28 protein-coding genes and 1 pseudogene are annotated in these 44,504 nt (G+C 67.9%); 10 read left to right on the forward strand and 19 right to left on the reverse strand.

Features of this window, described 5'->3' with window-relative positions; translation table 11 throughout:
• Window positions 1–371 (forward strand): hypothetical protein (locus tag KF833_21100; GenBank protein ID MBX3747813.1); only part of this gene is annotated, 371 nt, incomplete at its 5' end.
• 97 nt (window positions 372–468) lie between these two features.
• Here KF833_21100 and KF833_21105 read toward each other — a convergent pair.
• A complete protein-coding gene (locus KF833_21105) occupies window positions 469–1,854 on the reverse strand; it encodes a glycoside hydrolase family 140 protein (GenBank protein ID MBX3747814.1) in 1,386 nt (461 codons plus the stop codon).
• Between the two features lie 230 nt (window positions 1,855–2,084).
• Between KF833_21105 and KF833_21110 the strand changes: the two genes are divergently transcribed.
• The gene (locus tag KF833_21110; protein ID MBX3747815.1) at window positions 2,085–2,819 is read left to right on the forward strand and encodes an SIS domain-containing protein; all 735 of its coding nucleotides are present in this window, start codon (window positions 2,085–2,087) and stop codon (window positions 2,817–2,819) included.
• Between the two features lie 97 nt (window positions 2,820–2,916).
• Window positions 2,917–3,780, forward strand: a complete 864-nt coding sequence (locus KF833_21115) for an alpha/beta fold hydrolase (GenBank protein MBX3747816.1) — start codon at window positions 2,917–2,919, stop codon at window positions 3,778–3,780.
• 68 nt (window positions 3,781–3,848) lie between these two features.
• Here KF833_21115 and KF833_21120 read toward each other — a convergent pair whose 3' ends face one another.
• The 6 genes from KF833_21120 to KF833_21145 form a co-directional block, all read right to left on the reverse strand.
• On the reverse strand, window positions 3,849–5,513 hold the full coding sequence (locus KF833_21120) for an FAD-dependent oxidoreductase (GenBank protein MBX3747817.1): 1,665 nt from the start codon (window positions 5,511–5,513) through the stop codon (window positions 3,849–3,851).
• Window positions 5,495–6,361, reverse strand: coding sequence for a prepilin-type N-terminal cleavage/methylation domain-containing protein (locus KF833_21125; protein MBX3747818.1), 867 nt, complete (start codon window positions 6,359–6,361; stop codon window positions 5,495–5,497). Before KF833_21125 ends, KF833_21120 begins: the two co-directional genes overlap by 19 nt.
• Before the next feature lie 277 nt (window positions 6,362–6,638).
• Complete coding sequence (locus tag KF833_21130) at window positions 6,639–8,039, reverse strand: DUF1501 domain-containing protein (protein ID MBX3747819.1); 1,401 nt, start codon at window positions 8,037–8,039, stop codon at window positions 6,639–6,641.
• 83 nt (window positions 8,040–8,122) lie between these two features.
• On the reverse strand, window positions 8,123–11,155 hold the full coding sequence (locus tag KF833_21135) for a PSD1 domain-containing protein (protein ID MBX3747820.1): 3,033 nt from the start codon (window positions 11,153–11,155) through the stop codon (window positions 8,123–8,125).
• Window positions 11,156–11,163: 8 nt separating this feature from the next.
• A complete protein-coding gene (locus KF833_21140) occupies window positions 11,164–11,643 on the reverse strand; it encodes a redoxin domain-containing protein (GenBank protein MBX3747821.1) in 480 nt (159 codons plus the stop codon).
• A 134-nt stretch (window positions 11,644–11,777) separates the two neighbouring features.
• On the reverse strand, window positions 11,778–12,476 hold the full coding sequence (locus KF833_21145) for a cyclic nucleotide-binding domain-containing protein (GenBank protein ID MBX3747822.1): 699 nt from the start codon (window positions 12,474–12,476) through the stop codon (window positions 11,778–11,780).
• Between the two features lie 213 nt (window positions 12,477–12,689).
• On the opposite strand from KF833_21145, the gene prfB reads away from it, so the two are divergent.
• The 5 genes and pseudogenes from prfB to KF833_21170 all read left to right on the forward strand — a co-directional run bounded on the left by prfB (window position 12,690) and on the right by KF833_21170 (window position 25,895).
• Window positions 12,690–13,796 carry a peptide chain release factor 2 gene (gene prfB / locus KF833_21150; protein ID MBX3747823.1) on the forward strand — a complete coding sequence of 369 codons (1,107 nt, stop codon included), beginning with the start codon at window positions 12,690–12,692 and terminating at the stop codon, window positions 13,794–13,796.
• Window positions 13,797–13,811: 15 nt separating this feature from the next.
• The gene (gene trpC / locus KF833_21155; GenBank protein ID MBX3747824.1) at window positions 13,812–14,618 is read left to right on the forward strand and encodes an indole-3-glycerol phosphate synthase TrpC; all 807 of its coding nucleotides are present in this window, start codon (window positions 13,812–13,814) and stop codon (window positions 14,616–14,618) included.
• A gap of 629 nt (window positions 14,619–15,247) precedes the next feature.
• Window positions 15,248–18,145: pseudogene (locus KF833_21160) on the forward strand (DUF1553 domain-containing protein).
• A gap of 545 nt (window positions 18,146–18,690) precedes the next feature.
• Window positions 18,691–24,654 (forward strand): Ig-like domain-containing protein, encoded by a 5,964-nt coding sequence (locus KF833_21165; protein MBX3747825.1) that lies wholly within the window; start codon window positions 18,691–18,693, stop codon window positions 24,652–24,654.
• Window positions 24,655–24,689: 35 nt separating this feature from the next.
• Entirely contained in the window at window positions 24,690–25,895 is a 1,206-nt protein-coding gene (locus KF833_21170; GenBank protein ID MBX3747826.1) for a hypothetical protein, read from the forward strand.
• A gap of 176 nt (window positions 25,896–26,071) precedes the next feature.
• Here KF833_21170 and KF833_21175 read toward each other — a convergent pair whose 3' ends face one another.
• The 8 genes from KF833_21175 to KF833_21210 form a co-directional block, all read right to left on the reverse strand.
• The gene (locus KF833_21175) at window positions 26,072–28,159 is read right to left on the reverse strand and encodes a UDP-N-acetylglucosamine--LPS N-acetylglucosamine transferase (GenBank protein MBX3747827.1); all 2,088 of its coding nucleotides are present in this window, start codon (window positions 28,157–28,159) and stop codon (window positions 26,072–26,074) included.
• Window positions 28,160–28,296: 137 nt separating this feature from the next.
• On the reverse strand, window positions 28,297–28,956 hold the full coding sequence (gene cmk / locus KF833_21180) for a (d)CMP kinase (protein MBX3747828.1): 660 nt from the start codon (window positions 28,954–28,956) through the stop codon (window positions 28,297–28,299).
• Window positions 28,953–29,606 (reverse strand): (d)CMP kinase, encoded by a 654-nt coding sequence (gene cmk, locus KF833_21185; GenBank protein MBX3747829.1) that lies wholly within the window; start codon window positions 29,604–29,606, stop codon window positions 28,953–28,955. The genes cmk (KF833_21180) and cmk (KF833_21185) overlap by 4 nt, the downstream gene beginning before the upstream one ends.
• On the reverse strand, window positions 29,603–30,910 hold the full coding sequence (locus KF833_21190) for a 3-phosphoshikimate 1-carboxyvinyltransferase (protein ID MBX3747830.1): 1,308 nt from the start codon (window positions 30,908–30,910) through the stop codon (window positions 29,603–29,605). The genes cmk (KF833_21185) and KF833_21190 overlap by 4 nt, the downstream gene beginning before the upstream one ends.
• A gap of 11 nt (window positions 30,911–30,921) precedes the next feature.
• Window positions 30,922–31,806 carry a prephenate dehydrogenase/arogenate dehydrogenase family protein gene (locus KF833_21195; protein MBX3747831.1) on the reverse strand — a complete coding sequence of 295 codons (885 nt, stop codon included), beginning with the start codon at window positions 31,804–31,806 and terminating at the stop codon, window positions 30,922–30,924.
• Between the two features lie 67 nt (window positions 31,807–31,873).
• Window positions 31,874–32,458, reverse strand: coding sequence for a septum formation protein Maf (gene maf / locus KF833_21200; protein ID MBX3747832.1), 585 nt, complete (start codon window positions 32,456–32,458; stop codon window positions 31,874–31,876).
• Window positions 32,459–32,507: 49 nt separating this feature from the next.
• Window positions 32,508–34,220, reverse strand: a complete 1,713-nt coding sequence (locus tag KF833_21205; protein MBX3747833.1) for a TIGR03790 family protein — start codon at window positions 34,218–34,220, stop codon at window positions 32,508–32,510.
• A complete protein-coding gene (locus KF833_21210) occupies window positions 34,217–34,999 on the reverse strand; it encodes an MBL fold metallo-hydrolase (protein MBX3747834.1) in 783 nt (260 codons plus the stop codon). The genes KF833_21205 and KF833_21210 overlap by 4 nt, the downstream gene beginning before the upstream one ends.
• A 541-nt stretch (window positions 35,000–35,540) precedes the next feature.
• Here KF833_21210 and KF833_21215 point away from each other — a divergent pair.
• Window positions 35,541–37,448 carry a S9 family peptidase gene (locus tag KF833_21215; protein MBX3747835.1) on the forward strand — a complete coding sequence of 636 codons (1,908 nt, stop codon included), beginning with the start codon at window positions 35,541–35,543 and terminating at the stop codon, window positions 37,446–37,448.
• Between the two features lie 143 nt (window positions 37,449–37,591).
• Window positions 37,592–38,866 (forward strand): hypothetical protein, encoded by a 1,275-nt coding sequence (locus KF833_21220; protein MBX3747836.1) that lies wholly within the window; start codon window positions 37,592–37,594, stop codon window positions 38,864–38,866.
• 6 nt (window positions 38,867–38,872) lie between these two features.
• Here KF833_21220 and KF833_21225 read toward each other — a convergent pair whose 3' ends face one another.
• The 4 genes from KF833_21225 to KF833_21240 form a co-directional block, all read right to left on the reverse strand.
• Window positions 38,873–39,658 carry an outer membrane lipoprotein-sorting protein gene (locus KF833_21225; GenBank protein ID MBX3747837.1) on the reverse strand — a complete coding sequence of 262 codons (786 nt, stop codon included), beginning with the start codon at window positions 39,656–39,658 and terminating at the stop codon, window positions 38,873–38,875.
• Complete coding sequence (lon, locus tag KF833_21230; GenBank protein MBX3747838.1) at window positions 39,655–42,048, reverse strand: endopeptidase La; 2,394 nt, start codon at window positions 42,046–42,048, stop codon at window positions 39,655–39,657. The genes KF833_21225 and lon overlap by 4 nt, the downstream gene beginning before the upstream one ends.
• Window positions 42,049–42,127: 79 nt before the next feature.
• Window positions 42,128–42,481 (reverse strand): Hsp20/alpha crystallin family protein, encoded by a 354-nt coding sequence (locus KF833_21235; protein ID MBX3747839.1) that lies wholly within the window; start codon window positions 42,479–42,481, stop codon window positions 42,128–42,130.
• A 459-nt stretch (window positions 42,482–42,940) separates the two neighbouring features.
• The gene (locus tag KF833_21240; GenBank protein ID MBX3747840.1) at window positions 42,941–44,401 is read right to left on the reverse strand and encodes a Gfo/Idh/MocA family oxidoreductase; all 1,461 of its coding nucleotides are present in this window, start codon (window positions 44,399–44,401) and stop codon (window positions 42,941–42,943) included.
• Window positions 44,402–44,504: the final 103 nt, after the last annotated feature.

Raw genomic sequence — 44,504 nt, forward strand, 5'->3', positions numbered from 1 at the left:
TCATCCGTCGCGGAATCATGGGCTTCCTGGGCGCAGCCGACTGGAGCACGGCGTCAGCAGAATATCGCCTGGCGCTTTACGTGATTGGTGGGACGTCGGGGCGGAGCGACAAGCGTGTGCTGGACCCGGAGGCGATCCGGGCGGAACTTGCGCGGGGCGGTCAACTACCGCTGGGGCAGATCCTGCGGTTAAGGATCCGGCACATGACGGACGGGGTGTTCCTGGGATCGAAGGAGTTTGTGGACCAGATGTGGGAGCGGCACCGGGACAAGTTCGGCAAGCGGCGCAAGAGCGGCGCACGCTGCATTCGAGGCGCCCCCATCCCGGGGCTCACCGTGTTGCGCGATCTGCGAGTGGATGCGGTGGGATAAGTCGCTGATCGAACCTGCGCATAAGGTCGAAGCCGCGGCAGAAGGCGTCGCCGCGGATCTGCCCTCCGAGGCTGGAAGCGCAGACAGGAGAAACAGGCTATCGCTCGGCGGCAACCCGGCCCCGCCCGGGCATCGGAAAGTTCCTCCGTGCGTCGTCCAGCACCAGCACCCAGTCCTGCCCGCGGCCGGACGAAGGCGGGGTGAATGTCTGCACCCCCTCGTTGCCCGCCCGGTAGATCGGATACGCCGTCCCGTATCGCGGATCGAACCAACTGGACTGCACCTGCGGCGACTCCACGCCACCCATCCGCACCGAGAACGGTTCTCCCCGGGGCGAGTACACCAGCGCAAACGAACCGTCAGTTGCCCGGGCTGCCCGAACCTTCGCCCCCCCTTGTCGAGGACCGTCCACCACCAGGTCCGGATCCGGCACCAGGTGCGTGAAATGGCGCGACTCGAACAACCGTCGCAAATGGCCCATCTGAAACGCCCCCGGATGATCCAGCGCCTCCCGCCACGGCACGTCCGCGTGGATGACCGCGTCCCGCCCGGGCACCCACATCTGCCACACCGAATTGTGCCCGTACGTGTGCCCGCACGCCCCCGCCAGCATCGACCAGTACGCAGCCTGTCGCACGTCGTAGTCATCGAAACGCAAGGCCCGGGATGGGCCCTGCATGTAGAAACCTACCGGGATCTGCTCATACCGCGGCTCTCCATCCAGGGTCGGCTTCGCCGGCTTCAACGCATGGTCCGCCGCCGTGAACCATCCATTGTCGTGGTCACGCCCACCGTGCGAGGACTGATGCATGTTGAAATCCAGCCAGTCCACCTGATGAAAGTAGTCCGACGATCGCCCTGGACCCCGCGGATGGAAGGTCATCAGGTTCCGCCCTCCGTCGCCCGCCCGCAATCCCCGCGCCATGGCGTCGATGATTCGCCTGTCCTCCTCCGACTCGATGTTTCGGTCTCCCCCCAGGATCCAAATCACGGCTCGACCCCCGTATCGACGGCCGAGCCACTCGCCGTAGGCCCGCGCGTTCCCGGGCCGGAACACCACCGGCCCCGTGCCGCCGCGAACCGCCTGCCACTTGTCGCCCCAGGTGGGCAGGAACCCGATCCTCAGCCCCAGATCGCCCGCCCGATCCACAATCCAATCCACATGATCCCAATAGTCGTTTTCGGGCCCGTCCTTCACGTCCGGTCGCCCCGGATCGTTTCCCACCAACGGTCGGTGCCCATAGGCGTTGGGCGTGTTCAATCCATCCAGTTCCGCCAAGGCCACTGCCTGGATCACCGTGAACCCCTTGGCCGCCCGGTTTCGCAAATACTCGTCAGCCTCCTCCCGAGTCAGCCGGTGAAACAGTTCCCACGCCGTGTCGCCCAGCCAAAAGAACGGCTTTCCGTCCGTCGTTTCCAAAAACCGCTGGCTCGGCCCCACCCGCACGGGCGCCAATCCGGCCGACTCTGCCGTCAACACCATCCCCGCCATACCAGCGGCCATCCACAGCCATCGACACAGGGTTCTCACCCCGCTCCTCTAGCCACCGTTCCGACCCCAGGCGAGGACAAAGCCGGCAACTCCCCTACGGCTCACCGTGACGACGCCCACCGTCCGCCCTTCACCCTGCAAGGAGACGCGCCACCCCGGTTTGCCTCCTCAGCCCGTTCCAGGCAGCCTGAACCCCGCGCCGCGGGAGCCGGCACCGCCCCATGAACGCCATCGACCGTTACCATCAACTCGTCCAGTCCCAAGTCCACGCGCTCCTCGATTCCCAGCGCGAGGCCCTGGAAAGCGCCAGCGCCCTCGTCGCCAACGCCCTCATCGCAGACCGGTTCCTCTACGGATTCGGCACCGGCCACTCCCACATGCTCGCCGAGGAAATCTTCTACCGCGCCGGCGGACTCGCCCGTGCCGCGGCCATCCTCGATCCGCCCCTCATGCTCCACGAGGGAGCCGCCGTCAGTTCCACCCGGGAACAACAGTCCGGCTATGCCGCTCAACTCCTTGCCCGCTACCCCGTCACCGCAGGCGACGTCCTGGTCATCGCCTCCAACTCGGGCCGCAACGCCGTCCCCATCGAAATGGCCCTCGCCGCCCGCCATCTCGGACTGTCCACCATCGCCATCACCAGCCTCGCCCACAGCCGCGCCTTTCCCTCCCGCCACCTTTCCGGTCAGCGCCTCTTCGAGGTCGTGGATGTCGTCCTCGACAACCAGTCCGTCCCGGGCGATGCCGCCCTGGATTGCCCGGGCCTGCCCCGTCGCATCGGCCCCACTTCCACCCTCACCGGCGCATTCCTGCTCAACCTGGTGGTCGTGCGCGCCATCGAACGCGCCACCGAAGCCGGTCATCCCCCCGAGATCTACGCCAGCAGCAACGCCGATGTCCCGGGCTGGAACGAACCCCTCCTCGAACGCTACCGCACCCGCATCCGACACCTCTGACCCCCCGCTTCGCTGAAGAAAATTCCTGGCCGGATCGGCCCCCCCGCCGCGCATGGGAGACGGACGCACCCGCGTCCATCCATCCCATCGCCAACCCGTGAAACCCCATCCATTCCACAGCCTCCTCGTCCCGGTCCTCATGCTGACCTCCCTCGCTCCCCGCGCGTCCGAATCCCGCCACTTCGATTCCAACGGCGTCCGACTCCACTACCGTGTCGCCGGAACCGGACACCCCGTTGTACTCCTTCACGGCATCACCCGGTCGATCGAAGACGACTGGATCGCGTCCCGTGTCTTCCCCGAACTCGCCACGCGGTTTCGCACCATTGCCCTCGATCAGCGCGGTCACGGTCAAAGCGACCGGCCCCCCGGGGTCCAACACTACGGACATCCCATGGTCGAGGATGTCCGCCGGCTCCTCGACGTTCTCTCCATTGAGAAGGCCCACCTCGTCGGCTATTCCATGGGCGCCCGCATCGCCCTCAGGTTCATGGCCACTCATCCCGGGCGCGTCCGCGCCGGCGTCCTGATCGCCTCCGGCGGCGTCCGCCATCCCTCGGATACCGAACCGTTCCTGGCCCTCGCCGACGCCCTCGACCGCGGCGAAGGATTCCGGGCCTTCCTCCGCGCCATCGCCCCTCCCGGTCCCGGTTCGCTGTCCGATGCCCAGATCGCCGCCATCGACCGCCAAATCCTGTCCCGCAATGATCCCGCCATCGTCGCCGCCGTGGCCCGTGGATTCCCGGACTGGCATGTCCCCCCGGACGCCCTCGCCATCCTCCGCCCACCCGTGCTCGCCCTCGTCGGCCACCGGGATCCCGTCCAGCCCGCTGTCGCACAACTCGCGCACGCCCTGCCTTCAGCCCGCCTGCACATCGTCCCCGACTCAGACCACGTCAGCGTCCTGTCCCACCCGGAACTTCTCGACGCCCTGACCGGATTCCTCGAAGCGACTCCTTGAACCCGCGTTCTTCCGCGACACCCCGCCCCCCGAAACGCGCCCGCTACTCCCGAACAGCACCCTTCGGCTCACTCGGGCACCGCCAGAATCTGTCCGTCCCGCTCCAACCGCTCCCGCAACGCCTCGTAGGGAACGTCCTGCACGGGTACCCCTCGATCGAGGGCCAACACCGCCGCCGTGGCCGCCGACTGGCCGAGAATCATGAACACCGGCTCCATCCGTATCGACCCGAAGGCGATGTGGGAACTCGAGACACAAACCGGCACCAGCAGGTTCTCCACCTCGTCCCGTCTCGGAACCAGCGACCCGTAGGCAATCGGGTAGGGCCCCGGGGTCGGAACCCCGATGTCCCCTTCATTTTGAACCCAACCCTCCGGCGTGATGTATCGCTGCACATTGTGCGAATCGATCGTGTACGAACCCATCCCCACCGGGTCGGGCGTCGGGCGGCGCCGGAGCAGTTCATTCTCGGTCATCACGTGCATCCCGGCCATCCGCCGCGCCTCCCGCACATACAACTGGTGCGGCCAGTGCCCGTTCCCGGGGAACTCGTCCTTCGCCAGTCCCCATTCCGCCATCCGCTCCCGCACCTCCGCCGGAACGCGCGGATCGTTGGCGATGAAATGGAACCACCCCTTCTGATACCGCTCGTGTTCCCGCACAATCTCCCGGCGCCGCGCATACGAGGCCTCGGGATAGTCGTAGTTCGCCCCGATGTGGTCCGTGCTCATCGGACCATGGTTGTTGGTGTCGGTCTTCGCATTCGGCACGGGGTCGAACTTGTGAAACGTCTCCCGCCACCCCGCCTCGAAGATCCGCAGCAGCAGCTCGTACTCGTCCGGATCGTATCCCCGGGGACGCGGAAACGGCACCCGGTTGTCCGGGTGCCGCGTCAGGCACAACCGGAAACAGTAGGCCTGCACGCGGTGATCCCCCGCCCCGTACTCCCCCGGCGGCTCCACGCTGATCCGCGGCAGCACCCCGCTGGAGGGATCCCCGGGAACCCGGTAAGGGCTGATCGGCCGCGGCAGGACTCCGAAATGATGCCGGTGATGCAGCACGCCCGTCTGAACCCCCGCCCACTCCTCGCCGTACACGGCTCGCGCCTCCCGCCCGACGTGATACGACACGCCCGCCGCCGCCATCAAATCGCCCTCGTAGCCGGCATCGATGAACATCCGCCCCCGGTAGGTGCGGCCGCTCTGCATGGTCACCGCCACGATCCGCCCGTCCTCCTTCCGTACCCCGTGTTCGCGGTCCAGCCATTCGTCCCGATGCACCGGGATCCCGTGCTCGGCCACCAGGGCCTCGAAAATCCCCTCCGCCACGTGCGGCTCAAAGATCCACATCGTCCGCTGCGCCCCATCGATGGCCGGCGTGCCCTGGCCCCGGTTCCCATACTCGTCCCGCCGCTGCCACCGCCACGCGCCCGGATCCTGATAATGCCGCCACACCCGGTGATAGAACTCCCGGGCCAAACCCCCGATCACCGCCTTGTTCCCCGTGTCCGTGAAACCCAGGCCGCCGCTCGACAACCCGCCCAGGTGCCGGTCCGGCCCCACCACAATGACCGACCGTCCCATCCGCTGCGCCTGCACCGCCGCCATCACCCCGGCTGACGTGCCGCCATAGACCACCACGTCGTATTCCGTCCCCCTCACCCCTCCGCCAAGCGCCAGCAGCGCGCCAAGGAATCCCGTCAAGGCCCGCGTCCTCACGGCAGCTCCCGCCATCGCGTGTGCTTGTACCGGTCGTACACCCACCGGTAATCCCGGTTCACCCTCAGGTTGCCCCCGGCCCAGTTGAAGACGCTCCGTCCCTCCGCCGAATCCCGGGCCGCCTTCAGGGTCGTCGCCTCCACCCACTTCCGCGATTCCGCGTGGCCATCCGCAAAACTCAACGTGCTGATGTTCCCATGAAACACCGCAAATGGGTCCACCCAGCTCGGCGGATTCACATTGATGACCCACGTGCCACGGTTGTAGTCCCGCGGATCCGCCTCCTCCAGAAACACGATCGCCTCCGACGGACCCGGTACCGACGTCATCTTCTCGTACGGCGTCTGCGCCCCGCCTTCCCAACCCATGATCCCGTTCATCCCGTTCGCCTTCGAGTAGCTGTCGAACGCCCATCCCCGCCCCGGCCGCAGCCGCTTCGTCCGCAGATCCCCCGGACAATGGTAGGTCCCGTAACTCGACGCGTACTTCCACAACGGACCGTTCGACAGCCCCGCCTGGACCCGCGTCATCGCCTGCTCGATCGTGATCCCCGGCGTGATGTCCGGCCGCGGCCCCGGCCAGTACCCGCCCCCGAACATGTTCCCCACCACCACCCCCCGCGCGTCCCGCGGCTCGGTCGGCTGCATCACGTCCTCGTGGTCATCCGCATACAGCACGAAGGACAGCCCCAACTGACGCTGGTTGTTCAGGCAGCTCGCCCCGGTGGCCTTCTGTTTCGCATTGGCCAGCGCGGGCAGCAGCAGGCTGGCCAGGATCGCGATGATCGCGATCACCACCAGCAACTCGATCAGGGTGAACCCGCCCCGGAACGGCGGACGACGAAGTATCGGCGGATGACTCATGCGCACAGGTGTTCCCTCGCATGCCACCCCAGCCGCCCCTCAGGCTCAAGCCCAATCGCCCAATCGCCCAATCGCCCAATCGCCCAACCTGTCAGGGGAGCAGTGCATCCCGGAGTTGTCGGTAGAGGTGCGAACTCCGCCAAGCGGCGCTTCGGAGGGCCGAGTTCCACGAGGCCGCAACGGTGTGGAGCGTTGGGTTGAGGACTCGCGGAGCTCGTCCCTCCGGTTCGCTGGCTCGGTACCGACAACTTGGGGATGCACCGTCAGGGGAGTCCCGTCAGAGCAGCACCGCCCGGATCACTTCGCCGTGGACATCCGTCAGCCGCATGTCCCGGCCCCCGAAGCGGTAGGTCACCCGCTCATGGTCCAGACCCAGCTGGTGCAGCACCGTGGCATGCAGGTCGTACATCTCCACCCGGTTCTCCACCACCTTGTAGCCGTACTCGTCCGTCGCTCCGTAGACCATCCCCCCACGAAATCCGCCACCCGCCAGCCACACCGAGAACCCGAACGGATTGTGATCCCGGCCGTCGCTCCCCTGCGCAAACGGCGTCCGCCCGAATTCCCCCGCCCACAGGACGATCGTCGAATCCAGCAGCCCCCGCCCCTTCAAGTCCCGAAGCAGCGCCGCAATCGGCTGGTCCACCGCGCGCGCGTTGTTCTCGTGCCCCTGCTTCAATCCCCCGTGCTGATCCCACCGATCCCCCGCCACCACCGGACACGTCACTTCCACGAAGCGCACACCCCGCTCAACCAGTCGCCGCGCCAGCAAACACTGCCGCGCATAGATGCGCGTCGGCTCATAGGCCGAATCGAACCCGTACAGCGCCCGCGTAAGATCCGTTTCCCCGCGCAGATCCATCAACTCGGGCACCGCCGCCTGCATCCGAAAGGCCAGCTCATGGTTGGCGATCGCCGACTCCACCGCGTCGGACGGCCCCATCCGCCCCATCAGCGACCGGTCCATTCGCCGCACCAGTTCCAACCGCCGCCGCTCGCCGGCGGCATCGCCGACCGGTGACACGATGTTGGCGACCGGCAACTCGCCCCCCTTGAAGATGGACCCCTGGTACGCCGCCGGCAGAAATCCGCTCCCGAAATTCTCCACGCCGCCCGGAGGCACCAATCCGCCGTTCAACACCACGAAGCCCGGCAGATCCCGGTTCTCGCTCCCCAACCCGTACGTCACCCACGCCCCCGCGCTCGGCCGCCCGGCCAGGCCATGGCACGTGTGCAGGAAGTAGTTCGCCGCCGTGTGCTCGGAAAACTCCGAAACCACCGACCGGATCACGCACAGATCGTCGGCACACTCCCGCACGTGCGGAAACAAATCGCTCACCGGCAACCCGCTCCCGCCCCCCTGCCGGAATTCCCACGGCGAGCCCAGCGTGGAACCATTGTCGTTGAACTGCGTCGGCTCCATCCGCATCGCAAACGGCTTCCCATGCTCCGCCGTCAATCGCGGCTTCGGATCGAACGTGTCCATCTGCGACGGGCCCCCGTCCATGTACAGGAAGATCACGTTCCGCGCCCGCGCCGGGTGATGCGTCGGCCGCGTTCCCGATCCGCCCGGAACCCCCTCCCCTTGCGGCACCCAACGCTCCCCGTACGCCCGCTGCTCCCCCCAAAGCGCCGTCATCGCCAACGCCCCGAAGCCGTTGGCGCATCGCAACAACATCTCGCGCCGGGTGGCCGGACGTTCCAGAAATCGGCGGCAGTGGGACATGATTTTTGCCTCTCAGGCCGGTCGGTTCCGGCAGGTCATGGAATGAACTGAAACTCCTTCGCCACCCAAAGCGCATGGCAGAATTCCCCCCACGCCGTCGTCCCGTCCTCCCCCGAATCCTCCAGGCCGCCTGCCAGATACTCCCGCGCCAGGGCCCATTCCTCCGCATCGGGCGACCGCCCGTACGCCTCCCGATATGCCCGGTCCACCCGCGCCTCCCACCCCCCGGCCACCTCGCGGGCCAGCCGGTCCGCCCAACGTCGCGCCTCTTCGACCACCATCGGATCGTTCATCAGGGCCAGCGCCTGCGCCGGCACGTTCGAAACCGACCGCCATCCCACCGTCGTCGCCGGCACCGGCGTGTCGAACACCAGCAGAAAGGGCGAAGGAAAATTCCGTCGCACCTCCAAATACAGGCTCCGCCGCCCCTCCCCGTCCAGCGGTCCGCTCCGCCCCGGACGTCCCCGCCCCTCCATGAACGGCGTCAGATGAACCGGCACCGGCGGCCCCCCCAGACTCCGGTCCAGCCGGCCCGACAACGCCAGCATCCCGTCCCGGATCGCCTCCCCTTCCAAACGCCGCACGTGCGCCCGATGCCACCACCGGTTGTCCGGGTCCGCTTCCTCGGCTGCCGGATCGGTCACGCCACTTCCCGCCTGCCACGCCCGCGACAACACAATCCGCCGGACCAACCGCTTCACCGAGCCCCCCTCGCTCCGAAACGTGTCCGCCAGCCAGTCCAGCAGTTCCGGATGACTCGGCGCCTCGCCCAGCACCCCGAAGTTGTCCACCGACGCCACCAACCCCCGCCCCATCAGGTGCGCCCAAACCCAGTTCGCCATCACACGCCACGTCAACGGATTCTCCCCGTCGGTCAGCGCCTCCGCCAACGCCAGCCGGCCGCTTCCCTCCCCGTACGCCTCCCGCCCCGGCCCCACCGCCAGCGCTTCCAGAAACCCGCGCGGAACGGTGTCCCCAGGGGTCCGATGATTGCCCCGGATCAGCAGCGCCTCATCCCACCCCGTCCCGTCGCTCATGACCCCGGCCAGCACCGGCGCCGTCACCCCCGACTCCAGACGATCCCATGCCTCCTTCCAACCCTCCGGAAACTCCGGCCGCTTCGCACCCAACACCTCCTCGATCCAACCAACCTCCCCCTCGCTCAACGTCCCCGGCGCGTCCCGCCACCGCCGCAGCAGTCGCAGCACCGCCCCGCCGTCCGTCGGCCCCGTCCAAACCCCCGTCCCAGGCGGCTCACGATGCGGCGACAGCACCACTTCCCCGACCGCCAGCCAGCCCTCGGCCCCCGCCGTTCCACCCCCCAGTTCCGAGGCCGGATCCCCCACCCCGAGATCCGAGAATTCCAGATACGCCCGCCGCCCTTTCCATGCCGAGACATCCACCGTCACCCAATGCGGTTCCTCGCGGTTCACCGCCCGCCGCAACGACCCGTAAATCGGCGCCCGAATCAGCGTGAATCCCTCGATCACCACCCCGAATCGTGCCCCGCTGCCCGCCATCCGCACATGGACAAAATCCCGATCCAACACCCGCGTCGTCGAGGTCAGCCGCCCCTGAAACCGGCGCGACAACGAACCGCTGTCCCGCCATCCCGGACGAACCAGCCGCACCGCGCCATCCCCCTCGAGACGCGGTTGCCCCGCAACCTCCCCATCGGCCGTAAATGCCTCCCCGTCCCCCATCCACCCCTCCCCGTCCCACCGCGTCTCGCCCTCCCGCACCAGGACTCCGGCCGCGACTCCGGCCGCCACGTCAACCCCAGCCGCCTCCCCGCCCGCCCACGTCTCCAGCAACCCGTCGGCCAGCGCCCGGCGCAACGCCTCCCGGGCCTTCACCATCTCCCCCGCCAGCCGGACCCGGCCCGCCGGGTCGTCCACCGCACCCACGGCATACCGGGAACTCCCCAGAATCCCCGCCAGCGCGAAGTAGTCCCGCGCCGAAATGGCATCGAACTTGTGATCGTGACATCGGGCGCACGACACCGTCATCCCGAGGAACGCCTTGGTCACCACGTCGATCTGGTTGTCCACCACCTCGATCTGGTGGTTCCGCACGTCCACCGGCGAATGCACCTGCTGACAGAACCAGTACTGCAACGTGCCCACCGCCGACTCGTTGATCCCCTCCCCCTCCAGCCAGCGCGGGTCCGGAAGCAGATCCCCCGCGATCTGCTCCCTCACAAACCGCTCGTAGGGCAGATCCGAATGGAAGGCCCGCACCACGTAGTCCCGATACCGCCATGCCCCCAAAATCGGATAGTCGAACTCGTGCCCCATCGTCTCCGCATAACGCACCTTGTCCAGCCAGTGCCTCGCCCAACGCTCCCCGTAATGGGGCGACGCCAGCAACCGGTCCACCACCCGCGCAAACGCCCCTTCCTCCCCATCCCCCACAAACGCCTCGACCTCCTCCGGCGTCGGTGGCAACCCCGTCAACATCCACGTCGCCCGCCGAATCAACACCGGACGCGAGGCCGCCGGTCCAGGCTTCAACCCCTCCGCTTCCAATCGCGCCAGCACAAACCGGTCAATCTCGCCCCCAGCCCATTCGGGGTCGCTCACCTCCGGCACTTCCGGACGCCGCACCGGATGCCATGCCCAATGCGCTTCCCGGCGCCCTGCCAGGTCAAATCCCGCCGGCCCCGCCTCCCCGCCCCCAGCCCCTGCCAGCCCCTCAGGCCACGGCGCCCCTTCCGCCAGCCAGACCCGGAAGTCCTCGATCACCTCGTCCGGCAGACGCGACTTCGGCGGCATCTGCAGATCCGGGTCCTCGTAGGTCAGCGCCTGCCACAACGAACTGCGCTCCGGATCGCCCGGCACGATCGCCGGACCCGTCTCGCCGCCCCGCAGCAACCCCTCCAGGCTGTCCACCCGCAACCCGCCCCGCACCCGCGGCGCCTCGGCACTGTGACAGTCAAAGCAGTGCTCGATCAGCGCCGGCCGGATCCGCCGCTCGAACCGCTCCAGACCAAGCTCGCCCGCCGCCGCAGGAGCCAGCGCAACCCCGAGGATCGCTCCCCACCAGCCAGTGCGGGGCGGGCGTGCCATGGGCCTCCCTACTTCAACCGCGCCAGCGTCGCCTTGATCGCGGCAAAGTCCGGCAGGTCCTTCGGGGTCGCCGTCTGTTCCGAGTATTGGACCACCCCGTTGCGATCGATCACGAAGGCCGCCCGCGCCGAGGTGTCCCCGATCCCCGCCAATCCCTTGAACTCCACCCCGTACGCCCGCGTGGCCTCCTTGTTCAGGTCGCTCACCAGCACGATCCCGATGTTCTCCTTCTGCGCCCAGGCCTCCTGCGCAAACGGGCTGTCCACGCTGACCCCGATCACCTCCGCGTCCAGCGATCGGTACGCCTCGATCCCCTGGGTCACATCGCACAACTCCGACGTGCAGACGCTCGTGAAGGCGAGCGGAAAGAACAACAGCACCGTGTTCTTCTGCCCGAACTGGGCGCTCAACGTCACATCCACCAGTCCCGATGCGTTCTTCGACTTGAGCGTGAAGTCCGGCGCCTTGGTTCCAATTGCGATAGGCATGTTCTCTTCCCTGATTGTTTTGGTTCCGATCGTGAGTGCCGAGTTTCGGCGCGGTCTTAATGAGGTGTGGCGGGAACCCTGTCAAACCGGCACCGCACCCGCCCGCCGCGCCCCTCACACCCCCTCCAGTCCCGTCATGCCCCGTCCACCTCCCGCCCCACGGCATCCATGTCCTTCGCCGCCGCCGCCCGCCGGTCCATCATCCGCATCCGTGCCGCCAGCACGCGCGCCATGTTCCACAAAAACCGGTTCGCCGCCGCCGGCGCCTCCTCGCATACCTTTCGCAAGCCCTCCGCCGTCAGCTTCAAGACCACCACGTCCGTCTCCGCCCGCACATCCGCCGACCTGGGACCCGGATCGAACAACGACATCTCCCCGAAGGTGTCCCCCACCTGCAGCGCCATCAGAAACGACTCCGACACCTGCCCCCGCGTGCTGACCCCCACCTTTCCCTGGATCACGAAGTACATCGCGTCCCCATGATTCCCCTGCCGCACAATGTGCGTGAAGGGCCGGTACGTTTCCTCGACCGTCGCCCGCGCGAACGGCTCCAGATCCTCCGGTGACAATTCCGCAAAGGCCCGCAGCCGCGTCAAGGTCCGCGCCGAGACCCCCGCCTTCGCACTCGCCGGCTCCGCCACCTCCTCCCCATCGAAAACCGCCTTCAGCGCGCTCACCCCGCCCGCTCGTTGCCACAAATCCCCGGGATCGCTGTGGACCCAGGTGTCCCTCTGCACCCGCCCCTCCCCAATCCACTCCAGCAAGGTCGCCTCCGGCACCGGCCCGTATATCAGCCGGTCCGACCCGAGTATCCGGTATTCCATCGCACCCATGTAAACCCCAGCTTGCCCCGCCCCACCCCGCTGGCGAGCGCAAATCCACAACCCCGCCCGCCGTCCACCCGGTGCATCCCCGAGGCGTGGGTGAGGAGGCAGCGAATCGCCAACGGGGGTTCGCCCTCCCTCACCATTGCGCCCCACCCCCTCCAGCCCGTACCTTCCCCGCCCTGATGTCCGACAACCTGAAGGAACTTCTCGCCGCCGCCGATGCCCGGGTCGCCAATCTGCGGAGGTTTCTTTGACGTCCCCAGACAACAGGCCCGCCTCGCCGAAATCGAGGCCCTGATGACCCGGGAAAACTTCTGGGATCAGCGCGAGCAGGCCCAGAAACTCATCGAGGAAGTCAACGGCATCCGGCGCAAACTCGACCCCATCCTCGCCGCCGAACACCGCGTCCGGGATCACCGCGAAATCTTCGACCTCACCGCCGGCGAAGCCCCCGCGGACCAGGCCGCCCTCAACGAGGAGATCATCCGCGAACTCGCCCGCCTCGATTCGGACCTCGATGCCACCGAACTGACACTCCTCCTCACCGGACCCCACGACGTCCGTCCCGCCATCCTTAGCATCAACGCCGGCGCCGGCGGCACCGAGGCCTGCGACTGGGCCACCATGCTCTGGCGCATGTACCAGCGCTGGGCCGAACGCCGCGGCTGGACGGTCTCGGTCACCGATATCGTCGAGGACGACGAAAAGCGCGTGAAGAGCGTGACCCTCCGCCTCGAAGGCGAAAACGCCTACGGCTTCGCCAAGGCCGAACGCGGTGTCCATCGCCTCGTCCGCATCTCCCCCTTCGATGCCAACAAGCGACGCCACACCAGCTTCGCCAGCGTGGACGTCATCGCCGAAATCGAACCCGAGGGCGACATCGTCATCCCCCCGGTGGAACTCCATGTCGATACCTACCGCTCCGGCGGCAAGGGCGGCCAGAACGTCAACAAGGTCGAAACGGCCGTCCGCATCACCCACCTCCCCACCGGCCTCGTCGCCGCCTCCCAAAGCGAACGCTCCCAACACCAGAACCGAGCCATCGCCATGACCCTCCTCATGGCCAAGCTCTATGCCCTCCGCGAAGATCAAAAACGTTCCGAAATGGAACGGTTCTATGGCGACAAGGGCAGCATCGGCTGGGGCAACCAGATCCGCAGCTACGTCCTTCAACCCTACCGCCTCGTGAAGGACCTCCGCACCGGCTGCCAGACCAGCAACACCGAGGCCGTCCTCGATGGCGACCTCGACGAATTCGTCCAGGCCTGGCTCCGCGCCGGCTGCCCCACCCGCCGCCTCACCGGCGTCCGTGACGACGAAGACTGATCCCGTCACCCGCCCATGGCCACCCACATCCTCGACCGCATCGTCGCCCACAAGCGCACCGAACTCGCCCGCCTCCCCGACCAACCCGTCACCCCGGCCCGCCTCGACGACGCCCTCCGTGCCCACGGCCCCCGACGCGATTTCGCCGCCGCCCTCCGCGCTCCGCACCGCCCCGGCCTGGCCCTCATCGCGGAGGTCAAGAAAGCCTCCCCCAGCGCTGGCATCATCCGCCCGGACTTCGACCCCGTCCGCATCGCCACCGACTACCATGCCGCTGGCGCCGACTGCCTTTCTATCCTCACCGACGAGTCGTTCTTCCAGGGCTCGCTGGCGTTCCTCCGCGACATTCGCGAATCCGTTCCGCTCCCGCTCCTCCGAAAGGACTTCGTCATCGACGCCCGCCAGATCCTCGAAGCCATCGAATGGGGAGCCGACGCCGTCCTCCTCATTGTCGCCATCCTCGACGACCGCCGGCTCCGCGACTTCCACCGCCTCGCCACCGACGCCGGTCTGGCCGCCCTGGTCGAGGTCCATGACGAGGCCGAACTCGACCGCGCCCTCGCGGCCGAAGCCCGCCTCATCGGCGTCAACAACCGCGACCTCCGCACCTTCACCGTGGACCTCGCCACCACCGAACGCCTGGCCGCCCGCCTCGAACCCCATCCCGCCCGGCCCAATACGCTGCTCATTGCCGAAAGCGGCATCCGCGACCGCGATGACGTCCGCCGCCTCCAACGCGCCGGCGCCGGCGCCATCCTCGTGGGTGAGTCCCTCATGCGCCACACCGACCTCCCCGCCAAGGTCCGTGAACTGATGGAATAGGGCAACGGACTCAAGTCGGCACCTTCACATTCCCTCCGTCGCCGTTCACCAGGTGCATCGCCTCCCGCCATGGGGCATGGAAACCGGCAGTCGGGTGCCCACGCTTTAACGTGTCGGGCCCTGGGAGTTGAGCCGGGATCGGAACGATTGCTCCTCCTTGTCTGCAGCCCGAAGGGCGGCCTTCGTCCGCATCCAGGAAACGGCTTGGACTTGGAATCCCCTTCCTGGAGCCCCCATTCAGTTGGTCAGGCTCTATATTGCTGACACCGCGCTTTACCCCGGGACCCAAAGAAACCGATCCGACGGTAAACAGTCATGTGTTCTGTGCCTGGCCTATTACTTCCTTCTCCTTTCGCCTATTCCCGGCGCGGCAGCTCGCTCCGGCCCTTGTACTAATTTAATTAGTCAGGCATTATCTTGCTGACACCGCGCTTCGACCCGGCACCTCTGCAATCCCACCCGACCCCGGCGGATAAACTATTCGTAAGTTGTCAAAATTAAGATGCGGGACCCTTTTTATTTGATATCTGGTCAATTTTATTGTGCCGGGCTTATTGCACGACCCCGGCAAACCGGATGTCTCCCTCCTCCTTCAGGTGCTCACCGGCAGTCATCCCGACATCGCCCGCATGCCCCGCCGCGCAGACCCTTTCAGCGGGGAACAACTCCGCCTCGTCCGCGCCTGGATCGGGGCCGGCGCCCCATGGCCTGACCCGCCAGACGGTGCCCCCGCGAAAACCGTTCCGCACTGGGCCTTCGTTCCCCCAATCCGCCCGGCGGTCCCTCCCCTCGAATCCGGATCGGGCTCCCCGGTCCACCCAATCGACGCCTTCGTCCGCACCGCGCTCTCATCCCACGGCCTGGCCCCCGCCCTCCAGGCCGCCCCAATCGACCTCCTGCGCCGCCTCCACCTCGATCTCATCGGGCTGCCTCCCACCCTCGAAGAAGTGGATCGGTTCCTGGCCGCCGACCCGGCCACCGCCCTCTCCGAAATGGTCGAGCGCCTCCTCGCCTCACCCCATTACGGGGAACGCTGGGGACGCCACTGGCTCGACGCGGCGCGGTACGCCGACAGCGACGGCTTCGAGAAGGACAAGCCACGCTCGGTAGGTTTTGCCGGGATTGGGTGATCGACGCCCTCAACCGCGACCTGCCCTACGACCAGTTCATCATCGAACAGAACGCCGGCGACCTGCTCCCCAACCCGTCCCAGGACGAGATCGTCGCCACCGGCTTCCTCCGCAACGCCATGCTCAACGAGGAGGACTGTCGATCCCGAGCAGTTCCGCATGGAAGCCCTCTTCGACCGCATGGATGCCATCGGCAAATCCGTGCTCGGCCTCACCGTCCAGTGCGCCCAGTGTCACGATCACAAGTTCGATCCCATCCGACAGGACGATTACTTCCGACTCTTCGCCTTCCTCAACAACGACCACGAATCCTCCCGGGTCGTCCACACGCCGGACCAGCTCATGGCCATCGCCGACCTGCGACGCCAAATGGATGCCATCGAGGCCGACCTCCGCCATCGCACCCCGGATTGGGAATCCCGCATGGCCGAATGGGAGGAACAAGCGCTCGCCGCCCCAATCCCCTGGACCATCGTCCCCGTCGTCAATGCCGGCGACAACAGCGCCCGCTACTACTACCACGCGACGGTTCCGTCCGCGCCGCCGGCTATGCCCCTACGCTCTGGACCGCCCCCTTCCGCGGCACCAATACTCTCCCGGTCATCGGGGCCTTCCGACTGGAACTGCTCACCGATCCCAACCTCCCCAACCATGGCCCGGGCCGTTCCCTCAAGGGCATGGCCGCCCTCAGCGAATTCAAGGTGTCCATCGAGGACCCCGCCCGACCCGGACCCCGCACGGAAGTCCGGTTCATCCGCGCCACGGCCGATTTCGCCAATGCCGAGAAACCCCTCGAACCCGAGTTCGACAACCGCTCCGGACGCCCCCGCACCTACGGACCCGTCGAGCACGCCATCGACGGCAACGGCGACACAGCCTGGGGCATCGACGCCGGACCGGGCCGCCGCAACCGCTCGCGCCACGCGGTCTTCGTCCCCGAATCCCCGCTCACCTTCACCCACCCGGTGATCCTTCACTTCGGCCTGATGCAGAACCACGGCGGCTGGAACTCCGACGACAACCAGAACCACAACCTCGGCCGGTTCCGCCTCAGCGTGACCTCCGCCACCGACGCCGTCGCCGACCCCGTTCCCGCCGAAATCCGCGCCATCCTGTCGATCCCCCGAGAGTAACGGAACCCCGCCCACGTGGCCGCCATCTTCTCCCACTGGCGAACCACTGTCCCGGCCTTCGCCGAGGCCAACACCAGGGTTGAATCGCTCTGGGGCCAATGGCCCGAAGGCCACTCCACCCTCACCCTCCTCGCCCGTCGCGACCTCGGCCCCGGTGACGAATCGCGCCCCACCCACCTCCTCCACCGCGGCGACTGGCTCCGACCCGGCCCCGAGGTGGCAGCCGGTGTCCCCGGCTTCCTCCATCCATTGCCGGAGCCGGCCGGCTCGGATCGCCTGACCTTCGCCCGCTGGCTCGTGGACCGCCGCTCGCCCACCACCGCCCGCTCCCTGGTCAATCGCGTCTGGCAGCAGTACTTCGGCTCCGGCCTGGTCGAAACTAGCGAAGACCTCGGCACCCAGGCCCCGCCCCCTTCGCATCCCGAACTCCTCGACTGGCTCGCCGTCGAGTTCATGGAACCTGCGGTCCGCCTTCCAGGCGCCCCCGAACCCGCTCCATGGAGCCTCAAACACCTCCATCGCCTCATCGTTCACAGCGCCACCTACCGCCAGTCCTCTCACGCCCGCCCCGAAGACTACGCCAACGACCCCGCCAACCGCCTCCTCGCCCGCGGCCCGCGGCCCGCGCAGCCAGGTCGAAGCCGAGATCGTTCGCGACATCGCCCTCGCCGCGAGCGGACTCCTCCATCCCGCCCTTGGCGGCCCGCCCGTCCAACCGCCAGCTCCGGACTTCCTCTTCCGGCCCCCTGCCAGCTACGGCCCAAAGACCTGGGAGGAAGCCACCGGACCCGACCGCTACCGGCGCGCGCTCTACACCTTCCGCTACCGCAGCGTCCCCTACCCCGCCCTCCAGGTTTTCGACGCCCCTAACGCTGACTTCGCCTGCGTCCGCCGTGTCCGCTCGAACACCCCCATGCAGGCGCTCACCGCGCTCAACGAAACGCTCTTCTTCGAAGCCGCCCAGGCCCTCGCCCGCGTCACCCTCGAACTCGGCGGAGGGTCCGATCCCGATCGCGTCACCCATGCCTTCCGCCGCGTCCTGAGCCGGCCGCCAACCCCCGCCGAACGCGACGAACTGCTCGGATTCCTGGAGCGTCAGCGACATCGCATCGCCGAAGGCTGGGTCAACGCCCACGCCCTCGCCTCGGCTGACCGCGACCTCCCCCGCGACCTGCCGGCCGGCTCCACCCCCACTCAACTGGCCGCCTACACCGCCCTCAGCCGCCTCCTCCTCAACCTCGACGAAGCGATCACCCGGGAATAGCCCGCCCGGGAGCCGGCAGATTCTGTCAACCGGGGGATCATTCCACGCGGTACTCCCCCCCCCCGGCACCCGTCCTGCCCGGATGGCCTCCGGATCCACCCCCGCCCCCCCCGCTGGCCTCTCCGCCGCATCACTGCAAATCCAGGCTTTGATAGTAAGACAGGCATAGTGTTATTGACACCAAGCTCGAACCCGATATCCCCCCCCGGAAATTCCATCCAGCCGCTGGAGATGACCTGACCACGAATCGTCTACAAAACATTGTCTGGCTTAATATTGTTGGCTTCTTCTGCTGGAGCGAAACGCTGTAATCGCAGGACCGAACTCCCGGAGGCCGCAGGGGGGGTAAAGCATAGGGATGGGGGTTTCTCGGAACTCGCCCCCCCCTCCAAGTCCCCTGATCCCGGTGATCGTCTTGGGCTCATTCAGGCCCTTGCCCGCCCCTACCGCATGTGCCAGCCTCCGACCCGCTGGCGATTCCCGTCGATCCGGTTCAGGAGCGCGGACGCCCCCTGAATCGTCCCAACGACCGAATCGATCCTGCGATGAACGCGAACCCCGGTGGACCGCGCACGTACCTCTGGTGGCTTGTCCTCGCCCTCTCGCTCGCCGGCGGGTCCCTCGTCCCTCCCCTCGGCGCCCAAACCTTCCGTCTCTCCGAGATCCGCCGCGAACCCGGCGGCGCCGTCGTCGTCGCCTTCCACGCCAAGCCCACCTCCTACTACCTCCTTCAACGGGGCGAGTCCCTCCCCTCCCTTGCCACCCCGGTGACTCTCATTCTCGGAACCGGCAGCTCCGCCTCCCTCCGCGACCCGGCCGCCCCACTCTCCTCGGCCTTCTATCGCGTCCTCGAATACCCCATCGACCGCCCGGCCGACACCGATGGCGATGGCATCGACGATGTCTTCGAGCTCCAGACCGACGGTCTCGATCCGCTCAATCCCTCCGATGCCAGTCTCCCCGCACCCGGAGCCGGTGGTCGAACCTGGCTCGACCTTTACCTCGAACTACGTCTCCCCCTCACCACCCTCGCCGAATCCTCCCCCTTCCGCGGCGAGGACGGCGTGGCCGTCACCCGCGAAGTCATCCTCCGCCTTACCCGTCCCCTGGCGCCTTCCGCCGTGGTCACCCACGACCATCTCCATGCCACTTTCGGCGGACGCCGCCTGCTGGCCCGCGTCGAAACCGCTGCCGACCGCCGTGCCATCACCCTCTTCCCCCTCGAGAATCTCCCCGCCAACGCCCGCATCCGCGTCACCTTCGATCCCGCCGACCTTCGCGATGACCTCGGACGCCGCCTCGACCCCGCCGGCACCGGTGAACCCGGCAGCCTCGCCCGCATCGACTTCGACACCCTGAGCATCACTCCAGTCGGCGACACCGGCGTCATCGGCCACGTCTTTGCCAGTGAACCGGTCCCCGACGGTGCCGGCGGGTTCCGCGACCAGCCCCTGGTCAATGTCACCGTCACCGTGGACGGCGCCGAGGAAACCCTCCGCACCACCACCGACGCCACCGGCTTCTTCCGCCTCCAACCCGCCCCGGCCGGGCGGTTCTTCGTCCGCATCGACGGACGTACCGCCACCGACAGCGCCTGGCCCAACGGCGCCTATTACCCCGTCGTCGGCAAGGCCTGGGACGCCCTGCCCGGCGTGGCCACCAACCTCGCCAACGGCTCCGGGGTCATCTATCTCCCTCTCATCCCCGCCGATGCCCTCCGCCCGGTCTCGGCCACCGAGGAAACCGTCGTCCCCTTCCCCGCCTCGGTCGTGGCCCGGCATCCCGAGTTTGCCGGCGTGGAAATCCGCGTCCCCCCCAACGCCCTCTTCGCCAACAGCGGCCAGCGCGGCGGCCGGGTCGGACTTGCCCCCGTCGCTTCCGACCGCCTCCCCGAACCCCTGCCGCCCGGCCTCGACCATGTCCTCGATATCACCGTCCAGTCCGACGGCGCCGAGAACTTCGACCAACCCGTCCCGGTCCGCTTCCCCAACCTCCCCAACCCTCGCACCGGCGATCGCCTGCCCCCCGGCGCCCAGACCGCCCTGGTCAGCTTTAATCACGACACCGGCCGCTGGGAGGTCGCCGGTTCAATGACGGTCAGTGACGACGGCCTCTTCCTCGATTCCGATCCCGGTGTGGGCATCCGTCAGCCCGGCTGGCACGGCTGGCAGCAACTCACCACCGTCAACCCCTGGTTCACCACTTCCCCCTGGTGGACCGCGTCGCCGCCGGTTCCGCCCACCCCTCCCGGTCCCTTTCCGCCAACCTTTCCCCAACCGGTGCCACCCGACCCGCCCGAGCCAGTGCCCCCGGACGAAGACGTGGACTGGCCGCCGAGTCCGCCCAGGTGGCCCGACTCCGGCCCCAACACCTGGGGCGACCTCCCGCCACCCGCGCCCGATGATCCCTCGGGCCCGCCCCCGGACGGCCCTCCTCCCTCGGGCGGAGGCGGACCCGGTCCACGCCCCGATGGCGGAGGCGTGTCCGCCGGCCCCTTCTGCCTCACCGCCGACATCGAATCCGACTGCACGAATTCCGAAACCCTCGTCCCCCCGGCCGCCACGGTCGGAATCCGCCCCGACGGCGCCACGCGCTTCGAACTCCGCTTCTCCGAACTCAACGGCGTCGTCTCCGCCGAGGTCCGCGAACGCGCCAACCACCGCCTCGCCTTCGCCACCCAGGTCCAACCCTTCCGCCCCCCCAACAGCCTCGGCTTCGGTCCCGCCGAACAGGCCTTCGTCCATGTCTTCCGCCAGACCAGCGCCTCCGGTGCCTCCGGCAACGAGGTCGTGCAACTGGTCACCCTCCGCGAAGGCGCCCAAAGCCATGCCCCCGCCCGCACCCTCGTCATGGGCGCCTCCTTCCTCAATGCCTCGTCCGTCCGGTTCAGTCCCCATGGTCGCTACCTCATCTACACGGCCCTCAAGACCGACGGACAGATCGCCCTCACGGTTGTGGATGTGGCCACCCGCGACACGGTCTTCAACGGCAGCTTCCCGTACTTCACCGGCATCGTCCTTGTGCCGCCGTCCGACATGGTCCAGTTCGGTCCCGACTGCTCCGACCGCTCGATGGTCTTCCGATTCGGCGACACGCCCACCTCCCTCGCCTGGCACCTGATCAATCTCGAAGCCCGCCGCATCGTCGCCAGCCGCCGGATCGCCCCCGGCGCGTTCAGTTCCTGGGCCTTCACGTCCTGCGGCGACGCCGTTCGACTCAACGCCGGCGCCGCGGTCGATCCCGTCACGTTCGCCACCCTCGACGGGCGCGTTCTCACCAGTCTCGCCCTCGCCGGTCCCCGCCGGACCCCGGCGGCCCCTCCTGTTCCTGCTGTCGATCCCTCCACCCCCCGCCAACCCCGCCTCCTCTACTCCCGCGGACTCCACTTCTGGACCCTCGTGGACATGCTGACCGGCGATGTGGTCCAGCGCGGGCGCACCGGGGGCAGCGGCGCCCTCATGGAAGGCGGCCTGTTTGCCCCCAACCGGCCCTACCGCCTCCATGTCCTCCGGGCCGCCGACCTCGCCGTCGGTTCCGCGGACTTCGTCTCCGGCAATGTCGGTCAGTCGTTTACCGCCCCTTCCCCGATCCTCCTCGCGGACACGTCGCCCGACACCGACGGGGATGGCCTTCCCGACTTCGCCGAGTTCATTGCCGGCTCCAATCCGGCCCTGCCGGATTCCAACGGCGACGGCATCAACGACGCCGCAGCCGTCCGGGCCGGTCTCGATCCCGTCGAAGGCTCCCCCCTCGCCACCGGCATCGTCGCCTCCGTCCCGCTCCCCGGCTCCGCCATCGATGTCTGTGCCATCGGCGATCGCGTCATCGTCGCCCTCGGCTCCGCCGGCATCGCCGTGCTCCAGCACCTTCCCGGTCGCACCCCGACGGTCATCGCCCTCGTCAATACTCCCGGCAACGCCCAGCGCGTGGCCTGCCATGCCGATCTCGTCGCCGTGGCCGGCGGCTCCGCCGGTCTCCAGATCGTGGACATCTCCGATCCGCCGGCCGCCCGCGTCCGCCATTTCCTCCCCGGCCTCGGCACCATCCATGCCGTCACCACCGCTGCCGGCCTCGCCTACGCCGGAACCCAGGCGGGCCACGTGATCGCCATCGACCTCGCCACCGGCACCGAGATCGACCGCCTCGCCCTCGACGCCCCCATCCAGGACCTCCAGTTCGGTGGCGACCGCCTCTACGTCCTCTCGAACCGCCGCCTCATCCCGCTCCGACAGACCCCCGACGAACTGGCCCGGTCCGGTCCGCCCGTGCTGAGCGGAGGCACCGACGTCGCCAACCGCCTCTTCGTCGGTGGCGGCTTCGCCTACGTCACCCACGCCAACGGCTACCGCGTATTCGACCTCGCCGACCCGGATCTTCCCGTCGAGCGCACCACCCGCGACGACACCCAGATCGGCTGGTCCCAGCTCGTCGCCAACGGTTCCGGCCTCGGCATCGCCGCAGCCGGCTTGCAGGCAAACCTCAATAACGAGGTCCAGCTCTACAACCTTTCCGACCCCGCCCGGAACGATCAGTTCCTCACCCGTTACGTCACCCCCGCCCCCGCCGTCGGCGTCGCTGTCCACCTCGGCAGCGCCTATGTCGCCACCACCACCGCCGGACTCCAGGTCCTCAACTATCTCCCCGCCGAAACCGGCACCAATCCCCCTTCCATCCGCCTCACCGCCTCCTTCCCCCTCGATCCGCCCACCCTCGAATCCGGCGCTTTCGCGTCCGTTCAGGCCGAGGTCGCCGACGACGTTCAGGTCCGCGAGGTCGAGTTCTACTTGGATGGCCGCCGGGTCTCCGCGGACGGCGGATTCCCCTTCGAGCACGCCTTCTTCGCCCCGCTCCTGAGCGAAGAGCGATCCTCGTTCCGCCTGCGCGCCCGTGCCATCGACACCGCCGGCAATTTCACGTGGAGCGATGAACTCGAAGTCGCTCTCCTCGCCGATGCCACTCCGCCCCGGGCCCGCCCGGGCGCCCCCGCCGCCAATGGCTTCGCCGTCTCCCCGACCGCCATCTCGGTGCTCTTCAGCGAACCCATCGACCCCGCCACCATCACCCCCGAACGCCTTTCCCTCCGCTACCTCGGACCCGACCGGCGCCTCGGAACCGTCGATGACCTGGCCATTCCCGGCACCCTCGCCTACCTCGCCGGCAGCCTGCGCGCCGAACTCCGGTTCCCCGAGATCACCGTCCCCGGTCGTTATCAGGCGTTCCTCGCTCCCGGTGTCACCGATGCCTCCGGCAATGCCATGGCCACCGGTCTGACCTGGGCCTTCGAGGTCGTCATCGGCGCCGACTCCGACGGCGATGGCCTCACCGATGCCTACGAACTGGCCGCCGGCCTCGATCCCTTCAACCCGGACGAAAATAACAACGGCATCCCCGATTCCCTCGACGATTTCGATGGGGACGGCCTGACCAACGGGCAGGAAATGATCCTCGGCACCCTCCCCCGCGTCACCCGCACCTTCGACGGCATCCTCGACAGCCAGCTCGACCGCGATGGCGACTGGCTCACCGACATCCAGGAACTCGAACTGGGCACCGACTGGACCCGCTGGGACACCGATGGCGATGGCTGGAACGATGAGGTCGAACTCACCACGGGCGATTCCCCGCTCGTCCCCAACGCCTACCTCCGCGGGGTTCGCACCACCTCCAGCCCATGGCACCTGCTCCGTCACGAAGGCTCCCAGCACGCCGTCTCCATGAGCCACCTCCTGCGCCTCGGCGACGGCCAGGTCGTTCAGGCCTCGGCCCAGGCCCAGCTCATGCGCTTCGCCGGACCCAACCCCTTCGGACACTCCATCGTCCCCGGCCAGCCCCCTGTCCGCCTCCGCATCTTCGACCTCGCCGCCACCGACCTCGCCCCCAACGAACTCCCCCGCGCCGGCGCCTTCGTCATCGAGGCCGAGGACTTCAACTTCGAGTCCGGACGCGACGAACCCGTCGCCAGCCTCATGCCCTACCGCGGCGGCGCCTACGCCAACCGGACCGCCGTCCCAGGGGTGGACTTCTCCGGCACCCTCGCCATCGACTCCCAACCCTACCGCCCGCTGCCGGCCGCGGAGACCGTCCGACTCCTCGACAACCTCACCGGACAGTTCGGCGCCGAACGCCCCGGCTGGTACGCCACCCTCAATCACCGCGTCAACGGAGGGGCCCCCGGCGCCTGGCTCCAGTTCACCCGCCGCATTCCCCCCGGCGACTATTGGATCTGGGCCGCCCTGTCCGCCCCCGGCACCGGACCCGCCGACCTCCGTGCCACCCTCGACCGGGTCACCGGGGATCCTTCTCAACCCGGCGCCGCCACCTTCCCGCTCGGCTCGTTCTCCGAGGCCGGCACCGCCGCCGCCGGACGCAACCGCCTGGTCCTCCTTCGTCAGGCCTCCGGCACGCCCGCCGTCGTGGGCATCGATTCCCCGGCCACCACCTTCCGCGTCCATCTCCACGCCGGCGACTTGGACTGGTTCGTCCTGATCCCCGTCGCCTCCGCCCCTTGAACCGGATCCACCAACCCCGACTCCACGTCCCCACCATGAATCCTCCCAGCGCACTCCCGTTCCGACTCCCGCCATCCCTCGCCGCGGCCCTGGCCGTCCTCGCCCTGCCCGCCCTGGCCCAGATTCCAGGCATCGATTTCGACTCGGGCTCCAACGGCTCCCTCGGCGATGGGGTCATCACCAACCACACCACCATCGTCCTCCCCCCGGACGGCATACTCCACTACCGGTCCCTCCACCTGGCCAACAACTCGGTCCTCCGTTTCATCCGCAACGCCCATAACACCCCCGTGTACCTGCTCTCACAGGGCGACGTGATCATCGAAGGCACCATCAGCCTGGACGGCGAGGGATCCGCCACAGTGCACGGACCCGGCCGCGGCGGCCCTGGAGGCTTCGACGGCGGCCATCGCGGTCTCGGCGAAGTGCCGCCAGGCGATGGGCAGGGTCCCGGCGGCGGTCGCGCCGGTTCCGAAGTTGGACCAGGCGCCGCCAACAGCGCCGGCAGCGGTTCCTACCTGACCCAGCGCTCCGCCGGCTCCACCAACATCGGCGCCATCTACGGCAATGGCGCCCTTATCCCCCTCCTCGGCGGCTCCGGCGGCGGCGGGACGCCTTCAGCGGGCGGCGGCGGCGGCGGCGGCGCCATCCTCATCGCCTCCAGTTCCCGCATCGCCTTCGGCGGCGCCATGACACATCGCATCGATGCCACCGGCGGCGAATGGGGAACCGCCGGCGCGTGGAACGGCGGCAGTGGCGGCGCGGTCAAACTGGTCGCTCCCACCATCACCGGAGTCACCCGCATCCAGGCCCAGAACCGCAATGGCACCGGCGGCTCCGGCCGCATCCGCTTCGATGCCATCAGCTACGAAGGCGCCAACTTCACCGCCATTCATCCCCCCGAATCCTTCAGCCGCGGATCCATGCTCGCCACCGGCCTCGAAGGCTCCCTCCCCCGCCTCGAACTCGTCAGCGTCGCCGGTCGCCCCATCCCCGCCGGCGCCGGAGCCTCCGGCTTCGTCCTCCTCCCCAATGGCAGCGACCCCGACCAGCCCGTCGTCATCCGCGCCCACAACTTCGGCACCCGCCTCGATGTCAGCGTCGTCGTCCAGCCCGACCAGGGTTCCACCCTCCAGGTTCCCGTGGTCATCGACAACACCGCCGCCAATCCCGCCACCGCCACCGTGACCGTCCCCGTCCCCGCCAACACCCCCGTCAAGATCAACGCCTGGACACGCTGAGCCCCCGGTGCATTCCGGAGTGGTGCGTGAGGAGGCAGCGAATCGGAGGGACGAGCTCCGCGAGTCCTCAACCCAACGCTCCACTTCGTTGTGGCCGCGTGGAACCCGGCCCTCCGGGGCGATGCTTCGCGAAGTTCGCGCCCCTCTACCCACCACTCCGGAATGCACGGCTAGGGCTAAACCTGCGCCATCGGACGGGGCTCCGGCAGTTCATCCCCGAAATCGCCTCGCACGCCATCCCCCCCGATGCCGGCGCCGAAGGCGATCGGCGTGCCGCAGGGGACGAGTTCCGGCACCGGCATGGTCCCGACGGACGGATGCCGACCGACCCACCCGGTGGCCTCCAGGGTTCCCGCCAGCCTCAAGTCCGGACGACGGTACAAGGTCATCGACACCTTCTCGTTCCGCCGTATGCACTCCTTGATGGATCTCGGATCCCGCGCGCAATGCAGCAGCGTCTTCCACGAATAAATGTGCTTGGGCTTGTGGAAATCGCTGTTCGCCAGAAAGGGCAGTTGCTTCAACGCGACGGGCGCGAAGACGTTGTTGCGGTTGGCAATCTCCCACGCGTCGAGCAACGGAGCGTACGTGTCGAGGTTCTCCCAAAGGTGCAGCGTGTTCTTCCCCCACTCGCTCTTCATCAGATGCGGATGCGATGCCACCGCCAGCCCCCCTTGCCCGTGGATGGCCGCGATGGTGTCCACCAGGTCCAGATCGGGCGCGATCGGGCCCTTCAGATCCAGCCCGAGCAGATGGGCCGACGACTTCCTCCGGTAGCCGTCCTTGTTGAACTCGATCCCCGCCAGGACCAGCATGCCGTACCGTTCCAACGCCCGCGCCGCCTCGCGTCGGATCACTTCAAAATACTCCTCCACCTGCGCCGAACTCAGGGTCAGCCGGCTCAGCCGGGAGAGCTTCCCAAGCAACCGCCGGGGATCGGCCAGGTGGTCGGTGATGCAGATGCAGTCGAACCCGCGCGTTCCGTAATAATCCACCACCTCCGCCACCGTGAGACGCCCGTCCGAGTAGTTCGTGTGAATGTGGAAATCGCAGAGCAGCGGCCCGCCCAGGGCGGTCGCCCCCCTGCCGCCCAGCCTCCCATCCTCCCGCACCCCCCCCTGCCATTCGCACCCCGCACGCGCCTGAACCCTCCCACGCGGCCGGGGTTCCTCCTCCGCCAGCATGCGCTCGACAATCCGGAATGCCGCCCCCGGCCGGTTGGCCCGCCCCAGATTCGAACGCCACTCGCACCACCGCCGTGCGTCGTTCGCAAACGCCCCCTCCACCGCCGCCACCGTCGCCCGACGCCCGTCCGCCACCACCCCGAATCCTGATTCCACCACCAGCCGCGCATTCCCTTCCTCATGCCCCGGAATGGTCCGGTTCAGGATCATCGGGCACTCCGCCGCAATCGCCTCCTGCACCGTCGCGCCCCCCGCCTTGGTGATCACCACATGATGGGTCCGCAGCAGACGCGGCATCAGATTGGTCCACCCCAGAATCCGTACCCGCCCGTCACCTCCAAACCTCCCGAACAGCTCCGCCTTCAAATCGCTGTCCCGCCCCGTCGTCACCGTCACCCGGACATGCCGCACCCGCAGCAGGTCGTCCACCAACCGCTCCACTTTTCCACCCGCTCCCCCGGCCAGACACAACACCCGCCGGACCTGACCCTCCACCGGGGGTTCCAACTCCGGTGCGGGCTCTTCCACAAACAGCGGACTGACCGGAAACCCGGTAACCGCAATCCGGTCGTCCGAGACGCCCGCCCCCCGCAACACCTCCGCCGTGGCCTCGTTCGCCACACAGTAAAGATCGGTGTCCCCCGCAACCCACGAGGCATGCACCGTGATCGAATCCGTCACCACCGTGACCAGCCGGAACGGACGCTCCGCATGGTCCCGATACAGGTCCTCGATCACCTGGGCGTAGATGGGATACGTCGAAACCACCCAGTCCGGCTGGCTCGCTTCCACAATCGCCATCAGCGACGCCCTCAACCGCGCCAGCCATCGGACCCCGGAAATGCCCCCGGGCCCGTCCGCCAACCCGTACACCCGACGCCACACCGACGGCGCGTGCTGCACCACGCCCAGATAGGCCGACTGTATCCACCGGTTCACCCGGCCGTAGGCGATCTCCAAGGGATCGTGAACCTCCGCCCGAACCTCGGGACCCAGCCGTTCCAGCGCCTCCCGCAGATGCCTCGCCGCCGCGTTGTGCCCGTCTCCAAAACCCGCCGTAAGGATGAGGACCTTGTTCACGCGCCCCAAGCCTGTCGCGGCCCTGTCACAACCCCGCGGCGGCCGGGTCAAGAGTCATTCACATTTCACCCCGGCCCCGGCACCGCCGATCACACCGCCGATCACACCGCCGATCACACCGCCGATCACACCGCCGATCACACCGCCGATCGCACAGCCGTGACAATCGCTTCCACCAGTTCCTCGGGCGCCCGCCCCGTCGTGTCGATCCGTACAGCCCCCAGCCCAAGCATCAGCGGCGCCGCCGCCCTCTGACTGTCCTGCCGGTCGCGGTAGCCCAGATCGTCGTCCATCCCCTGGGCCCGGCGCCGACGCGCCCGCTCCTCGGCCGAGGCGTCCAGCCAGAACTTATGGTCCGTCTCGGGAAAGACGTTCGTCGCAATGTCCCGCCCTTCCATCACCAACCCCCCGTACTGCGCACAGTCCCGCTGGATCCGCTTCATCCATGCCCGCACCGCCGGCACCACCGCCACGTCCGATGCCGCCTCGCTCACCGCCCGGCTGCGCAGTTCGCCCACCGGACGATACCCGTCCACCAGCAGCACCACCTCCGCCGGCTCGCCTTCCATCCAGTGCAGCCGCGTCTTCCAACGCCGGCACGCCGCCGCGATCCGCCGCGGCTCCCGCACATCCACCCCGGTCTGCAAACAGTGCCACGCCAGCGTCCGGTACATCGCGCCCGTATCCACATAGGCGTACCCCAGCGCCCGGGCCACCCCCCGCGCCACCGTGCTCTTCCCGGCCGCTCCGGGGCCGTCGATCGCCACCACCCGCGATGTCCTCGCTGTCGCCGTCACAGCCCCAGGCGCCTCCTCATCGACTCGTACTGAGCCAGCAAATACTCCGCCGTCACCGCCGGACTCTCGTGGGAATTGTCCACCTCGATCGCATCCTCCGCCCTCTTCATCGGTGCCGCCGCCCGCTGCGCGTCCCGCCGGTCCCGCTCCGCCGTGTTGTCCGCCGAACCCTCCGCCTTGCGCCGAAGCGCCCGCACCTCCGCATTCGCCGACAGGAAAAACTTGAACGGCGTCTCCGGAAACACATGCGTCCCCACATCCCTCCCGTCCATCACCAGATTCCCAAACCGCAGGCATTCCCGCTGCGTCCGCACCATCCAGATCCGCACCCCGGCCATCGGCGAGACCCGCGCCACGGTGTTCGAGACCTCGTCCGAGCGGATCTCAACCGCCGGGTAATACCCGTCCACCAGCAACCGCACCTCCCCCTCCTGCACCGCCAGTTCCACCGGCCAGGCCCGCACCGTCGCCAGCACTGCCGCGGCGTCGTTTACGTCCACGCCGCTCCGCAGGCAGTGCCACGTCAACGTCCGGTACATCGCCCCGGTGTCCACCAGCAGAAAACCCAGCTTCCCCGCCAGATACCGCCCGCAGGTCCCCTTGCCGCTCGCACTCGGACCATCAATGGCAATCACTATCGCGTTCTTCATGCCGTCCCGTCTCCCGCCAAAGCTTCCTCCGCGCCAATCCGCCGCCCGGTCACCGGCTCGTACAATCCCACCCCCAGCCCTTCCGGAACCGGAGCCGCCAGCTTGGCGAAGAAGTTCGGAAAGGTCTTTCCCACACACGCCGGATCCCGCAGCCGGATCCCCGCAACCCGCAGCCCCAGCACCGCAAAGGCCATCGCCATCCGATGATCCCCGTACGTCTCGATCTCCGCCCCATGCAACCGCTCCGCCGGATGCACCGTCAGCATGTCCCCCTCCTCCTCCACCCGCACCCCGCACTTCCCCAGTTCGGTCCGCAACGCCGCCACCCGCTCGCACTCCTGGACCCGCAACCGCCCCAGCTCCGTGAAGCGCACCGGCCGCTCCGCCATCGGCGCCAGCACCACCGCCGTAAGAATGCTGTCCGCAAGATCCGTCCGACGCGATATCTCCGCCGGCAACGGCAGGTACCCCGGAAACGCCGCGTCCGCCTGCCACCCCGACGTCGGCCATCGTTCCACCTCCACCCGTCCCGCCCGCCGTGTCCCCTCCCCAAGCACCGCGTCGGCCCCCCAGAAATAACTCCCGCTCGAGGCGTCCGCCTCCACCTCGAACACCCCGCCCGCCTCCGGAAACACATCCGCCATCCGCCGCGTCATCTCCACGTACGGCAACTCCTCCTCCGCCGCCCCTTCCACCGTCACGTCCCACCCCCCAACCCGCGCCCCCAGCAACAGCGCCGACGCAAATTGCGAACTGGCCTGCGCACTCACCCGGCACCGCCCCGCCCGCCGCCCGCCCCCGTGCACCACCGCCGGCAACCGGTCCGAACCCGCCTCGATCCGGTACCCCATCGACCGCAATGCCGCGAACAACTCGGCCTGCGGCCGCTCGTGCATCCGGTCCACACCCCGCAACCGGAAAACCCCCTCCCCCAGGCAAACCAACGCCGTCAGAAATCGCGCCGCCGTCCCCGCGTTGCCCACCCACAAATCCACCGGCGCCGAACCGGTCCCACCAGCCACCGGACCCCGCCCGGTTCCCAATACCCGGATCGTCCGGTTCGCGCCCTCCGCCGGGTCGGGATCGACCCGCACCTCGTATCCCAGCCGGCGCAGCGCCTCCACCATGACCCGGGTGTCCTCACTCCACAGCGCCCCGCGCAGTTCCGCCCAACCCCGTCCCAGCGCCGCCAGGATCAGCGCCCGATTGGTCACGCTCTTCGACCCGGGCACCGTCACCCGCGCCTGCCAGTCGCCGTTCCGCCGCAACGGCTCGATCTCCAGCAACCCCGGCAACCCAGGCATCCCCTCCCGGCTCATTCACCGCCCCCTTTCGAAAATCCACGTCCCCACTCCTCCCGCCGTTCCCGGATTCCCCGCAGCGCCTCTCCCAACCCCTCCGCGTCGCCCGCCGCCAACGCCTGCCGCAATCCCCCAACCGACCGCTCAAACCGGTCCAACGCCTCCAGCAACGCCCGCCGGTTCGCCAGCCCGATGTCCCGCCACATCTCCGGCGAGCCCAACGCCACCCGCGTCGTGTCTCGAAATCCCGTGGCACACAACAACCCCTGCTCCTCATCCGCCCCGTTCCCCAGCACACAATCCACCAGCGCCGAGGCCACCAGATGCGGCAGATGGCTGCTCCGGCTCACCAGCGCATCATGCCGCCCGGCATCCATCGTCAGCACGCGCGCCCCGACCGATTCCCACAGCGCGTTCACCCGCAATACCGCCTCCGCATCGCTCGCCTCGGTCGGCGTCACCACCGACACCGCCCCCTCGAAAAGATCCTCCCGCGAAGCCTCCACCCCGGTCCGCTCCGATCCCGCCATCGGATGGCTCCCCACGAACCGCCCCCCCGCCGCCAACACCCGCGGTTCCAGCGATGCCACCACTCCCGCCTTCGCCGATCCCACGTCGGTCACCACCGCCCCCGCCTCCAATACCCCGTTCAATCGCTCCCCCAGCCCTTCCATCTGGCCAAGCGGCGTGCAAAACACCACCAGATCCGCCCCCGCCACCACCGTCTCCAGACACTGGCTCGCCTGATCCACCGCCCCCATCCGGACCGCCGCGGCAACCGTCTCCGTGCGCCGCACCAGACCCGTCACCTCGCCGGCCAGCCCGCGCCGTCGCAGGGCCAGCCCAAGCGAGCCGCCAAGGAGTCCCACGCCCAGTATCGCCGCCTTCCGCCAAAGCACGCCCGGGATTAACCGCCATGCGCGTCCCCGAGGCAAGCGGTCGCGATCTCCCCGTCGTGTTCCCCCGTCATCCCGTCCACCCCGCCGGCCGCACCTCCGCCGGCAACTGCCGCAGGGCCTCCCGCAATGCCCCCAACGGAAGCCCGATGACATTGGACAGCGACCCTTCAATCCCCTCCACGATCCATTCGCCCCGGTCCTGGATCGCGTAGGCGCCGGCCTTGTCCAGCGGATCGGTCTCCCGCACATACGCGTTCACCTGCCGGGCCGTCAGCGGATGAAACGTGACGTGGGTCGTCTCCGCAAAGCTCAGCCGCACGTGCCGGTCCAGGCAAACCAGGCACACCCCGGTGATCACCTGGTGCGTGCGCCCGGCCAGCTCCGTCAGAAACGCCACTGCCTCCCGACGGTTTCGCGGTTTGCCAAACACCCGCACCCCCATTGCCACCTCCGTGTCCGCCCCCAGCACCAGTGCCCCCGGATGCCGCCGTGCCACCGCCATGGCCTTCGCCCCCGCATTGGCCAGGCATACCTCGTGCGGCGCCAGCACTCCCGCCCCAATCTCCCGCACCGACGACGTCACCACCCGGAATCGTACCCCGAGCCGCGCCAGCAACTCCTGTCGCCGCGGCGAGGCCGAGGCCAGAATCATCCCAGGCGCCTTCCCCAAAGACGGACGCTTTCGCCCAAGCATGACCCGTCTATGGCGCAGACGGAGCCTGAAGTCGATTCCGTTCCTCGCCCCACCGGCGCGCCTCCTCCCCCCGCCCCAATCCCGACGCCAGCCCCTCCAACCGTTCGTAAAGCATCGCCGGAGCCCAGTGCGCTCCCGGCCCCCCGGCAAGATCCCGGTACTGCTCGTAGGCGTCGATCGCCCGTCCCGCCTTCTCGTAGGCTTCCCCGGCCAGCCACTGCAACCGCCGCCGCTGCTGCCCGCTCGTCGGCCACCGCAACGCCTCCCGGTACGCCCCGCCCGCCTCCTCCCATCGACCCAGGTCCCCCAGCAGATCGCCCCGCTTCTCCTGCAGAATCGCCGAAAACCGCAATCGCGCCTCCTCCTCGAGTTCCTTCAGCACCCCCGCCGCATCCCCGCTCGCCTCCCGCTTCCGGTTGTAAAGACTCACCAGCAGCCAGTCCAACCGCCCGTCCCCCGCCGCCGCCAGCTGCTTCGCCCGGTCCAGCGCGCTCATCCGGAACGGCCGGTACAACGGATCCCCCACCACCGTCAGTTGCCAGGAAAGAAACCGCTGCGACACCAATGCCGCCTCCCCCCAGGTGAACCCCGAAAACAGCAGCCGCGCAAAGCACAAACCCACATCCGGCGTCCCCTGCAGATACGGCTCATGCACCATCCCCATCGTCGCCGTCACCCCCGCCGCCACCAGCGGACCCACCCAGTGCCGGTCCGCCGCCCGCAACGTCGCCGCACTGAAGGAATGCAGATGGTACCCCACCGCCCCCGGCGTGAACTCCACCGTCCCCCCCTGGAAAGGCCCGCTCACATGCCCGTCGTACCACCCCGCATAAAACGCGGTGTGGCTCATGGGAAACCCGGCCGGCAGCGTGCCCGGCTCCCGGTCGAGGTGCGTGTCAAACCCGTACCGGCTCACCACCGCCCACGCATTCGAGATCCACTGGTCCCCCACCTGGTACGCCGGATGCCCAATGCTCCGCACATCGAAATAACCCCGCCCCACCAATCCGTGCCGCTCCGCTTCAATGGCCCGGTCCACCAACCCCCGCGCCAATTCCGCCGTCGGACCGTCCAGTCGGCCCACCACAAGCACCCCGTTCCGCGGATGCAGCACCGACGCATTGGTCGCCCCGAAAAACCGGTTCCCGATCGGCCCCATCCGCGGCGCCCCCGCCAACAGCATCGGCAGGGCCGTCAGTTCGGCGTCCACCGCCGCCCGGTTCACCCGCAACGTCTCGGGCAGACCCTCGATCCCCGCCTCCTGCAACGCCGCATCCTCCCCGATCTTCAACGGCACCCCGTAACACACCACCAGGCACCGGAACGGCGCGTCGGTAACCACCTCCAGGATGCTCCCCGGCGCCGTCTCCGTCGCCGGTCGGATCTCGTCCCGGATCTGCACCAGTCCCCGGTCCCGCAACGCCCTCACCAACGGCCGCTCCAACTGCGTCACGAACTGCTGCCTCGTGATCGACTCGCCCGTCGGCAGTTCCAACCCGATCCAGCGGTTGGTCGGCACGCCCCGCCGCAACGCATAGTGCTCCGCCACCCCCAACGACTCCGGCACCGCCGTGTTATACAGCAACACCACCTCGCCCCCACCCACCCACGGATCGTACTCCTCCCCCCATCCCGTGCCGCCTCCCCCAAGAACCACCCCCCACACCGCCCACCCCAGCAGCCACCGCCACCGGCCCGACTGAACCTCGCCTCGCTTCATTCCGGATACTCCACCTTGAGACCGTCGTAGGCCAGCCGAACCCCCGTCGGAAGCTCCGCCTCGTCCCGGTCGTGATCGTAGTCGTGCGTCAGATGTGTGAAATACGTCCGCTCCGCCCCAATCCGCCGGGCCACCGTCAGCGCCTCGTCCAGACACAAATGCGTCGGGTGCGGCGTCCGCCGCAGCGCATCCAGCGCCAGCACCTCCACCCCCCGAACCTGCTCCAGCACCGCGTCCGGCACCGCCGAACAATCACTCAAATACGCCAATCGCCGCCGCCCCCCCTGCCGGAACAGCAACCCCATCGTCGACATCCGCCCGTGCGGCAATGCCAGCGGTGTCACCTCCAGATCCCCCAGTCGAAACGGCCCCGTCACCTCATGCGGTTCCGGATCGAAATACCCCTTCGGCACCGGCCCGTTGAACGCATACCAGTACACCCGCCGCAGGGCCTCGAGCGTCTCCGGTGTCGCGTACACCGGCACCTTCCCCCCACGCACATCGCAGTACCGCCGCAAATCGTCCATCCCCATGATGTGATCCGCGTGCGGATGCGTGATGATCACCGCGTCCAGCCACCGGATCCCCTCCCGCAACATCTGCTGCCGAAAGTCCGGCCCCGTATCCACCACCACCCCCACCCCACCCGTCACCACATGGATCGAGGCCCGCGTGCGATGATTGCGCGGATTCGCCAGAAACTCGGCCGTGTACTCCCCCGCAATCACCGGCACCCCCACCGAGGTCCCCGACCCCAAGAATGTGAACCCAAACGCCATGCCCCCAAACCCTGCCACCCCCACCGCCGCCCCTCCAAGACCCGAAAGATTTCACATATTTGGACAGACTTAGTACTGTTGACGAAATATAATTACACATCCTATGGTTTGTTGACTTACAAGTTTAGATAATGCTTCATTCTTTTTAATATTGACCATTGACCAGTCAATAAGCCAGGCAACGTATTGTTGACGGCACAAATACAAATAATAAGATAATAGGCCTGACATAATACAGTTGTCGGTACCGCCGGTGATAAACCTTTACCCGTCGCCTTGCGCCTTTGTGGGCCGTGGGCCGTGGACCCGCCCAAGCCCGCCTCCTTGGGTGACTCTCCTTCGATGGGAAACCCTTTCCTTCGAAAAGGCGCTTCTCCGAGGCCTTCCACAGATTCGACCATCATCCCCAACCTTGACCCCGCCTCCTGCTCGCCTAGCGTCCCACCCCGTGAACCTCGTTCGCCCGGCCGCTTCCCCGTCGCCGCACCTTGCGCTCGCCTTCCTCCTGACCCTCGCCTGGCTCGGCCTGGTCCCCGCTTCCATGGCCCAACTCCCTCCCCTCATCCCCCGCGAGGTCCTCTTCGGCAACCCCGAACGTATCGCTCCGCGCCTCGCCCCCGACGGACGTTCCCTCGCCTGGCTCGCCCCCGATACCAACAACGTCCTCCAAATCTGGGTCCGTACCGTCGGTCAACAGGATGACCGCATCGTCACCGCCGACCGCAAACGTGGCATCCGCATCTACCACTGGGCGCGCAACTCCCGCATGCTCCTCTACCTCCAGGACACCGATGGTGACGAAGACTACCAAATCCATGGCGTGGATCTCGCCTCCGGGAACGTCCGCAACTTCACCGCCATCCAGGGAGTCCGGGCCGACATCGTCGCCACCCACCGCGATTTCCCCGACGAAGTCCTCGTCAGCCTCAATGCCCGCGACCGCACCGTCTTCGATGTCCATCGCCTCAATATCGTCTCCGGTGCCCTCACCCCCGACACCGAAAACCCCGGCGATGTCGTGGACTGGACCCCCGACGCCCTCTTCCGCGTCCGTGGCGCCACCGTCGCCACTGCCGACGGCGGCACCGAACTCCGCATCCGCGACGAACCGGGGGCCCCCTGGAAAACCCTCCTCACCGTTGGTCCCGACGAAATCCTCGCCCTTCACGGCTTCTCCGCCGACGGCCGCTCGGTCTATCTCGAGTCCTCCCTCGGGCGCGACACCACGGCCCTGCTCGAACGTAACCTCGCCACCGGCACCGAACGGGTCATCGCCGCCTCCCCCGAGGTGGACCTTGGCTCCGTGCTCATTCACCCCGTCCGCCGCACCGTCGAGGCCGTCTCGTTCGAGCCCGGCCGCTCCTCCTGGCGCGTCATCGACCCCGCCGTGCAGGCCGACTTCGACGGAATCCGCCGCCTCCACGATGGCGATTTCTTCATCGGCAGCCGCAGCGATGCCGACGATCGCTGGCTCGTGGCGTTCACCACCGACCGCGGTTCGACCCGCTACTACGCCTGGGACCGCGCCGCAAAGTCCGGCGAACTCCTCTTCACCGCCCAGCCCCGACTCGACACCTACACCCTTGCCCCCATGAAGCCGGTCGCCATTCGCGCCCGCGACGGCCTCACCCTCCACTCCTACCTTACCCTCCCCGTCGGCGTCCCGCCCACTAACCTCCCCATGGTCCTCAATGTCCATGGCGGACCCTGGGCCCGAGACACCTGGGGACTCGATCCCACGGCCCAGTGGTACGCCAACCGCGGCTACGCCGTCCTCCAGGTCAACTTCCGCGGCTCCACCGGCTATGGAAAGAACTTCCTCAACGCCGGCAACCGCCAGTGGGGCCTCAAAATGCACGATGACCTCATCGACGCCGTCCGTTGGGCCGTCGACCAGCGCATCGCCAACCCCGCCCGCGTCGCCATCACCGGCGGTTCCTACGGCGGCTACGCCACCCTCGCCGGCCTCGCCTTCACCCCCGACGTCTTCGCCTGCGGCGTGGACATCGTCGGTCCCTCCAACCTGGAAACCCTCCTCCGCTCCATCCCCCCGTACTGGAAACCCGTGCTCAGCATGTTCAATGTCCGCATCGGCAACGTGAACGACCCCGCCGATGCGGAATTGATCCGCAACGCCTCGCCCCTCTTCCGCGCCCACCAGATCCAACGCCCCCTCCTCATCGGTCAGGGCGCCAATGATCCCCGCGTCAAACAACCGGAAAGCGAACAGATCGTCGCCGCCATCGAGAAGAACGGCGGCAGCGTCGTGTACGTCCTCTACCCCGACGAAGGCCATGGCTTCGCCCGTCCCGAAAACCGCCTCGACTTCCAGGGCCGCGAGGAACAGTTCCTCGCCCGCCACCTCGGAGGGCGCTATGAACCCATGACCGCAGATCCCCACCCCGGTTCCTCCGCCGTCGTCCGCATCCTTGAACCCCGGCCCCGTTGAATTCCAAACCGCATCCGCCCCATCCCCCCGTCTCCGGCCTGCCACAATAGAAGTGACCCTTCGACCCGCCTCGATACCCTGCCCACCTTCCATGCCGATGGAGGCCCGTTCGTCGTCGTCCACCCACGACCCCCACCCCACCCGTGCAATCCCTCGTCGTCCCGTTCGACCGCGCCGCCCGCCCGGTCGATCCCGGCGGGCTCCGTGCCCTGATCCGGCCCCTCCGCGACGCTGCCATCACCGACCTCCTGGTCTTCGCCCACGGCGCCTGCCGTGATACCAACGAGGCCCGGGAACTCGCCACCCGCCTCGCCGCCTCGCTCGGCTCAGCCCTCGCCCACGTCCCTCCCTCGTCTCCCGCACGCGCCTTCGCGCTGGCCCTGATCGCCTGGCCGACCCGGGCAGCACACGATCCTGCCCATGTGGACAACCCCGCCCCCGGTGACCCCGGGGCCGGCCTCCGTGCCCTCGCCGGCGAAATCGATGAGTTCCGAATCTGGCTCGGACCCGAAGCCGAATCCGAGACCACCGAACTCGCCCGACTGGCCCCCGAACTCCCCGACCGCCCCGAAGCCCGCGAGGCCTTCGTCCAGCATGCCATCACCCTCTTCGCCCGCGCCGTCGGAGGCCACCGCGGCACCACCCTCCCACTCGTCCCGGAGGAGGAACCGCCCGCGCTCGCCACATTGACCCCACACGAAATCCTCGAACGCCTTCGCCCCCCAGTCCCCACCAACGACCCCGCCTCACCCGCCCCGCCCGGCACCCATCCAGGTTCCTTTGCCGACGGTGCCCGCCGGTTCCTCGAATTCGGCGCCAGCTATGCCTTGCGCGTCCTCGCGGACCAGATCGGCGAAAAAGGTCTCGCCCCCCTCCTCCAGCAGCTCGCCGGCGACCTCCCCGCACTGCGCCTTCACCTCGGTGGTCATGGCCTCGGCGCCCGTCTGGTCCTCGCCGCCGCCCATGCCGCCGAAGATCCCGCCATCCAAACCCTCTCCCTCCTCCAGGCCGCCGTTTCCCAATTTGCCTTCACCGCCGATTATCGCCCCGGACAGGACGGCTCCTTCCGCCGGATCATCGCCCACCGCCGCATCCGCGGCCCCATCCTGGTCACCCGCTCCCGACACGACGCCATCCTCGTCCGCGCCACCGCCCTCGCCTCCATGCTCGCCGCGCCGACCGAAACCGCCCCCGCACCATTCTCCAGCCTCTACGGCAGCCTCGGCACCCATGGCGCCCGCAAACTTGCCCCCGCCGAACACGCCAACGGCCTCCTCGGCGATCCCCATTTCATTGCGGCCCACGCCGAACTCGCCCTCCTCAACCTCCATGCCGACGCCCAGATCCGAAGGCACCACGACGTCACCGGACCGGCCGTTGGCAACGCCATCCTGACCGCCATCCACCGGACCCCCTGACCGCTCTCAACGCGCCGACCCCGGCAGGTGCCGAACGCCAAGCTTCTCCGGGTTCTCCACCTCGAACAGCAGCGTGGTCCGCGAATCCGTCTGCGCATTCCGAATTTCCATGTCGCGCAATTCGTAACGCGATCCCACCCGCGCAAAGCTCCCCGGCGAAAACTCCTTCAGCAACCGGTTCGACAAATCATACGCCTCCGCCCGCACAATCCCCCCCGTCTCCTCGTCGATCCATGTCACCACCCTCCGGTACGCCCCGGGTGCCGGATTCGGATTCCGGCTCTCCAGGATCTGGCAACTCCGCGTGCGGCGCGTCTCCCGTCCGATCACCCGCTGTTCCGGCCAGTGCAGAAATCCCATCCCCAGGTCCATGAACCAGAAGTCCGTCCCCGCAAATGCCGTGAACAGCTCGTCCGCCCGTTCCAAACGCCGCTCCGCAACATTCCCGTCCCGTGTCGTCCGCTGCAGCACGAATTGGGGTGCCGCCTCCGGCCGCGCCACCACCTGCAACGCCTCCCGCCTCCCGTCCGGAAATCGCGCCCGGTACACCGTGCTCCACCCGTTCGTCCCCAGGACCACCCCCACCTCCACCGGAATCGTCTGCCGCCGGCCATCCGCCGCCCGCAGCCGCAAAGTCCCGTTCGAGGACGTCGGCCCCGCCGGCCGCTGGGAACGCACCTCCGCCGCCAAGGCGCGACCCCGTTCCTCTTCCCGGCTCAGGGTCTGTCCCCCCAAGGGCAACATCCACCCCGGCAGGGTGGCCAAGAACACCATCCAGACAATTCGCTTCACGATTTTTTCAGGGCTTGCGGCAGAGCCTGCTCCACCGACTCGACGAAGATGGCCCGAATCTGATCCCGCGCCTCCCGCGGCAGCTCCGGCCAGTCCTTCCGATTCGCCTCCGGCAGAATCACCCGCCGCACCCCGTGCCGCAACCCCGCCAGCAGCTTCTCCTTGATTCCCCCCACAGGCAGCACCCGCCCCCGCAAACTGATCTCCCCCGTCACCGCGGTATCCTCCCGCACGCACCGCCCGCTGAACAGCGACGCCAATGCCACGCACAACGCCAGCCCCGCGCTCGGCCCGTCCTTCGGCGTCGCCCCCGCCGGCACATGAATGTGCAAATCGTACCGCTCGTGGTCCCCCGCCGCCACGCCATAGGGCTCCGATTGCCCGCGCAGCAAACTCAACGCCGCGTGCGCGCTCTCCTTCATCACCTCCCCCAGGGAACCCGTCAGAATCAACTTCCCAGCCCCCGGCATCCGGCTGGCCTCGATATGCAGCAATTCACCCCCCACCGGCGTCCAAGCCAGCCCCATCGCAATCCCCGGCTGTCCCATCGGCGTCCGACCTTCCCCAAGAAATCGCGGCGGACCCAGCAGCGACGCCAGATCCTCCGGCCGCGCCACAAACGGCTCCCGCTTTCGCTTCCCTCCCGCCAGTCGCCGCGCCGCCTTCCGCAGGACCGAGGCAATCTCCCGGTTCAACTGCCGGACCCCCGCCTCCCGGGTGTAATCCTCGATCATCCGCCGCAGCGTCGGAAGCCCCAGCCGAACCTCACGCGCCGTCAAGCCATGCTCCTCCAGCGACCTCGGCAGCAGATGCCGCCGCACGATCTGCAGCTTCTCGTCCAGCGTGTAACTCGGCAGGTCGATCACCTCCAGCCGGTCCCGCAACGCCGGATGCACCGGCTCCAGCCAGTTGGCCGTCGTGATGAACAGCACCCGCGACAGGTCAAAGGGCATCTCCAGGTAGTGGTCCGTGAAGCCCCGGTTCTGCTCCGGATCCAACACCTCCAGCAGCGCCGCCGCCGGATCCCCACGGTAGTCGCTCCCCATCTTGTCCAGCTCGTCCAGCAGCAATACCGGATTCCGCGTCCCCGCCCGCCGCATCGCCTGCAGTATCCTGCCCGGCATCGCCGCCACATACGTCCGCCGATGCCCCCGGATCTCCGCCTCGTCCCGCATGCCCCCAAGCGCAATCCGGATGAACTGCCGGCCCAGCGCATCCGCCAGACTCCGACCCAACGACGTCTTGCCCACCCCGGGCGGTCCCGCCAGACACAGGATCGGCCCCCCGGAATCCGGCTTGCGCTGCATCACCGCCAGGAACTCCAGCAGCCGGTCCTTCACCCGCTGCAACCCGTAGTGCTCCCGGTCCAGCAGCCGGCTCGCCGCCCCGAGATCCAGCCGGTCGGCACTCGTCTGCCTCCAGGGAAGCTGCAGAATCCAATCCAGGTAATTCCGCACCACCGTGTGCTCCGCCACCGCCGGCGGAATCGTCGCCAGCCGCTCCAGTTCCCGTTGCGCCACCGCCGCCACCTCCGACGGCAACCCGGCCCGCTCAATCTGTTCCCGCAACGCATTCCACTCCGCCTGAGCCGGGTCCGTCTCCCCCAGCTCCCGCCGGATCACCCGCAATTGCTCCCGCAGGAAATAATCCCGCTGGCTCTTGCTCAGCGTGCTGCTCACCTCGTCCTGGATCTTCGCCCCCAACGCGCTCAACTCCAGTTCCCGCTCCAGCCACGGCGCCAGCAACGCCATCCGCTCCTCCACCACCGGCGTCTCCAGCAACCGCTGCTTCTCCGACAACTGAAACTGCAGCGTCCCCGCAATCAGATCCGCCAGACGCCCAGGCTGGCTCACATTCAACGACGCCAGCTTGATGTGCTCCCCCACCGGCGGCGATATCTTCAACACCTCCTGAAATCGCGATTGCAGCGCCCGCATCATCGCCTGCGTCCGCGCCGTGCCATCCTCCTTCTCCGGCAGCACCTTCACCCGCGCCTTCAAATACGGCTGACGTGACGTGTACCGCGCCACCCGAACCCGTTCCAACCCCTCCACCAGAATCCGCGCCGTCCCGTCCGGGTACTTCAACATCTTCAGCAACCGCGCCGCACACCCCACCCCGTACAAATCCTCCGGCGCCGGATCCGCCACTTCCTCCCGCTTCTGCAACACCAGGCACAACAGCCGGCCCCCCGCTACCACGTCGTCCACCAACCGGATGCTCGATCCCGAATCCACCAGCAACGGCGAAACGTTGCCCGGAAAAATCACAATGTCCGACAACCCCAGTACCGGAAGCTCCCCAGGCAATTCCGCCCGTGGCCCCTCCTCCCCGGAAGGCACCGCAGCATCCCGTACCAGACTGATGAACTCGGTATCCAGACCTCCCATGCGAAGATTATGACGAAGGCCACGTCCTCCTTCCCGTGCCGCCCTCGTTCGCTCCCACCGTTTGCTCCCACCGTTTGCCTCAGGCCACCTCAATCCGCTGCGGCCCTCCCGCCGTCTCCCCCAATCGCCCAAACTCCACCCGCAAAAACCCGTTCAGGTACACCGCCCGCGCGCTCGCCATGTCCGTGCCCAAAGGCAACTCCACCGCCGCCTCAAACGCCCCGTATTCGATCTCCAACATCAGGAAACGCGAGCCGGGGGCCCGCGGACAATCCCGTCGTATGCCCTTGATGCGCAAACGATTCCCATCGACGGTCAAGGACAGGTCCTCACGCCGGATTCCCGCCAGCTCCGCCTTCACGACGATTCCTTCGTCGTGCGCAAACACATCCACGTTCGGGACCCAAGCCACGCCATTGCCTGCCGTCTTCATGGGCGCCTTGGGCCGCGTCGTGACAAACTTAGCCGCGGTACTGATCTTCGAGGAAGCCATGCCCAGTGACCGGAGGTTACGACACCGCGTCCAGCCACGCAAGACATCGACCCGGACTTTTGCAGGCCCCGCCCCGGCGTCCCATGCTTCCTATCTCCCTCCCCCAGAGGTATTCCCCCCGGAGCCGCCGCCCTTCCATCCCTTCCTCCCGCAACATCCCCCTCCGCACCCCCCGCCGCGATGCCATGCCTTCCAAGCCATCCCGCCCGCCGATAGGGCCACAATCCCCAGTGCCGTCCACGCCTGCCAATCCATGACGCATCCTCGCTCCGGTCCTCACTCCCGGCCTCCTTCCCACCCGCCGGTCCCGTCGCCCCCCCCGCACCTGGCGCAACGCCGACCGGGGGGGGGGACACGACGCCCTGGGGCCAATGGGCTGCCAATGGGCTGCCAATGGGCTTACACCACCTCGGGCACCACGAACGGCGCGCGATATTCCCGGGTCAGCAACCGGTTCGCCTCGCGATTCCCCCGGAACCGCTCGCTCGACGGATCCATCCGCAACCCGACGCCCAGCGTGATCCGATCCGCATCGAGATCCACCTCGTTCGCCTGCAGGTGCTCCACCATCCGGTCATAGGCCTCCTCCAAGGAGGCATGTTCCCGAATCTGCTCCCGGATCGCGCCCACCGACTGCTCCTTCCCAAGTTGGTGCGAGATGTTGCCGGTATGGCAAAGCGCACTCGAAAGGTGACCCTCCAGAATGTCCGCGGTCAGGTCCTCCACCTGCCGGCTCCGCACCGCCGCAATGAAGTTCTCGTAGTGGTTGCGGGTCCCGTTCCATCGCTTCAATTCGGTGCCATCCTTGTCGTAGGCAATCGCGCTGTTGTAGTTCGGCACCAGCACATGTCCTCCCTCGCACTCGACCACCACCGCCACCGAACCGCCCCGGTACCGGTCCATATTGCGCCCCCACTCCGCCTGACCCGCCTTGTCCTTCGGCAAACCTCTCACCTCAAAGATCAGCGGCGCCTTGGCATACCCGTGGTACGCCACCTGGGTGTTGGGCGTGTCCCCGTCGTCCACGTACCCCAGCCGCCCCCCCACGCTCAGCACCACCGGAGACAACTCCATCTCGCCCAGGAACCATCGCGCAATGTCCATCTGGTGGATCCCCTGGTTGCCCAGATCCCCATTGCCGGTCTCGAAGACCCAGTGCCAGTCGTAGTGAAGGTTCTGCCGCATCAACGGCGACATCGGGGCCGGCCCGCACCACAGATTGTAGTCGATGTGCTCCGGAATCGGCTGCGGCCCGTCCACCTTGCCGATGCTCGCGCGCGCCTTGTAACACAGCCCCCGAGCCACCTTGATCTTCCCAATGTTCCCCGCCGCCACCCAGTCCACCGCCTCCTGAATCGCGTGGCTCGACCTGCTCTGCGTCCCGGTCTGTACAATCCGCCTGTATTTCCGCGCCGCTTCCACCGCCTTCCGCCCCTCCCACACGTTGTGGGACACCGGCTTCTCCAGGTACACGTCCTTGTTCGCCTGGCACGCCCAAACCGAGATCAGCGCATGCCAGTGGTTCGGCGTCGCCGTCGAGATGATGTCGATGTCCTTGTCCGCAATGCAGTCCCGAACGTCCAGATACCCCTTCACGTCGTGTCCCTGCTCCTTGAGTTTCGACACCGCGCCATCCAGCACCCGCTGGTCGCAGTCGCACAAGGCCGCCACCCGCACCCCGGGAATCCTCAGGAAACTGTTGATGTGGTCGTTGCCGCGCCCCTTGAACCCGACCACCGCCACCCTCAGGGCGTCGTTGGCTCCGTAAACCCGGTTCCAGGAAACGGCAGGCAGGGCCAGGGCGGCGGATGCCACGGCCGTGGTCTTGAAAAACGATCGACGATGCATGCGTACACTCATGGGCTTGTCTTGGGGTTGGGGTTGGGAATCGATCCGGGAATTTCCTGAGTATCGGGTGCCCGCATCCCGGCGGACAACCCTTTTTGAGCTCTGTGCCCGCCGA

It is taken from the genome of Verrucomicrobiia bacterium (genome assembly GCA_019634625.1).
Classification (GTDB): Bacteria; Verrucomicrobiota; Verrucomicrobiia; order Limisphaerales; family CAIMTB01; genus CAIMTB01.

What these genes read in the sequence shown, in the direction of transcription:
- maf (MBX3747832.1), bottom strand. Translation starts at nt 32,458, where the DNA reads ATGATTCTGGCCTCGGCCTCGCCGCGGCGACAGGAGTTGCTGGCGCGG.
- KF833_21120 (MBX3747817.1), bottom strand. Translation starts at nt 5,513, where the DNA reads ATGGCGGGAGCTGCCGTGAGGACGCGGGCCTTGACGGGATTCCTTGGC.
- KF833_21205 (MBX3747833.1), bottom strand. Translation starts at nt 34,220, where the DNA reads ATGAAGCGAGGCGAGGTTCAGTCGGGCCGGTGGCGGTGGCTGCTGGGG.
- KF833_21165 (MBX3747825.1), top strand. Translation starts at nt 18,691, where the DNA reads ATGAACGCGAACCCCGGTGGACCGCGCACGTACCTCTGGTGGCTTGTC.
- KF833_21125 (MBX3747818.1), bottom strand. Translation starts at nt 6,361, where the DNA reads ATGAGTCATCCGCCGATACTTCGTCGTCCGCCGTTCCGGGGCGGGTTC.
- KF833_21130 (MBX3747819.1), bottom strand. Translation starts at nt 8,039, where the DNA reads ATGTTGTTGCGATGCGCCAACGGCTTCGGGGCGTTGGCGATGACGGCG.
- KF833_21240 (MBX3747840.1), bottom strand. Translation starts at nt 44,401, where the DNA reads ATGAGTGTACGCATGCATCGTCGATCGTTTTTCAAGACCACGGCCGTG.
- KF833_21105 (MBX3747814.1), bottom strand. Translation starts at nt 1,854, where the DNA reads ATGGTGTTGACGGCAGAGTCGGCCGGATTGGCGCCCGTGCGGGTGGGG.
- KF833_21140 (MBX3747821.1), bottom strand. Translation starts at nt 11,643, where the DNA reads ATGCCTATCGCAATTGGAACCAAGGCGCCGGACTTCACGCTCAAGTCG.
- KF833_21110 (MBX3747815.1), top strand. Translation starts at nt 2,085, where the DNA reads ATGAACGCCATCGACCGTTACCATCAACTCGTCCAGTCCCAAGTCCAC.
- KF833_21235 (MBX3747839.1), bottom strand. Translation starts at nt 42,481, where the DNA reads ATGAAGACGGCAGGCAATGGCGTGGCTTGGGTCCCGAACGTGGATGTG.
- KF833_21190 (MBX3747830.1), bottom strand. Translation starts at nt 30,910, where the DNA reads ATGCCTGGGTTGCCGGGGTTGCTGGAGATCGAGCCGTTGCGGCGGAAC.
- trpC (MBX3747824.1), top strand. Translation starts at nt 13,812, where the DNA reads ATGGCCACCCACATCCTCGACCGCATCGTCGCCCACAAGCGCACCGAA.
- KF833_21170 (MBX3747826.1), top strand. Translation starts at nt 24,690, where the DNA reads ATGAATCCTCCCAGCGCACTCCCGTTCCGACTCCCGCCATCCCTCGCC.
- cmk (MBX3747829.1), bottom strand. Translation starts at nt 29,606, where the DNA reads ATGAAGAACGCGATAGTGATTGCCATTGATGGTCCGAGTGCGAGCGGC.
- KF833_21215 (MBX3747835.1), top strand. Translation starts at nt 35,541, where the DNA reads ATGGCCCAACTCCCTCCCCTCATCCCCCGCGAGGTCCTCTTCGGCAAC.
- lon (MBX3747838.1), bottom strand. Translation starts at nt 42,048, where the DNA reads ATGGGAGGTCTGGATACCGAGTTCATCAGTCTGGTACGGGATGCTGCG.
- prfB (MBX3747823.1), top strand. Translation starts at nt 12,690, where the DNA reads ATGCCCGGGTCGCCAATCTGCGGAGGTTTCTTTGACGTCCCCAGACAA.
- KF833_21210 (MBX3747834.1), bottom strand. Translation starts at nt 34,999, where the DNA reads ATGGCGTTTGGGTTCACATTCTTGGGGTCGGGGACCTCGGTGGGGGTG.
- KF833_21145 (MBX3747822.1), bottom strand. Translation starts at nt 12,476, where the DNA reads ATGGGTGCGATGGAATACCGGATACTCGGGTCGGACCGGCTGATATAC.
- KF833_21135 (MBX3747820.1), bottom strand. Translation starts at nt 11,155, where the DNA reads ATGGCACGCCCGCCCCGCACTGGCTGGTGGGGAGCGATCCTCGGGGTT.